We start from the raw sequence: 57,550 nt of genomic DNA on the forward strand, positions 1-57,550 counted from the left end.
TAAGCGCCCTTCTTAAAAGGCGTACGGCGTGCGGAGCCAGGGCCACTCCCTTTGACTTCCCCCTTTCTAAAAGAAAAAAAGGTCGGGTTTTACCTTTTTTTATATACCTGAAGCCCAGTGCGTAGCCGCCGTTATCACTTCAGCCTTTTAAGTGCCCTTCTTAAAAGGCGTACGGCGCGCGGAGCCAGGGCCACTCCCTTTGACTTCCCTCTTTCTAAAAAAAGGTCGGGTTTTACCTTTTTTATGTAACTGAAAAGAAAAAAAGCACTCAAATGAGTGCTTTTACTATATTATTTCTTCGCGCGCTTGTTTAAGTCAGCTTGGATTTCGTTTGATTGCTTTAACCATTCTTTAAGCTTATCTTCCAATGTGTTAAATCCTTGTTGCTGTTGTTGCTTTTGTACTTGTGGTTTACGGCCGCCACCAGCATTTCCTTGTGGACGAGGCTTTGCCGGACGAGCTGGACGCTCAGGAGCTTCTTGTGTAGCACGGATAGAAAGTGAGATTTTTCCAGACCCCTCTTCTACATTCATGATTTTCACTTTCACTTCGTCCCCAACTTTAAGAACATCATTAATATCCTTAACGAAACCGTGCGCTACTTCTGAAATATGAACAAGTCCTTGCTTTTTTTCATCAAGAGCTACGAAAGCACCAAATGGCTTAATGCCAGTAACTTTTCCTTCTACGATATTGCCTACTTCATAATTTGACATATACATACATCTCCTAGATAATTTTTAACCTTTTAATTTTAACACAATTAGAGCGTTTAAGCAAAAACGGATTGTACTCTTTTTATATTGATACCTTATACCCTATAATTTCAACAAGTAAACAAGCATTTGTGGAAATAAAGAGAGGAGTCTCAAAAGGTCTGTTTTTGACCTTTTGAGACTCCCCCACGTCCTTATTTTGCTTGTAACTGCCCTCTTGAAAGATACCGCTCTTCTAAATCAATTTTCAAATCACGTTTGTACTTTTCTAATTTATACTCATTTATTCGATCCATTAACGTAATAACCGTTCCAGCCTTACCCATTCTTCCTGTACGCCCAGCTCGGTGCAAGTAGCTATCAGGACTTGCCGGAGGATCCAATTGTATAATATGTGTAACATCATCGACATCAAGCCCTCTTGCAGCCACATCTGTCGCTACAAGTATATGGGTATCTCCTTTTCTAAAGGATTGGAGGGCATGCTCCCTTTCCTGCTTTCCTTGGTCTGAAGATAATGCTAATGCCTTAATTCCTTTATAAGAGAACTTTTCAGCTGTTTCAGCTAACTTCTCCAATTGATTGACAAACACAATTCCTTTTTCAATTTTTTCTGCATGAATTAAGCGTCTAGCCGTGTCAATCTTATCTCTTGTATCTACTCTGATGAAAAGGTGTTTCACCTGTTCTGTATTTAGTAGTCCACCTTCTGCTTCAATCTGAACAACAAATGGGGCGGCATCTGCGACTTGTTCAGAAAAATCTTTTGGTATCGTTGCAGAAACAAATAAGAACTGAGTTTCTCTTCCTGCCCGTTTTGCAATCTGCATCGTTGCTTCCCACGATGGACGCTCTGCCATCATCCGGTCAGCTTCATCAACGGCAACAACTTTCACTTCATGGAGCTTTAATTTCTTCATTTCAATCAGTTCTAATAGTCGACCTGGTGTGCCAATCGCCAATTGCGGTTTTTGCTTTTTTAACTTTTCAACTTGACGTTTAATATTGGCTCCGCCGATAAACGCGCCAATTTCAATTGATTCTTCTTTTGTCAAGCTTTTTGCCACTTCATGCACTTGCATGGCAAGCTCCTGAGTTGGTGCTAATACAACGACTTGAAGGCCTTTTTTATCCTTTTCAATCTTCGCAAGTGCAGGAAGAAGGAAGGCCAGTGTCTTTCCTGTCCCAGTTTGTGAACGTGCAATTAAGCTTTGTCCTTCAAGGGCTTCTGGAATCATTTTTGCTTGAATATCAGTTGGATCGGTAACACCTATATTTTTTAATGCATTCACTAAAAAACTTGGTAATACATGAAATGAAAATGTTTCGCTCATTCTTTTCCCTCTTTCTATTTAAAACGTTTCTGTGCGCTTTAATTGGTCTACTTGTTGCCCTGTTAATAGGTGAAGCTCATTTATGAATGCTTGTTGGAAGGCGCCAATACCAAGGCTATTCGTTTTTTCATATGCCTGCTCGCCAGCAATCCCATAGTAGGTAACTGCACTCGTTGTTGCTTCAAGGATATTTTCACGGTTAGCAGCTATAAATGCACCAATTACTCCGCCTAAAAGGCAACCAGTTCCTACCACTTTCGTCATCCAAGGGTGTCCATTACGGATGGCTTGTGCACGAACTCCATCGGTTACGACATCCACCTCACCCGTAACAACACATACACATTGAAATTGAGTCGCTGCGCGTTTCGCTAATTCTAATTTATCACCTTCCATACTTCCATCTACGCCCTTGACCTTAGCTTCTACTCCAACAAGAGAAGCAATCTCCCCAGCGTTCCCTCTCAACACAGAAATATGTACTTCGTCCAAAATTCTCTTACTGCTCTCTGTTCGAAAAACCGTTGCCCCTGCCCCAACAGGGTCAAGGACAACTGGTACTCCAGCACGATTAGCTGCTTGTCCAGCTACAATCATCTGATCAATCTGCGCTTTTGAAAGTGTACCAATATTTAATAATAAAGCTCCAGCTACACTAGCCAAGTCTGCTACTTCTTCTTCAGCATACGCCATTACTGGTGATGCACCTAATGCTAATAACCCATTCGCAGTAAAATTCGTAACTACTACATTGGTCATACAATGGACCAATGGATTCTCTTTTCGAACACGCTCTAACAAATGAACCGCCCTCTTCTTGTTGTAATAATTATGAGAAAATCTTACCTTTTTTTCCTACTAAAAACAAACGTAACATTTTTCTGACGATTATGTATAAAATTCAAAACAATGCCCATAATGGATATTACAATCGTATTCCCCCTACGAATGAAGGCAAGAGCTTAAGCTCTTGCCCTCTTTTTTTATAGGTCCAACAATTCTATGTTAGCTTTTTCAACAGTCTTTCTATCCGCTCCACTGACTGTTCTAAATTATCCATTGATGTTGCATAAGAACAGCGAATATGCCCTTCTCCCCCAGCACCAAATACATGACCAGGAACGACAGCCACTCTTTCTTCTAATAAGAGCTTCTCTGCAAACTGCTCAGATGTAAGCCCAGTACTTTCGATTGATGGGAATGCATAAAACGCCCCGCCAGGCGTATGACACGATAAGCCAATCTCTTTAAATGACTTCACAACATAGTTTCTACGTTGTTTATACGATTGCTTCATTCGTTCGATATCATCCATGCCGCTCTTTAACGCCTCTAATGCCCCGTATTGTGCCATTGTAGGTGCACACATTAAGCTATATTGATGAAGCTTAAGCATCGCTGAAAGCAAGTCCTCGGGAGCTAATACAAAGCCAAGTCGCCACCCTGTCATGGCGAAGGATTTAGAAAAGCCCGAAATTAAAATCGTCCGGTCTTTCATATTCGGAAGCGACGCGAAACTAACATGTTTTTCGTCATAACTAAGCTCTGCATAGATCTCATCAGAAAATACGAGTAAATCATGTCTTTCAGCGAGTAAAGCTATTTCTAACATATCTTCACGACTCATTGTTGCGCCTGTTGGATTATTTGGAAAACACAGCATAAGCGCCTTTGTTCGATCAGTAATAGCTGCTTCAATTTGCTTTGCTGACACTTTGAAATTATCTTGATTATTCGTTCCAACTGAAACTGGTACTCCACCAGCCATTTGTACAAGCGGTACATAAGACACAAAGCTCGGTTCAACGATAATGACCTCATCGCCTTCATTAAGAATCGCACGCATGCCAATATCAATTGCTTCACTAGCACCTACTGTTACTAACACTTCGCTCTCAGGATCATACTGAACAGAAAAACGCTTGTTCATATAAGAGGAGATCTCTCTTCTTAGTTCAATGATCCCCGCATTTGCAGAATAAGCGGTGAAACCTCGCTCAAGGGACGAGATGCTCGCTTCACGAATGTTCCAAGGCGTGACAAAATCAGGCTCCCCTACCCCTAGTGAAATAATGTTATCCATTTTCGACGCTAAATCAAAGAACCGCCGGATACCGGATGGTTTAATCTGTTGAACACGATTTGATAATCGCGAGTTAGTTTTTACGTTTGACATTATGGTGTCACCACAATTCGATGGTCTTCTTCCCCTTGATCAAAGACAACCCCATCATGCTTATATTTTTTCAATTGGAAATGAGTTGTTGTAGAAATAACTGTATCAATCGTAGATAATTTTTCCGAAACAAAGCGAGCAATTTCAGACATGGTCTTCCCTTCAATTACAACAGATAAATCATAAGCACCAGACATTAAGTAAAGTGCTTTCACTTCAGGAAAGCGATAGATTCGCTCTGCTACTTCATCAAAACCTACTCCACGCTGCGGGGTAACTTTGACATCGATCACAGCTGTAACACCTTCTTGTTTCTCAACCTTGCTCCAATCAATAACGGCAGAATAGCTTAAAATAACTTTTTCATCTTCTAATTTTTTTAAAATTGCTTTGACTTCATCTTCTGAGGCGTCGACCATTTTAGCAAGTGTTTGGATAGATACTCGGCCATCCCCTTCAATGATTTGCAAAACTTCCAATGCTTTTTCATTCATTTTTTCTCTATCTCCTTTGTGTTCGTTAAGCGTATGTTATCTAATCATTTGGTTTATCATAACATACCGAGCCACTGTAACGAATCACCTTTTTTTCTTATTATTCGAACATTTCTTGTAAAAATGTTATCTTCTTCATGTAAGAGTTTCTTTCTATTCGATACGTTAGAGTCTTCATTCCCTTGCTTAGGAGGAGTCTAAAAAACATGACACCATCTGCACCACGTTATGCATTACTCATTATTGATATGATTAATGATCTTGAATTTTCAAGTGGCTATCAATTGCTTCCTTATGCTCTTACTTCGGCGAAGAACATCGCAACTTTAAAACGCACGTTAAAAAAAGAAGGTATGCCCGTAATCTATGTTAACGACAATTACGGGAAGTGGCAATCAGACTTCAGGCACCTTGTGTCTCATTGTCTTGAAGAAAATGTTCGCGGCAAACCAATCGCTGAAATAATGAAACCAGATGATGACGACTATTTTATCTTAAAGCCTAAGTATTCAGGATTCTTTGCTACTCCTTTAGACCTGTTGCTCACTCACTTACATGTCAATACATTAATTATTACGGGTGTAGCCGGGAATATGTGTGTGCAATTTACGGCAAATGATGCCTATATGCGTGATTACCAGCTTATGATTCCATCAGATTGCGTTGCATCCAATACACTACAAACAAATGAACATGCCTTAAACTTTATGGAAGAAGTACTAAAAGCCGATATTTCACCTTCAACGAAAATCATTAACAATTTAACAAAGGCCTAACTACAATTAGTTAGACCTTTTGTTTTCTTGACTTGGGTTAGTATGTTCAACTTTAATATGATGTTTCTTCGCGAATTCAAGCAATTCCGTTTCCAATCCTTTTGGAGAGAAGCGCTGCAGCTTCAGTCTGAGCCCTTTTTTTAAATGAAGAAGGATAATCGTTCTTTCACCTAAGTGAATAGTGGTCAGTTTAGCTACTTCATCCGCTTCGATTGTCCGCTTCCTTATAGCAAAACCGAATACGTGAACAATATGAATTATTTTATCTTCCAGTACATCAAGTCGATAACTCATTGTCAGAGCTGCAAAAAAAATAAAAGAAACACCATATGCTACATTAGTCCATAATGTTTCTTCAAGAGCATACGCATAAGTAATCGTTAAAATAAATAAGAGAATCCAAAGAAATTTCGGCTCTTTAGCGTGATAAGTCAAGATGACACCCCTTTCTGGTCTAACACTTCTCATTTCTAACAGTGTCGTTTTTGTTTATTATACACGAGTTTCATACGGCATAAAGAGGGGGACTATATTATAAAAAGCTATTTAAAGGAGAAGAAAATGCAGAAAAACTCTTTTTATTCCCTATTTATTCACAAACTAAAAACCGATCCTATTCCAGATTGGTCAGCCACATTGGCATACTATTTCATGCTTTCTATTTTTCCTTTACTTATTTTTTTATTAGCCCTTATTCCATATTTTCATTTTGACCTTGATACAATCTATTCATTTATTAATGACTACGTCCCTGAAGGCCTTGATGAACTCTTTTCAACAACAATTTTAGAAGTCATTAGCGAGCCTCAAGGAGGACTTGTTTCCTTCGGGGTACTAGCGACCATTTGGTCCGCTTCTAATGGGGTAAATGCCTTAGTTCGCGCTGTCAATCGTTCATATAATATTGAAGAGACAAGAAACTTTGTGAAACTTCGTATTCTTTCTATTTTGTTAACCATTGCTATGATTGCCGTTATAGTAGTCACATTGTTAATGCCTGTCTTTGGTAATGTGATTATTCACGCGCTCGAGGATTACTTTTTTCTTCCACATGAAACGGCACAAATTTTACATTCATTGCGTTGGATTGTAGGAATTGGGTTGATGACGTTTGTGCTTATGATTGTTTATTCCATTGCCCCGAACGTGAAGTTAACTTTTAAACAAGTAATTATAGGAGCCGTATCTGCAACGGTTTGTTGGCAAGTAATCTCTGCTTTATTTGCCACATACATAAGTAATTTCGGAAATTTCACGGCGACCTATGGTAGTCTTGGTGGAGTTATCATCCTTATGCTTTGGTTCTTTCTCACAGGGGTAAGTCTCGTTATTGGTGGTCAAATTAACGCCACTCTTTACTTACAGAAGAAAAATAGAAATAACAATCTATCATAACCTAAAAAATTATTTCAAAAAAGTGTATATAATTTTCATTTTTGGAGATGATGGTATCAGAATGCACGGTGAATTTAAATGAACGAGGAGATGACAGGGAATGAATAAAACGGAACTAGTACAAGCTGTAGCTGAACGTACACAACTATCAAAAAAAGATGCCGGAAGCGCTGTCAATGCTGTATTTGATTTAATTGAGGAGTCATTGTCAAAAGGGGAAACAGTCCAACTCATTGGTTTTGGAAACTTTGAGGTTCGCGAAAGAGCGGCTAGAAAAGGACGTAACCCGCAAACAGGTGAGGAAATTGATATTGCCGCAACAAAAACACCAGCATTTAAAGCAGGAAAGCAATTAAAAGAATCAGTGAAATAAACATACGAGCGTAACTCAAAAGAAAAGGTCTGATCGTGCATACTGCAGATCAGACCTTTCTAGTCCATATTATTAAGATTCTTGATACGGATTTGCCTCAGCCGGTTTCTCATACGTAACATACGTTTTAGCTATCATATCGTGAATGCTTCTTTTGTCTTTCCGAAAGGCTACCATAAACGCACTAACAATAAAAGCAATCATTAACGTAATAGCATAGACAAACCCAGCAACGATGACTCTTAATAGCATCGTACCAAACCCAACATTACTTCCATCTAATTTAACGATTCGAATTCCTAACAATCGTTTCCCAACCGTATAGCCGTACCATAATACAGGAAGAAGCAATGAATACAATAAATTTCCAATACCATCTACGATTTCTCTTGCATCTTGGGTTAATCCAAAAAGTGCAGCAAGAATAAAAATTGTACCTGAAACAACAATAACATCAAGAATACTCGCCCCTACACGAACCCAAAATCCAGCAGGACGTTCAACCATAAGAAAAAACCTCCCTCTACTCTCAAACACTCTGTCTCTATTATAGACATTTTACAATGATATTGTACACATATTCACTTTGTTAACCAAACGAAAATAAATGTTGACAATATACTTATCCCTTATTATTCTAATGTTAACTACTTAAACACACGAGGTGAACAAATGTCATCAATCAAACCAAAAATACATACAGTTGATCTAGTTCTTGTTGCCATGTTTGCAGCATTAATGGCTATAGGTGCTAATTTAACATCTTTTCTTGTTATCGGATCTGTCCCTATCACGTTGCAAACACTCTTTGCCATCTTAGCAGGTGCTCTTCTCGGCAGCCGAATGGGATCACTTGCCATGATTGTCTATTTACTTGTCGGTCTTGTCGGCTTCCCTGTTTTTGCACAATTTTCAGGTGGCTTACGGACATTCGTTAGTCCAACCTTTGGCTTTCTCCTTTCATATATTATGGTTGCTTTTGTAACTGGACTTATGATTGAGAGAAGCAAGAAAAAGAAAATTGCTACTTTTATGGCAGCTTGTTTTGTTGGGCTTATTATTAACTATGTAGTCGGTACTCATTATATGTACTATGCTTTTCAATTTTTAGCAGGACTTGAGGCAGTAAGCTATCAAGTAGTTTGGACTTGGATGGCTGCACCTGCTGTCAAAGATATTATTTTAACTTTCTTTGCTGCTGTACTTTCTTCTCGTATTTATCATATTGTGAACAAAAGACGCGGACGCAACTCATTACCGAATCAAGTCGCTTAATACGAAAGGGGTGTCACAAAGGGTAAAACAGACCTTTTGAGGCACCCCTTTATAATGAATTCACTTCAATTCTTTTAATTCGATATGTCTTCTCATCTTTAACCATAGATACGTACAATGATAAATAATCCACAGACGGATAGCCAAGCTCTCCAAATTGGCTATGACCATACAGACTATTTTCAGCATAAAATTGAATCGGTACGTGCTCTGCTCTAAGTTCAATCTTTCCTTCTGCTTCGTATATCTGCAGATCATCCCCCATAATCATCCGCAACCCTGGGTTAAAAACCGTTTGTCTTGTTATTTCATAGTAAGATGAATCTTCATTGCTTAAGTAAGATTGAAATTCTTCTTGATACACATACCGCTCATTATTTTGGACATAGATATCATCTAATAATTGTTCCATTCCAGCGTCAGTCATAAACCTTCCTAAAAACTTCCGGATCTCATCTTCTGTATGATACTTTCCGTTATAATACGCTTGTTCATCATATGTATGATACGCAAACAACTCATGGACATGTTCTAGAAATTCGTCGAAAATAGACAAAACTTCATCTTCATTAACATCATCTTTATGACAAGCTGTTACGAATAAACAAATAAATATGAGAATAGCAATTGACCTCTTCATTTCTTTTACCCCGCCTCTTTCTTCTCTACTAAATTAGACGAAGAAATGTGGTGAAAGGTTTCATTTATTCTAAAAAATTTTAATCTTTTCTAAAAGACTGTTTTCGCATACTTTTTTTGTTTTTTGGGGTACTTGTTTTCCTAATGTTCGTTCCATTGCGCTCCAGCCACTCGCTTTCCGCGGGGAGGTGTCAAGCCTCCTCGGCTGCGCCTGTGGGGTCTCGACCCTACCTCTTCATCCCGCAGGAGTCGAGTGACTTCCGCTCCATTTCACTACGAGAATACTTCGATTTCAAAAGAGAAAGGGAAAACCGCCCTTTTTCAAAACAGAGCGGTCCTCGTTTGCATTGGCTTCTCTCGTCGTGCGCCTAAAGGAGAAGACCGCTCCTTTAGGCTTAAAACATTGGCAGCGGCTCCGCTCAATGCTTCGATTTCAAAAGAAAAAGGGAAAACCGCCTTCCTAAAAAGAGCGGTCCTCGTGTGCATTGGCTTCTCTCGCTGCGCGCCTAAAGGAGAAAACCACTCCTTTAGGCTTAAAACATTGGCAGCGGCTCCGCTCAATGCTTCGATTTCAAAAGTAAAAAGGGAAAACCGCCCTTCCTAAACAGAGCGGTCCTCGTTTGCATTGGCTCCACTCGTCGTGCGCCTAAAGGAGAAGACCGCTCCTTTAGGCTTAAAACATTGGCAGCGGCTCCGCTCAATGCTTCGATTTCAAAAGAAAAAGGGAAAACCGCCTTCCTAAAAAGAGCGGTCCTCGTGTGCATTGGCTTCTCTCGCTGCGCGCCTAAAGGAGAAAACCACTCCTTTAGGCTTAAAACATTGGCAGCGGCTCCGCTCAATGCTTCGATTTCAAAAGTAAAAAGGGAAAACCGCCCTTCCTAAACAGAGCGGTCCTCGTTTGCATTGGCTCCACTCGTCGTGCGCCTAAAGGAGAAGACCGCTCCTTTAGGCTTAAAACCTTTACGACGGCTCCGCTCAATGCTTCGATTTTAAAGAAAAAGGGAAAACCGCCCTTCCTAAACAGAGCGGTCCTCGTGTGCATTGGCTCCACTCGCTGCACGCCTAAAGGAGAAGAGCGCTCCTTTAGGCTTAAAACATTGGCAGCGGCTCCGCTCAATGCTTCGATTTCAAAAGAAAAAGGGAAAACCGCCCTTTCTTAAAAAGAGCGGTCCTCGTTTGCATTGGCTCCACTCGTCGTGCGCCTAAAGGAGAAGACCGCTCCTTTAGGCTTAAAACCTTTACGACGGCTCCGCTCAATGCTTCGATTTCAAAGAAAAAGGGAAAACCGCCCTTTTTCTTTGAAATCTATAGCATCATTGCGGCGATCCAGCCGAAGATGAATAGTGGTATGTTGAAGTGTATAAATGTTGGTACGCATGTATCCCATATATGATTGTGCTGGCCATCGGCGTTTAATCCGGCTGATGGTCCTAGTGTACTATCTGATGCTGGAGCTCCAGCATCTCCTAGCGCCCCTGCTGTACCGATTAAAGCAATAATGGCTAATGGTGAAAATCCAGCAGCTAGACCAAGCGGGACAAATAATGTAGCAATAATTGGAATCGTTGCAAAAGAGGATCCAATCCCCATTGTAATAAACAAGCCTATGACAAGCATTAACAATGCCGCAGCGGCTTGACTTTCTCCGACGATATTCGCTGCTTGTGTCACGAGTAAGTCTACATGCCCCGTTTCACGGATGACAGCTGCAAACCCTGAAGCAGCAAGCATAACAAAAGAGATAAATGCCATCATCTTCATTCCTTCTGTAACGACATTATCTGCTTCCTTCCATTTTAATGAACCACTTACAAGGAGTACAACAAGACCCGCAAGAGCGGCGATAATCATAGAATCGGAAAGCTGCTGCACAATTAGAGTGGCAACAATCGCGATAACAGCAGCAATGACAGACCACTTTGTAAATACTTGTTGATTTACAGGTGCTCCTACAATAGGACGGTCCTCATACTGTCTGCTTTTTCGATATGTTATAAAAATGGCAATGAGCAGCCCTAGAACAAGCCCTAATGTAGGTAACGCCATTGCTTTAGGTATATCAGAAAGAGCAATCACTAAGCCATTTTCCTCCATGTTATCTGCAACGATCCCATGGAAAATCAAACCGAATCCATACGGTAAGAATATATATGGTGCTGTTAATCCGAACGTTAAGATTGTTGCAATTGCACGACGGTCCACTCCTAATTCATTTAATATTTTTAGGATTGGTGGAATTAAAATAGGAATGAAGGCAATGTGAATTGGTACGACGTTTTGAGAGAAACAGGAAACGACCGCTAATAAAAAGAAAATCAGTGCTTTTGAAAGAGCTTTTTTTCTTGAATCATCATTTCGTCCAACAAGTTTTATCACCCATGTAACCATGACATCCGGCAAACCGGTACGAGCAATCGCAACAGCAAACGCCCCAAGGAGTGCGTAACTGAGAGCTACCGTCGCACTTCCACCTAAGCCATCAGTAAACACATCAACCGTCTGTGAAAAGCCTAAGCCTCCAAGTAGTCCTCCGGTTAATGCTCCAATTGTAAGTGCAATGACAACATGGACACGAACTAGACTAAGTATTAACATAACAAGAACCGCTATTAAAACTGCATTCATTTTCTCAAATCCTTTACTTTGCTAAATCACTAATATATTAAAGTACTCAACTAAACTATCACTATATTACTATATTGTCAATGGCGTTCTTTTGTTTAGCAAAGAGGTAACGTGCCTATTAATAACAAACAAGCCCACTAATATAGTGAGCTTAAAAGCAAACGAAGGTTAAAAAAAATTTACCATTTTAAGTTGCTAAACTATCCAGAAATCTTTTTCATCCAATCGACAATTCCCATATTCTCTTCTATACGAAGTTGTTCGACGTTTTTATGACCAAGAATCTTCCCATTTTTAATCAAAACAACTTCATCAAGGATGGCTTCAATTTCTCTTATTTCATGTGTCGTAATTAACACAACTTGACGTTCTAAATCAATAAAGGAAATCAAACCTTTTACAATAGAATCCCGTACCATCGGATCGAGACCAGAGAGTGGTTCATCCATTAAAATAACCGGCACATCTCTTGAAAGGGTTAATACTATTTTTAGTCGTCCTCTATTCCCTTTGGAAAGATGCTTAAGCTTTGCTCCACGGTCCAAGTTCATAAATGCACGAATTTCCTCCGCCTTTTCTAAATTGAAATCGGAAAACTGCGATGCGTAGAAATCAATAGTTTGGCCTACATTATAAAAATTATAATATTCATCTAACTCTGAGAGATATGAGACTTGATTTGCAATCCGACTAATTTTTTTCCCATTAACAGTAATAGAGCCTTTTGTTGGATGAGTAAGACCTGCAATTAATTTTAATGTTGTTGATTTCCCACTACCGTTTTCTCCAACAAGACCTATGATTTTCCCTTTTGTTAATTCAAGATCGACATCCATAAGTGCAACTTTCTTAATAAACCTTTTGGTCACTTCGTGCAGTTTAATCATCGAATTCCACCACCTTTCCGTTTTTCAAAAAAGCTTTAAGACCAGCTTCGATTTCATCATCAACATATCCCATTTCATGCATGCCTTTCACAAACGCTGAAATCTCAACTTCCTTAAGCTGCTCTCTCATTTCATGTAATGTTTGCTCATTCTCAGTAACAAACGTTCCTTGACCTCGCTTTGTTTCCACAATCTTCATCCCCTCTAACTCCCGGTATGTCCGCTGTACCGTATTTGGATTTACGCTTGCTTGAATCCCCATTTCTCGAACTGATGGAAGCTTGTCACCGGGTTTTAACTCACCACGTAAAATTTGTTTTTTTATTCTTTCAGCAAGTTGGCTGTATATCGGTTGTGATGATTGGAACATATCTGTCATATCTTACACCTCTACTTTTCGATCTAGCATCCAACAGGCGACTGCGAATAGGGCGACTACAATAACCGCCTCAAAGAGGTAAGCACCTAAGTACAGACTAATATTCCCTACCTCCGTTGTCACTTCTGTTCCACTTTCCATATTTGTTGTAATGTTAATGCTTTCTGTAATGCCTGTAAGGTGCACCTCTCCCCAATTTGTTAATACCTCATATAGCTCCGTCATTTTAAACCAGCTATATACAAATGAGGTTCCTATAAAAACGCCAAGAGTTGCTAAAAAACTTAAAAATGAACCTAAATAACGAGTAAATAATAAGTAAATCATCCAATAAAAAATAGTAAATACCCCAAAACTTATTGCAAGTAGAATGAGGTGAGTTACACCTAGTACCCCTGCACTTGTTGTATTAATCATTTTCAGTTGCTCAGAAATAGTTACAGAATTATTCATTGCTATTATCAGCGTTGTTCCAGTAATAACTAGCGTGATGAACATTGATAGCAAGCCAGCTGCTATCTTGGCTAGAAGAAGGCCGTACCCAGGCATCGTACTATGAAGCCATAGATGTAACTTTTTCCTTTCCACATGCAAACTATTTAACATGTAGTAAATTAAATAGAATACTTGAATCCCTGTTGCGAATAAACCTACTGCCACAACAGCTTCCCACGTAACGTCATATCGCGAACCTAGATATGCTGCAATAATGACTGAAATCAGAAATGCAATAATAGGCCCTAACAAAGCTGACAATCCTAATCTCATTTCTTTTTTTAATAAACATACCCATGCAGTCATACTGTGACCTCCTTTAGTCAACATAGTATTAGTGTATTAATTAGATAGTACACTAATACAAAAGTACAGTCAATGGCACACAAGCCTATTATTTAACTCTTGTGCGAGTAACTTTCTAGTTGCAGGTGAGTAAACAAAATAAAACGCAAAAAGACTGTTGAGTTTCACTACTCAACAGCCTTTTCGATAGCTTATTATTGTTGTGCTGCAATTTCCTCTTCAAGTAATTCTAGCATTTCGCGGCCTTCGTCACCTACTACTTCATCGCGGAAAAAGTCACGAACTGGTAACGCTAGCTCACGGAAAGCTTCACGCTCTTCTTCTGTTAACTCGTAAACTTCTGTCGGATTAGCTGTATCATTTTCAATAGACTCTAATAATGCTTCGTTCATTTCAGCTTGCATTTCAAACACTCTAGGCTGCATTTCTTCAACAGTTTCATCAATCAATGCACGAATATCCTCTGGTAGACCATTATAGAAATCAGGGTTTACTGTTGTCATCGCTACATAGTTGTTGTGGTTTGAAATCGTCATATGGTCTTGTACTTCATGGAAAGACGCATCTTCGATAAAGAAGATCGGGTTTTCTTGTCCGTCTACTACTCCACGATCAAGTGATGTATACAATTCAGACCAGCTAAGTGGAGATGGATCTGCCCCATAAGCACGGTAAGATTCCATAATTAATGGTGACTCTTGTGTGCGCATTTTAAAGTTTTCAAAATCAGCCGGTGTACGTAGTTGGCTGCTTCCAGTCCACTGCATTGCACCTTCTGTGAAGAATGCTAACGGCTTAATGTTATGTGCTTCGTACATCCCAGCTAAATGCGTATTTAATGCTTCACTTGTGTTTAAAATTTCTTGTGTTACTTCTTGATCATCTGGGAACAAGAATTGAAGAGCGAATACTTGACCTTCTGCTACCATACCACCTGTAAATCCAGGAGATACAATTGCGAATTCTACAATTCCATTTTGAAGTTGCTCAACCTGATCCACCTCACTACCAAGTTGACCAAACTCAAATACGTCAATGTTAATTTGCCCATCAGATTTTTCATTAATCAATTCCGCAAATTCTGCTGCATACTCATATTGAACTTGACCTTGTACTTCTTCCGTTACAAACTGCCAGTTATACGTTTCAGCAGCAGCTCCATCATCTCCAGCACCTTCGTCAACTGTGCCTCCATCTGTTCCAGCATCTTCACTACCACATGCAGCTAAAGCCAATGTTAAAGCTCCTGCTACAGCAAATGATTTCCAACCTCTTTTTTTAAAAAACATCAAATACCCCCTGTTTTTTTAGTAATCTATTTTTTAGGAACGTCTCTACAACAAGAAAAGTGAGATTTCCTCAAATAGTATAATAAGCACCGACGCGATTAGCAGCATCACGATATACGGTGGTGTTCCTTTAATGACATCTAAATACGACTTGTTAAATACCGCACTGGCAGTAAAAATATCGACCCCAAATGGCGGAGTGGCTGATCCTAAAGCCGCTTGGAATACAATGACAATCCCTAAGTGAATAGGATCTACACCTGCAGCCATTGCCGCCGGGTAAAAAATGGGTGTTAAAATTAAAATGACGACAATTGGATCGACAAACATACAGCCGATGAAAAAAAAGATGGCAACGATCAACAATACTTGTAAAGCTGTTGGATCAGATCCTAAGACAGTCTCTGTCAGCATTTGCGGGATTCTTGCATAAGAAATAAGCCATGAAAAAGCTTGCCCTGCTGCCACCAAAATGAAGACAGCTGACGTAACAAGTCCCGTCGATAAAGCAATACGCGGAACATCTGGAATTTTTATCGTTCTAAAAATGAGGAGCTCTAAAATCAATGCATATAACACAGAAATCCCAGCCGCTTCAGTTGGACTAAAGATCCCAAAATAAATCCCACCGACGATAATAGCAGGAAACCCTAAAGGAAAAAGAGCCTTAACTGTTACGTTCCAACGTTCTTTCCAAGAATATTTTTTCGCCCTTGGTATGTTATATATTTTTGCATGAATATAACTGTAGATGGCAAACATCCCAAAGATTAAAAGTCCAGGTCCGATCCCCGCAATAAATAGGTCACCAACAGACACGCGTGGTGCGGCCAGTGCATAAATGATCATCCCAATACTTGGAGGGATTAGTAACGCGATATCACTCGCATTAATAATTAGGGCAATCGCACTCGAATCTTTATATCCTACAGATAAGAGCCGTTTACGCATTGGTGTACCAATCGCGACAACGGTTGCTTGTGTAGAGCCAGAGATTGAACCAAACAACGTACACGCCGCAGCTGTAGTGATCGCATATCCTCCGCGCAAATGCCCTACAAACGCTCCAACAAAGTCTAATAGCCGTTTCGATGTTTTTCCCGTAGACATAATATCAGCTGCAAAGATAAACAGCGGAACCGCTAGTAGAACGTAAGATGATATCCCTTCCATCATCTGTTGTACAAGAAACATTGGATCGACGTTTGGCATAAAGAAAAGTACTACGACGATTGATGCTGCAATCATTGGAATCATCATCGGGAACCCTAATATAAGCAAAACGATCATAATCGTTAACATAGTTGCTATCATTCTCAGTTTCCTCGCAGTCTTTATTTAGTTTCATAGATTCAGAAATTGTAAGTCTTTATGAATAATCCTTTTTTTCTTGAGCCAAGTATACTTCTTTCTCTTTAATATTCACCCACATATTGCGCAAAAATTGTATACCTCCAAGTACAAGCCCGACTGGTATAAACATGGCAAATAAATACACAGGTACTTGCATCGCTGTGGTCACACGCCCTGACTCAACAAGGGACATGAAATACCCATATGCAAACACAGACAATGTAAAGAGAACAACTGCTGTTAAAGCCGGTATAAAGATTGCAAGTGCTTTTCGAATGGGGTACGGTGCTAAATCATAAAACGCAGACATGCTAATATGTCTCCCTTTCCTAGCCGCATAGCTAATCCCCATAAAAGTAGCAACCGTGACAGCAAACCTACTTACTTCCTGGTGAAAGGCCCAACTTGATCCTACGACTGCCCGACTTATCACATTGCCCACAACCATAATCGCTATTAAAATAATCGAATAGCTTAAAATATGTTCTTCTAATTTGACGATCCATCGGTCTAGCGTTCGCAATGCCTTCAACGAGTGGTCTCCCCCCTCTTTTACAGAATTATCAAATTTCATTAAATAGTTCAAAAACACCAAGTACCATAATCATACTGGAAGAAAGTTCCCACCTCAAACGCGATATGTACGCTTGTTCTTTCCTAAATTTGCATATTTGAGCATCTACCTAGATAACAACACTCTTATAGCCTAATCCTCTAAACAGCGCTTGTATATTCTGAAATGCTCGACTCTTATAGGAAGAAAGGTCTAATCACAAGTCTAAATGCACGTCTGATGTACCTCAAAAAAAAGAGAGGGCATTGAAAAGGTACAATTCAACCTTTTCAGTGCCCTCGATTAAGTAGCAATGGCTCCGCATGCTGCGCTCAATTTCATTAACCCTTCTTTCATCCTAATTCTATAGTCGTGTGCATAATTCCCTATGACGAATTACTAACGTATTCGTCGTGTCTTTTTGTTAGCCTTCTTTGTTAATTACGACTTGCGCAAGCGTTCTTGCCATTGCGCCTGTGCCACCTAAAGGCCCAAGGTTAGAAGCTTTTGATTGCCACGCCGTTCCTGCAATATCAAGATGTACCCAAGGCGTTTCTTCAGCAAATTCACCGATAAACAAACCAGCCGTAATACTTCCTGCTTGGCGTCCTGGTGCATTATTTAAATCAGCAACATCGCTTGTTTTGAGCATTTTTTTGTATGGAGCATAGTTCGGCAGACGCCAGATCCATTCACCTGTTTCAACGGATGCTTCTAATACGTCCTCCATTAGCTCTTCATTATTCGTCACAGCTCCTGTTGTACAATCACCAAGAGCAATAATAACCGCTCCAGTAAGTGTCGCTACATCAATGAGTGATGTTGCACCTAGCTGTTTTGCATATGTAATTCCATCAGCTAAAATTAAACGTCCTTCAGCATCGGTATTACGAACTTCAATCGTCTTGCCGCTTAACGAAGTTATAACATCACCTGGTTTTAGTGCTGAACCATTTAATAGGTTTTCTGAAGATGGAATAACCGCTATGACGTTGACATTTGGTTTCACCGTACCGATAATGTCCATCGCTCCAAGAACAGCCGCGGCTCCCCCCATATCCATTTTCATTTGATGCATATTTTCACGTGGCTTAATTGAGATACCACCTGAATCAAATGTTAAGCCTTTTCCAACTAAACCGATGATTTCATCTGAACTAGAATTGCCGCTAAATTTTAGGACAATCATTTTAGGAGGCTGGTCACTTCCCGCTGCTACCGCAAGTAACGCTCCCATACCTAGTTTCTCCATTTCTTCACGTTCGAGAATTTCATACTCAAATCCATGTTTTTCTGCTAATACTACTGCTTCTTCCGCCAAATCTGTCGGTGTCATCAAGTTTCCTGGTGTATTCACAAGCTTACGAGCACGATTAGCGCCTTGTCCATATGTAAAACCAACTTGCGCAGCTTCTTTTAGGCCCGCCTCTTCTCCATACAAAACGACTTCTTCTATGTTCACATCGACCTCATTTGTTTTTTCCTTATAATCTAATATGGCATACGTACCAAGGGCAAGAGCCTCGCCGATTAAGACAGCTGCATCATTTTTATCTACTGATTCACTTACAAAACTCTCAACTAAGAAAGCGACCGTTTTAATCTTGTCCCTTTTTAACTGCTTACTAGCACTAGCTATTCCCTCACGAATCGATTCAGTCGTTGAATCTTCTTTTTTCCCAAGCCCTACTACATAAACAGTTTCAGAATTCATGTTATCCATAGTATAAAGTATGGTTCTTTCACCAAGTTTTGCTTTCTTCATTTTTTTAAGCTTCGATATTTGCTTATGAAGTTCGTTATCGACCTTTTCAACTTCAGGATGAAGAGGTGCTTCCTCAAAAATACCTATTACAAGTACATTATGCTTATTTTCACTTTGAAACACCGGTAAAGTTTTAAACATCTATATCACTCCTTATTTAATATCCCGTCATTTATTATACATGTCTTTCTCGTTTATTTCGATAAACGAAATGATAACACATCAATAAAAAGTGGCGTATTAACGAACACTAAACCTAACTAAATCTCTTTTTATGATATAATGAGAAACGCAATCCCCTCTTAGATTAGCCTCATATCTATGATTCCTTTCATAATATTTTTGGCTTTTCATATTCATTTTATTTTTAACGAAAACTAAAAAAGTTTAATAATGAACACTGCAAGGTATAAAAACTAGTAACTCAATTGCTTTACAGGAAAGGACGTAATCATGGAAATTTTTCAAAACTTCCCTTTATGGGCAGCGTTGTTTGCCATTGGATTTGCTCAATTCGTAAAAGTTCCCCTTGCTTTTATAGCAACGAGGAAATGGGAATGGTCCCTATTAACAAGTACTGGCGGAATGCCAAGTTCACACTCAGCTGCTGTTACGGCTTTATCAACAGCTATTGCTCTTGAATTTGGTTTGGATTCTTCCGTCTTTGCAATTGCCGCTGTTTTTGGCATTATTGTCATGTTTGATGCAACTGGTGTAAGGCGTCATGCTGGTTACCACGCAACTGTCATTAATCAACTTGTTGCCGATTTTAATAAGCTTGTTGCTGAAGTGAAATCTTGGCCTCAAAAAGAAGAAACGGAAAAAAGAAAAGAATTGAAAGAGCTACTCGGTCATCAACCAATCGAAGTTTTTTTCGGGGCACTACTTGGCATTTTCCTAACATTAACGTTGCATGTAATCATTCACTAAAACTTTTTAATCATTACGAGAAGGGAGTTAATAAATGAGACTTATTTCAATATGTCCAAGCAATACGGAGCTTGTTGCTTACTTAAACCTAACACCAAATTTAGTTGGTGTTGATGATTACTCGGATTGGCCAAAGACAATCAATGACTTACCAAGATTAGGACCTGACCTCGCCATTCGAATCGATGAAGTAGAAGCACTAAAGCCTGACCTTGTACTTGCTTCACTAAGTGTACCTGGAATGGAACGGAATGTTGAACAATTACAAGAAAGAGGCATTCCCCATGTTGTGTATAACCCGAACTCACTAGAGGATATTAAAAATAATCTTCTTGATTTGGGTAAACGAACGAACAAAGAAGAAAATGCACAAAAAGTTGTTCACAAGTACGAAAGCTTTATACATACATATCAAGAAAGGGCAAAACTAGTCGAGCGTCGCAGCTTGTATTGGGAATGGTGGCCTAAACCTGTCTTCACTCCAGGAGGAAAAAATTGGTTAACTGAAATTAGTATGTTAGCCGGAGGGGAAAATATATATCACGATGTAGACAAGGCTAGTATACAAACTGATTGGTCTGATGTGGCCCAGCACAAGCCTGATCATATTTGTCTAGCCTGGGTCGGTGTTCAGACAGATAAAGTAAAGCCAGAGCTCCTTTGGAAACGACCCGATTGGCCAAACTTGCATGCCCTTCAAACAAATCAAGTTCATATTTTAGAAGAACCACTCTACTGCCGTCCTTCTCCTCGTCTATTGTTAGGACTTAAGAAGCTAGCAGCCATTTTGCACCCAACTGTGATGCCATTGGATGACGAGCTTGATCCCTTGCTCGAGGTTGACTAAGTACGAATGAAAAAATGACGTGTTGAACCTCAATCAGTTAACACGTCATTTTCACAAAATTTTTTAATCAAACATTTGATTACGAAACACTTGGACAGCTTCATCATCATTCAATTTTTTAAACTCTTCTTCAGACAGACTACCATCACCTGTTTTTACGACAAACACTTCAACTTCTTGCTTGCCCCATTGATTGAAAACATCATTTACCGTTTCATAATATAAATCAATTCGATTTCCTTTTATCGCAGATCCGGTATCAGCAACTACCCCAAAACCATATCCTGGGATGAACAAAACTGTACCAATCGGATACACATTTGGGTCTGCTGCAATTGTAGAGTAAACGTCACGCTTCACTTGTACCCCAGAAAACGTAATGCCGTAACTGGGATCTCCAGGGTTTTTACCTGTCGACTCATAGCCTGCCGTATAACCTGTTGCCACAACGGTATGTGAAGGATATTGAGACCAATCAATGGCTTCCTCCAAAGAAACAGGCTTTGACTCAACAACGTCTTGTGACATCAATTGCTCTTCTGTTTTTACAGCTGGCATTGACCTTGCTTTAAGCGCAGTCCCTTTCAACCCATTGTTCCTAGCTGTATGTAGTAGCTCCTCACGTTCATTTTCCAAGTTATTCATCATCCAATGATGTAGTTCAGCAGCACTCACACCAGAAAAAGTTTGAAATGTTGTAAACAACGCTGCTACAAATAGGCCGCTCATTAACACTCTGCGCCCAACTGCTATCATGCTTACCACAAAATTTCACTCCTCTCTTGAATTCAGCATCCCCAGAGAAGTTGAAACTTATACAAACAAATTGGATGAACATTTCAGAAAACGAAACACTTTAATGACATAAAGTACTAAAGAGGGGTCTGACCCCCGGAAATAATCAGGAAATAAAAAGAGGATATCTCAAAGGTCCGACTTTTGACCTTTGAGATATCCCTTTAAAACATTTGATATCCTCTTACGCGTAGCATCTTTATGACTATTCCAGCGATGATTGCACCGATAAATCCACTTGTTAAGACTAAAATATCAACAAAATGCAGCGCAAGTAAATCAGACCCTAACATCGACAATGATGTAAGCGGCGCTGTAAAATATTCGAAGAAACTAACGTTATCAACAATTAAAATCACGATAATTGGATAGATCAAAGCCATTACCCATGTAGAACGTAAAACCATATTTAACAGAAATCCTATTCCAAAAAATAATATAAGAAATAGAACCATTGATATTAATAATTGCGGCAAATTCACAGCTTGCACCCCCATGTCCTTTTTAAGTTTACTGAACACTGGGGTTTGAAGTCAACTCAATGAATTGACATCTTTGTGGCAAAAACAGAAATTATGTCTTTGCCACAATAAACAACAATTATTGCCCACCTAGTAAAAAATAACTTAATGACTTTATATTTTTTTAAAACGATTAAAAAACCAAACCTTCACTCCTACGCTTGTTGCTCTTGCCCTTCTCCATTGCATTTATTGCATGTTTCACTCCCACCAAGGAGAAGTTGAAAATACCCTGTTCCTTCACAATAAGGACATTGTTCTGTAGCTGTTTGTGTAGACGAATGTTTCATCACTTTCCCCCCTGTTGACAGTTTAGCCTATTAAAGAAATATTATCAGAATTTTTACAATATTAAAACCTTGTCATATCATCTCACGAACTGATGTAAGCGTAAACAAATTGCTTTTTCTGTATATTTTGCAATTATTCTTACTTTTTCATACACAAAAAGCGAATGCAATTTCTGCATTCGCCATTTGTTTTTGTCTTATATTACATTGGATTCTTTCCGCGTTTTAACACAAGAGCAGGTCCACCTAAAAGGAATAAATAACGATTATCGATCATCTTCTTCATAAAGTTAGCAGATGTACCGAATAACTTTCTAGTCCCAACTACACCAATAGCCTCTTTCCCACCAAGAGATGCAACAGTCCCTTTGATATCAGGCTTAAATTGTTTAAGTGAGTCACCCTTCATTAGAGCTTTGATGTTGTTCGCACAAACTTCAGCCATTTGCATAGCAATTTGAGCTGTTGGCGGATATGGACGATTGATTTCTTCATTAATCATTAGAGCACAGTCACCAATAACAAAAATGTTTTCGTGACCTGGAGCACGTAAGTCTAAGTCTACTTTAATACGTCCACGCATGTTTTCAAAACCTGATTTCTCAATAACAGAACTTCCACGAACACCTGTAGCCCAGACAACTGTTCCTGCTTTAATCTCATCGCCACTAGCAAGTGTTACGCCTGATTCAGTTACTTCTTTAATCGGACAGTTAATTTTAAACTCAACACCACGGCTCTCAAGTAAGTTCATCGCATATTCCACCAATTCAGGATCGAACCCTGGTAGGGCAGAAGGAGCAGCTTCAATTACGTACATTTTCACTTTATCCTTAGGAACATCATAATGTGCACATAATTGAGGTAAGCGCTCTGATAACTCACCAATGAACTCAATACCTGTAAAACCAGCACCAGCTACGATAAATGTTAATAGCTCGTCCTGCGGCTCAGGAGTATTATTATATTTTGCAAACATGTACTCAATATGTTCTTTTACTTCACGAGCACCGTTTACTGTCCACTTACTGAATGCGTGTTCATGAACACCTGGAACACCAAATGTTTCAGCTTCAGCACCTAGTCCAACTACGAGGTAATCGAATTCAAGTTCGCCATTTTCAAGTACAACTCTTTTTTCTTCACGCTTAATTTCCACAACACTGTCTTTAACAAATTTAATTTTGTTAAGATCAAGTACACTGTTAATAGGCATACGTGTACGTTCTGGAGAAAGCGTACCAGCAGCTGGTTCATGTAACCAAGTTGTTTGATAGTGATAATCATGCTTGTTAACTAAAGTAATGTTTGCTTCATTATGGCCTAGTTGCTTTGTAAGACGTGATGCTGTGATCATTCCAGCATAACCAGCGCCAAGAATAACGATATTTGGCTTTTTCAATTTCATCACTTCCATCTTCTAATAATTTTTCTTACTATATTTTCCCCCGAAAAACAACATTGTGATTCTTTTCACGAATAAGTATAGAATAATAGGTAGATATTAATAATAAATTTCGTAAAAAAGTCACAAAACCCATCTTTAATAATATGGTTTTTCGACGTATTTTTCAACTACTTTTAAAAATAATTATTCATTTTCTTGACCTTTTACTATCTGTTCTTTTACTCGCTATTAATGTAAGCGAAAGCGAAAAAACTTATGCATTGAGCTTCTCGTTTTTTTATCAAACAAAAAAAGACCTCCTTACAAAAAGTAAGAAGATCTATATTCATTAGCAATCCTCAGGTGTCCCTGCATTCGTTGCTGTTCGAAATGATGAACCACATCCACAGGAAGCAATGGCATTTGGATTATCAATTGTGAATCCTCCGCCCATCATGTTTTGCTTATAGTCAACAACAAGTCCTTTAATGATTGGTTCACTTTCCTTATCAACTAAAACAGAGAGTCCATTTATAGTAAGCAATGTATCCTCTTCATGCTTTTCTGAATCAAAACCCATTCCATAAGAAAGACCACTACAGCCGCCACCTTTTACACCGATACGAAGCATTAAGCTTTGATCACCTTCAGCTTCCATCATGTCTTTAATTTGGCTTACTGCTGCATCTGTTAATGTAATCATGACACCCCTCCTAATCGCTGTTACGATTAGTATAACCGTTAATACTTCGAACCTCAAGGTACGTGCTCACCCAATTTTTTAGAAGGAAAGGGAACGTTCCCAGTCTTTTGTTCCTGTCTCTAATAAAATTACTTTGTTATGTGCACGATCTAACTCCTGACTATAATGCAGAACGATAGGATGACTCAATCCGTATTGTCCTGCTGCAGCAACCATCTTGTTACGGAGTTCTTCTATTTTTTCCATACAGGCGTCTTGTTTCAATACTTTGTTCATCTCCACCATCCCCCCATTTACAGCTTCTATGTATCTGCACACTTCATAAATCAATTTTACCAAGTAAGTGGAAATATGTGCAAGATCAAATAGTAAAAAAGTATGTATTCACATTTTTCTCAAATTTAGAAATACCCTGTATATACCAAAACAACTCTATTTCTTTCATTACATCTATTCTGATAGTATAATAGTAGGCAAACCCGAAAGATCTTAATCACTTATAAAATATATTCTATAAAAACAAGCATATTCCTTCAAAAAAATGAATGATTGTAGGAATTTTGTTACGGTTTAATGAAGAAACGGAGGACAAGTACGGATGGGAACAATTTTAACGGATACAAAGTTACAATCGATTGCCGAAAAGGTGAACCACGGCGAACGTCTGACAATTCAAGATGGCCTTTATTTATTTGAAAGTCCTGATTTATTAGGAATTGCACAATTAGCCAATCAAGTAAATCAGAAAAAAAATGGGGATCATGTTTATTTTATCGAAAATATGTACATTAACCCAACAAATGTTTGTGAAGCTAGCTGCGGTTTCTGCGGATTCAAACGTAAGCCTGGGGATGAAGGTGCTTATACGATGGACAGTGACGCATTGTTAGAATATGTGGAAAAAAGGTGGAATGATAACATTCGCGAGTTCCATATTGTTGGTGGACATAATCATGAGGTTCCTTTTGACTACTACTTAAATACTATTCGAACATTAAAAAAGCACTATCCACAAGTTACAGTTAAAGCATACACAGGTGCCGAAATTGAGTTTTTCTCCCGTATTTCTGGTTTATCTATGAAAGAAGTATTAGAAGAACTAATTAAGGCAGGTCTAGATACCCTACCAGGAGGCGGGGCAGAAATATTAACTGAGCGCTACCGTTTAAAAATGAGCCCAGATAAAGCATCAACAGACCAATGGTTAGAAGCTCACGAGATTGCTCACAACCTTGGATTAAAAACACATGCAACTATGCTTTATGGTTCCATTGAAACGAAAGAAGAACGTCTGATCCATATGGACCGTTTGCGCCAACTTCAAGACCGCACAAATGGCTACATGGTTTTCATTCCACTTGCGATGCAGCCTCGTAGCATTAACGCTGGAATTAAGCGTCGTACAACAGCTTATGATGACATGCGTACACTTGCAATCAGTCGATTAATGCTCGATAACTTCGACCATATAAAAGCATACTGGATTAACATCGGAGTGCAACTAACACAAATGGCGCTTACGTTCGGGTCTAGTGACATTCATGGAACGTTAATTGAAGAGCGAATTTCCCACGCAGTTGGCGCATTAACGTCACAAGGCATTACGCGTGAAGAGCTTGTTTACCTTATTAAGAGCGCTGGTAAGACGCCAGTTGAACGAGATACATTTTATAATGTCGTAAAGACTTACTAGAAGTTTTTTACGAGCGAGGGAGTCAATATTAATTACAGTCCTTTCAAGTTGAAAGGACTGTTTCCTTTATTTAGCCTTCATAACTTCAATGAATGCCTTTTCTCTTGGATTTCAAACCCTTTGATTTTCATACCATTGATGAGAACCTTTTCCCTTGAGTTCCAACCTCGTTCAGGTCTTCATACCTTCGATGATGACCTTTCCCCTTTACTTTCAACCTCGTTCAGGTCTTCATACCTTCGATGATGACCTTTCCTCTTGACTCTCAACCACGTTCCAGCCTTCATACCTCTGATGACGTCCTTTTCTTTTATCACTCAACCACGTTCCAGTCTTCATACCACCATTGACGTCCTTTCCGTTGCAATTTTAACCACATTAGGACCTTCATCACGTTTATGACGTCTCCCCCAAGATTTCTTTCCAGCCCCCTTCCCTTTTACAAGAAACTCATTTTTCTGATAAAATACAAAACAAGCTAGGCGTGTATCCTAGCTTGTTTACTCTTAAACAAACATTTGATTAAGTTATTTCCGTTCAAAAACCCCTTCACAAATCACTTCAGCTGCGCCGGTCATTAGAACATGACCATTCTCAAGCCACGTAATTCCTAAGTCTCCACCAAGAAGGTGAACCGTCACTTCTTTCCCTTTTTCAGCATGTCCATTTAAGATCGCAGCGACAACAGCTGCACAAGCCCCTGTTCCACAAGCCTGCGTAATTCCTGAGCCTCTTTCCCACACTCGAAAATGAAGTTCTTTATCAGATACTACTTCAACAAATTCAACATTCACCCATTCTGGAAAGCGTTCATCCTTCTCCATTTTCGGTCCAACTGTTTCAACTGTTGCATGATTAATATCCTCGACAAACATGACAGCATGTGGATTCCCCATAGAAACTGCCGTTACATGAAACGTTTCATCTTCTATTGAAAAAGCTTCTGCTACCACTTCATTTTGGTCTTCTCCTAACATCGGAATCAACTGTCTTGAAAGAATAGGCTTTCCCATATCTACCGTAACCGTCTTGACTTTTCCTTCCGTTACATGAACAGTCGCCTCTACTAGCCCACCTAATGTTTCAATTTGAAAAGTCTCTTCTTTCACATAGCCATGTTCATAAGCAAATTTTGCAACACAACGTAAACCATTTCCGCAATTCTTTGCTTCAGAACCATCATTGTTAAATACACGCATCTTCACAGGAGCAACATCAGAAGGACAAACAAGGATCATTCCATCAGAACCAATCCCTTTATTTTTATCCGCAACTTCAACAGCAATGGGCGCTAGCTTGTCTTCATCAAGCGTTTGTTTAAACATATCTACATAAATATAACTATTTCCTAACCCGTGCATCTTCGTAAAATGCATGTTCGTCAATCCCTTCTTAACTGCTTATCCGTCCAAAAATAATCTTGATCAGCTTCTAAAATAGTTAGCTTCCCATTACAGCATGGTAAGATCAAGATTGTTTTAATTCCTTCTTCCGCCCTTTTAAAATCGGATTTTTTCATATTTGTTAACACGTTCTCCGTGTGACAAAAGGGACAGGATTGCAAATATATATCATCATAAAGGCGTTCATATGGCCACGTATTTACAAAAGGAATGACATCCACCTGTCACACATCCTTTCTATAATTAAAACATAGGGTTTTCTTCTAGATGCGTATATATATTTTCAACTAATTCTTCTGTCGACTCTCCAGAAACATATTCACCATTTACTAGAGCAAATAGCTCTCTTGCACAATTTCCACAACTACTAAGACAACCATACTCGATAATATCTAAATTAGGATCTTTTTCTAATTCTTCCATTGCCTTTTGAGATCCACTAGCTAAATTACTAAGACAAAACTCGATAATTGGACGCATTTGCTCTCACCTCTTCAATCTACCTCTTTATGCTACTCTCGCAATAGAGAGAAGTCAATTGCCAGCCCTTTATTTTCTAAGGATTTATTGAGTTTATCATATTAAAAAAAAGAGTAATATAAAGACAAGCACGAAAGCGCTTTTAAAAAAGTCACAAATTTGTTGTTTTTTTATATATTTATCGTTATAATCAAAACTGACCAAGGTCACTTTTGGTGAGGAGAAGAAAAAATGAACGAACGAGCGAAAAAAGAACAGACTAAAGCGCGGATAGAAGAAGCGGCGTTAACTTTGTTTCGTGAAAAAGGATATTCCCGAACAACTGTACAAGAAATTACAAAAGCAGCAAAAGTAGCAAAGGGAACTTTCTTTAATTATTTTCCAACAAAAGACTCTATTATGCAATCACTTGCCAACGATTTGCTATTAGCAGTTATGCCACATATTAAACAAACGCATTTAAGAAATCGACCACTATCGGTTCGATTACGTTCGTATTTACAATTTATATTAACTGACTATGACCGATATCCTGCACTAACTATTGAGATGTGGAATCACGTTCTTAAGGAACAAACGCTTCTTTTTACGCACTGGAATGAACTTTTACAAGATGCAAAATCACGAGGGGACATTCATACAAATGCTTCTATTGAAACATGGTCTCATATCATTCACAGTTTGATTTCGCATGGAATTCAAAATTTTGCATCAGAACCAACTAAGACCCGTTTGCTTGAAAACGTAATGACTTTGGTCGAAACCAGTCTTGAAGCAATTATTGAAAAAAGGGGACATTCATTTATGAAAAAACTCGTAATCTTAGGTGCCGGTTATGGTGGTATGCGCATTCTTCAACGCCTTTTACCTGAAGGCCTTCCTGAGGATGTTGAAATTACTTTAATTGACCGCTTGCCTTATCACTGTCTAAAAACAGAGTATTACGCGTTAGCAGCAGGAACAGCAGCAGATCATCACCTTCGTGTTAGCTTTCCTGAAGATGCAAGGCTCCAAGTCAAATACGGAACGATAACAAATGTGAACTTAGATGAAAAAATGGTTGAGCTTGATAATGGCGATATGGTTCCTTACGATAAATTAATTATTGGTTTAGGCTGTGAAGATAAGTATCATAACGTTCCAGGTGCAGCCGAATACACTCATAGCATTCAAACAATGGATAAAACCCGCAGAACGTATGAAACACTAAATAACGTCCGCCCTAATGGGATTGTATCAATTGTCGGTGCAGGGTTAAGCGGAGTTGAACTTGCTAGTGAATTAAGAGAAAGTCGTCCTGATTTAACGATTAAATTGTTTGACCGTGGAGAAATCATCTTGTCTATGTTCCCACGAAAATTAAGTACGTATGTTCAAAACTGGTTTATCGATCACGGCGTTGATGTGATTAATAAATCAAATATTACAAAAGTCGAAGAAGGCATTCTATACAATCACGACGAACCTATCGAATGCGATGCGATCATTTGGACTGCAGGGGTACAGCCGGTTGAAGTGGTTCGTAATTTAGATGTTGAAAAAGATAAACAAGGTAGAGTAATTTTAACACCACAACACTTCTTACCAACAGATGAAGATGTATTTGTTGTAGGCGACTGTGCTAGTCTCCCTCATGCACCAAGCGCTCAGCTTGCTGAGGGGCAGGCAGAACAAATTGTCACGATTTTGAAAAAGCAATGGGACGGAGAACCACTTCCTGAAGAACTACCTCAAATTAAATTAAAAGGCGTGTTAGGCTCACTTGGGAAAAAACATGGCTTTGGCTTAATGGGCGAACGCACATTACTAGGTCGAGTGCCACGTGTTTTAAAGAGCGGTGTTCTTTGGATGTATAAATATCATTCAGGATCTTAATATTTCTAAAAAAACGAGTAACAACACCAACGTGTAGTTGCTCGTTTTTACTATTTTTTAGAATTGCTGCTGCTTAATTCATCAATTTTTTTATAAATTTCTTTCAGCTTTGGATTTCCTTCCGCTACAACCACTCCCTCAAGTACAACTAAAGGGTAAAAAAATTCGTCCTCTTTGATAGCTTCCGCATAATATTTATGGCTCTCATCACTTGTAGGGACTTCAATATCAACATATTCAAAATCAATAGCTATTTGAGGGTACTTTCTTGTGATAGCTGCTTCCAACCACTCCATCGTTTCTTTGGCAGTAGGAAGATGAATACAACTAGCACACTTTTCCTCTGCTCCATAAACCGTCAGTTTCAAATTGCACCCCACCTTTTCTCGTTCATGTTATGTATGAAATCATTATACGACAGTTTCTCATTTTTTTCTTCCCTTTCCAATTTTCCACCTGTTCATATGCGTAAATTCAAGCAGAATCATGGATTTTTTTTATAAACCCCATTATAATAGGTAGTAGAAAGGAGTTGTTTTGATATGTCAACAAGTACTGAAATGGTAGAACAAGTTAGTGAAGTATTAGATAAGCTCCGTCCTTTCTTGCTACGTGATGGTGGAGACGTTGAGCTCGTAGATGTAGAAGATGGAATTGTAAAGGTTCGTCTTCTTGGCGCTTGTGGCTCATGCCCAAGTTCAACGATTACACTTAAAGCAGGTATCGAGCGTGCTCTTCTTGAAGAAGTGCCTGGAGTAAAGGAAATCGAGCAAGTCTTTTAATAGTTACCGCCCGGCGAATGTCGGGCGGTTCTTCTTTTTAAAAGGATTTTTTCGTAAAGATTGTTACTGTGAGTAATGTGATTTCTCGTAGTGAAATGGAGCGGAAGTCACTCGACACCTCCTTGCGGGTGCGAGTGACTGGAGCGCAATGGAACGAACATGTGGAGAACGCGTACCCCATAAGAACTCATGAAGAAACGTTAATTGCTTCTTCATGAGTTCTTACCAAGGATTGAAACTCTTCACTAAAACCACTCACATATAAAACTCCTCAAATAACGATTCTGCTTCTTCATATGAAGCGAAAATCGCATCATCTTCCTCTATAGGGTGGTAAAAGTCAAATAGCAACAATGATAATCTGCTTGGGTCCATCGGATCCCTTGCAATCGTAGCTTCCTGAACATTGGATACCGTTTGAGTGTGTGGGTTTCGATAAATAATGTAAACTTGCTGTCCCTCTTCAAGTTGCTGAATATCAAGCATGGCGGGCCTCCTTTTTTGTTGGTTTGCCCGCCATACTTGTTCCCTATTCATCTATTTTTCACGCCGATGTTTCCTGCTTTGATTCTTTTTTTACTACAATTCCTTCTTTTGCTGGTCTTAATACAGCTACCTCAAAATCAGGGAAATGACGCTGTAATTTTTTTTGAATTTCCTCACCACGATGAAGGGGTGCCAAGCAAAGCATCGTCGGACCTGCCCCGCTTAAAGCAGCTCCAAAAGCAGCTGTTTCTTCACGAACTACCTTAATTACTTCTTGAAGATGAGGCACTAATTCACCACGATAAGGATGATGAAATAAATCCTCGCTCATCATCTTTCCAGCTGATTCCCAGTCTCCTTGAAGGATTGCCGCTACAAGAACATTGGCAACACTGCTTGCTCGAACCGCTTGTTTATAAGAAAGCTCAGCTGGTAAGACTCCACGCGCTTTCTTTGTCTTTAATTCCTCTGAAGGAACGAGTAAAACAAGATCAACTTCGGGGACGCCACCGTATAACACATGTGTGCTTTCTTCTGTATGAGTCCCAATTACGAGACCACCATAAACCGAAGCTGCTACGTTATCTGGATGTCCTTCCCAAAGACTAGCAAAACGAACTTTTTCACTTACGGAAAGTGTATCACCTGTTAATTGATTTGCTAGCTCAATTCCAGCAACGATAGCTGCTGCACTACTTCCAAGACCACGTGCTAACGGAATATCACTCGTCATTTCGACATGACAAGGAAGAAGTTCTTTCCCAATCTCTTTTGCGACATGCGCAGCAACTTGATAGATGAGATTGTCTTCTCCCTCTTCAATTCCTTGTAATTCAACAGATGATGATTCAAAAAACCATTTATCTGACGGGCGGACTTCAAGTGTCAAATAACGGTTCACTGCGAGCCCCACAGAGTCAAAGCCGGGTCCTAAGTTTGCCGAGCTACCAGGAACCGTTATGACAAATGGTTGTTGGCTCATGACATCACACCACCTTTGAGGTGAGCAAGAAACGCTTCTTTATCATTCGGCAAAACAGTCGGTTTCACTGTAACTGTATCAATTGCCGTGTTTGGATCTTTTAAGCCGTTTCCTGTTAATACACATACAACAGTTGATCCTTTTTTGATTTCTCCTGAATCGAGTTGCTTTTTCAATCCTGCAATGGACGCACAAGAAGCTGGTTCAGCAAAAACGCCTTCTGTTTTAGCAAGTAGTTGGTATGCTTCTAAAATTTCTTCATCTGTGACAGAGTCAATTGCTCCATTAGATTCTTCTTTTGCCGCGACGGCTTTATCCCAGCTTGCTGGGTTTCCAATACGAATTGCCGTTGCAATTGTCTCAGGTTCTTCAATTACTTTATTTTGCACGATCGCAGCAGCACCTTCTGCTTCAAAACCACGCATCTCAGGTAGACCCGTTCCTTTTTTCTCATGATACTCTTTAAACCCTTTCCAGTATGCTGTGATGTTACCAGCATTTCCTACTGGGATAGCTAACACATCTGGCGCTTTACCAAGTGCATCAACAATTTCAAATGCAGCTGTTTTTTGCCCTTCAATTCGATACGGGTTTACTGAATTTACAAGTGTAATTGGCTCTTGCTTACTAATTTCACGGACAATATCAAGGGCATTATCAAAGTTTCCTTTGATCTCCAACACTTCAGCACCGTACATAACCGCCTGAGCAAGCTTCCCTAGCGCAATTTTGCCTTCTGGGATAACAACGATACATCTAAGTCCCGCTCTCGCTCCGTACGCTGCAGCAGCCGCTGACGTATTTCCAGTTGAGGCACAAATGATCGCTTTGCTCCCCTCTTCCTTTGCCTTTGCAACTGCCATGACCATTCCACGATCTTTGAACGAACCAGTCGGATTTAACCCCTCATATTTAACATAAACATTGACACCCCACTCTTTTGATAGCTGTTCTAGCTCAATAAGTGGCGTATTTCCTTCATGTAATGTGAGAAGAGGTGTCTCCTCTGTAACAGGCAAGTATTCCTTATATTCTTGAATTAACCCTTTCCAACGACTCATTTTTAACGTCCTCCTTCGACACGGTAGCTGCTTTCAATCGATTCAATGACTTCAAGCTCAGATAATTTATTGTATAATTGTTCATAATTTTCTTTAGTTGTATGGTGTGTAATTACAATAACTTCAGCCACTTCTTCACCTTCAATTGGAAGCTGCAAGAGCTTCTCAAAACTTACATCATGGCTAGCAAATAAACTTGTAACAGCCTGGAACGTGCCAGCCTTATCTAGTACACGTAAACGCATGAAATATTTCGAGTCAATTTCATTTGCTTTTTTGAGCACTCGAGCATGCAATGGCTCTTGTACCTGTCTGCCACATACACCTAAACGCATGTTTTTCATGACAGATACTAAATCAGAAACGACAGCAGTAGCCGTTGGCAACGAACCTGCCCCTGGTCCATAAAACATCGTCTCTCCTACTGCTTCACCGTATACGTACACCGCATTATATTCATTATGAACGGATGCTAGTGGATGCTCTTTCGGCAGCAATGTAGGTTCCACACTCACTTCCACACGCCCCTCATCACGCTTAGCTAGCCCAATTAACTTCATAGTATACCCAAGTTGATCACAGTAATCTAGATCTGTTTTTGTGACAGATGAAATTCCTTTAACAGAAACATCGTCTAAGCTCACATCCATAGAAAAACCAAGTGTCGCTAAAATAGCCATTTTTCTTGCTGCATCTAGCCCTTCAACATCAGCTGTTGGATCACTTTCTGCAAATCCAAGCTCTTGAGCAACCTTTAGCACTTCTTCATATGAGCTGCCATTTTGCGTCATTTTCGTTAAAATGTAATTTGTCGTACCATTAACGATCCCCATCATTTTCGTAATGCGATCTGCAGACAGTCCATCACTTAAGCTACGTAAAATTGGGATCCCACCAGCTACACTAGCTTCATAATACAAATCGCAGCCATTTTCAGAAGCTACTTGTAATAGTTCCGCACCGTACAAAGCCATTAAATCCTTATTAGCTGTAACTACATGCTTCCCGTTGCGAAGAGCCGTAAGCAAGTGCTCGCGCGTCGTTTCTACTCCTCCCATTACTTCAATCACAACATCAATGTTTTGATCGAAAAGAACATCTTCTATTTGATCCGTCACAAGTGATTCATCAAGATCCACCGGACGTTGTTTTTCTTTATCACGAACTAGCACTTTTTTTACTGTTACTGGACAGCCTACTTGATGACGTAACTCATCTTGGTGGCGGCTAATAATGGAAACAACCCCTGTTCCTACTGTCCCTAAACCCAGTAATCCGACGCGAACTTCCGCTGCTGACATACTCTCTCCACTCCTTCTCCATTACTCTATTCATGTATACTCAAAAAGTACATTTGTTTATCTATAATGGACATTATAGACCTCTTTTCGTCTAAGTACAATAGATAATTTAATAAAATTCAGAAAAGTATAAGATATCATAAAAAAGCCGTGCATGCGCGGCTTTTTTTATGATATCTATGCAATGTGCGACACCGTCGCTTTCTTTTAAGCCTTCACTGAGTAACCTTCTCAGAAAATGCGCCGTGCATAGCCATTGCGCTTCATTGTTTCTACTTTCAGTTACCCTTGACGAACCCTTATTTCTTTACTCTATTCGCATTAGAAAAAGACTAGTTACTGTTTAACTAGCCTCAAATTATAAATCCACTATAACCAATCAAGCGGTGGTACGATTGTTGTACCGACTCCTTTATTCATAAGTACAGTTTCTGCAAATTCTTTTAGAAAGCGTTCATTTTTATATTCATTTTCAAGCATTCGGAAAAAAGATTGCCCGAGATGAATTTTTTCTTCTTGTATTTGACTTCGGTAATAGGCCTCAATTGCTTCAAAATAATGAAGCGGAAATAACAATCTTGCATATAATAGCTTCCATGAATAGGTCGACAACGGTTCGTACTGCTCATATCCCTTTAAAAACTCATTCAATCTTCCCCACGGAAAATTCTTTTCTGTTAAGTGCTGATCTCGCGTCCATTCAGCTAAATCTCTACAAGAATGATCGTAAACAAATTCCGTCGGACGTTTTACGATATCTCCTTCTTCCGATAAGACAACCCACGTTCGGTCCGTAAATCTCCTGTGACATATAGTGGGCTTTTCCTGATTACGGGTTGGATCATCCAAAGTTGCATCGACAACATATTGTATTGCATTTTCCGTCAGTCCCATAAAATATGGATAAGAAAACAAAAAAGCCTCATCTACATAAGATTGCGGTCTCTCGTACAATATTTGCTGATACCAACCTTCTAACTGCTCCAACCTTGTTTCCCACAATTTCGGCCATTGACCGTAAAAATCATATCCTCGCTTTTGGTATGAAAACTGCTTTCCAAAATGGTGAATAGCTGCTAAATGTCCACCCTTCTCTTCTAGCGTTTGAAACCTAAAATGCCCTTCATTTCTTTCCGACGTCATCGGCAAAGCACAAACATAAACTTCTTGCCCGTCAATTAAGCCCGTTCTTCTCCTTTGTAGAGTATAAAGAGGTTCAAGTACAGAAGTATCGCCAATCGATCGCATGAAATCAGCAAAGGCAATCATTTCATCTTCTTGTGACATACACTCTTCTTTCGGCAACAAAATGTACGACTTACCATCAGCTTCAAAGCCTTCGTATGCCCCAATGGAAAAGCGCTTTTCACAATAAATCCCATACACATCATAAAGGTTCCTCTCAAACATTTCCTTCCCTCCTTAACCTTACTCCTTTACCTAGTCTATGACCCAAATGAATAAAATGTGTATGTGGACAGTAGACTAGTATTAGCCTATAGTCATATTCAGGCAGCATGCCGACGGAGGTGTTTCGATGACAAAGAGGATTATGGACGAAGTTGAAACAAAAGCGAGAGAATGGTTAGTCGAACGAGGGGTAACTTTAGAGGATATTGCCGAGCTCGTCTACTTTTTACAAGTAAAGTATCACCCGGATCTCCAACTAGATGTTTGTTTAGATAACGTCGATAAAGTCCTTCGCAAGCGAGAAGTACAAAATGCAATCATTACTGGGATTCAGCTAGATATCCTTGCTGAAAAGAATTTACTTGATGAACCTTTGCAAGGCATCATCGACCGAGATGAGGGGTTATACGGCGTTGATGAAATTATTGCTCTATCCATTGTGAATGTCTATGGCTCTATAGGGTTCACAAACTACGGGTACATTGATAAACAAAAGCCCGGTATTTTAGAGAAATTGAACGACAAAGAATCAGGAAGCTGCCATACGTTTTTAGATGACATTGTCGGAGCAATTGCAGCGGCAGCATCAAGTCGTCTTGCACACAGTGCAGCAAATACGGAGTAATGTTGGCGTTTTTTTCTCAAAAAGGTCAAAGTAAGGCCTTTTGAAAAAGTGCAATGCACGCTCGTCGCCCGTTTTGAAAAAACTACTCTTAAAAGGTTTTAAAAGAATGGTGCGATTTACTACATTGCCCCAAGGCTGTCTCGAAAGGTCAAAGAAAGAACCTTTCGAGACAGCCTATTCTTTTTTTGGAAAACTCTTATTAAACTGGAAGGAAATTGTTAACCCACAATGTGCCTCCTGATGGTAAAATGAACTATTAGCGACAGACTATACAGGGGGATCACAATGCATAAAAAAAGAAAAGTTTTACTATACATCACCCTTGGGATAATTTGGATACTGGTAACCGATTATATCGTTGCGCAATTGAATTCAGATCTACAGGTATATATATTAATACAGCAAATAAAAGGGTTTATTTTCGTCATTTTATCGGGTTTCTTTATTTATTATGCCTTCGTCAAAAAAGCAGAAACTCAAGCCGTTCAAGCTGAAAAGGAAAAACTAGAGATATTAATTAATTCAATGGTTGATTTCGTTAACTTTAAAGATGGACAAGGCAGATGGACTCAAGCTAATGATTTTGCTTTAAAACTCTTTCAAATTGAGCACGTTGATTATGTCGGTAAAAAAGATAGTGAACTAGCTGAATATAGCGAATTTTACCGTGAGGCGTTCTATTACTGCGAAGCTTCCGATGAAGAAGCCTGGAAAATTGGGAAAGTATCGCGGTGTATTGAAAAAATCCCTTCCCCTGATGGGACTACAAAAACATTCGATACGATTAAAGTGCCCATCTTTAATAAAGATGGATCTCGAAAAGAATTAGTCGTGATGGGGCGGAACATTACGGATCAAGTTAAAGTTGAGAAGAAGTTAGAGAAAAGCCGACAAAATTATAAGTCTCTAGTTGAGTTTAACCCTGGATTAGTATTTATTTTAAACCGCCAAGCGAACGTTTTAGAATTGAACCCGCAATTTAATGCGATGACAGGATATGACTCGAAGGATTTTCAAGGGAAATCGATTTTGCCTCTAATTGAGAAAAAGAGCAAAAGAGAAGTTATCCGAGCCTTTAACCAGATTCTAAAAGAACAAATAAGTTGGGTAAATCAGGAAATTACTGTAACCCATAAAGATGGCAGTCAGCGTATCTTCCGATGTACAGCTGTACCAACAATGTATAATGACGAGGTATTTGGAGCAATTGGCTACGCAATCGACGTGACAAAGGAAAAAGAAACAGAAGAACGGTTACGTAAGACAGAAAAACTTTCAGTTGTCGGTGAGCTTGCCGCAAGCGTTGCTCATGAAATTCGAAACCCTTTAACATCGATAAAAGGGTTTATTCAATTTATGAAATCAAACGATAACAATAACCAATCTTACTATACGATTATTCTCGATGAATTAGAAAGAATCAATCAAATTTCTAGTGAACTATTAGCATTAGGAAAACCTCGTGAAGTTCAGTTTGATAAGTGTGATATCAATCAAATTTTTGCTAGTGTTATGTGGTTGCTAGAATCCCAAGCTAATTTATATAACGTCAAAATTGAATATAATCGAGATAACACATTAGATCGTATTGAGTGTGAGCCAAACCAATTAAAGCAATTATTTATAAATATCATTAAGAATTCAATAGAAGCCGATTCTAAGAATATTAATATTCACGTAGGTGAGGTCAAGGACAAGCTTCAAATTATAATTCATGATGACGGGAACGGCATTGATGAAGATCGAATGGAACGTTTAGGAGAACCTTTTTATTCATCAAAAGAGAAAGGAACTGGGCTAGGACTAGCAGTGAGCTATCGAATTATTCAAGCACATCACGGTCGTATTCATTTTGATAGTAAGCTAAATAAAGGAACTACCGTTACAATTACTTTGCCGACAACGCATCAATAATTGAGGGGCTATTCCAAAGGTCAGCGTCACACCTTTTGGAATAGCCCCTTTTTCTTACTAAGCAAACGTGTCTAATTTAAGACTTCCAATAAATAAGCATAGTTTTTTTCCCATCATCTGATAGAATTAGCGTGAGGTGATAATTTTAATGAGTGAATACGGTAAAAATGATATTCGTGAATGGAAGAAAAAACTAGCTCCATTTGAACAGTCACGGGTATCTATTAGTGTGCGTCAATTAATTAATTCAGTTGGACCTTTTTTAGGATTATGGATTTTAGCGTATGTAAGCTTAGACATTTCTTATTGGTTGACCTTGTTACTTGCCATCCCTGCAGCAGGTTTTTTGGTGCGAACGTTTATCATCTTTCATGATTGCACACATTACTCTTTTTTCAAGAGTCGCAGGGCAAATGAAATCGTCGGTATCATTACTGGACTATTTACATTTTGTTCTTTTGAACAGTGGAAACGTAGTCACACAACTCACCATGCGTCAAATGGAAACTTGGAGAAGCGCGGAGTTGGCGATGTTTGGACGATGACATTGCAGGAATATGTGAATGCATCTTCGTTTAAGCGCTTCGCTTATCGAACGTACCGGAACCCTATCGTCATGTTTTTAATTGGGCCTTTATATATCTTTTTAATCGATTATCGTTTTAATACGAAAGGAGCTTCCCAAAAAGAGCGGAGACATGTTTGGATAACGAATATTGTGTTAGCATCTATTGTTTTCGTGTTAGGATCTACACTTGGTTGGACAAACTACCTTCTCGTGCAGCTACCGATTTTTTATATCGCAACTTTTGCAGGCGTATGGCTGTTTTACGTACAGCATCAATTTGAAGATGGTTATTTTGAACACAATGAGAATTGGAATTTTGTTGAGGCTGCTTTAAAAGGTAGCTCTTATTATAAACTACCAAAATTATTACAGTGGTTTTCTGGTAACATTGGCTATCATCATGTTCACCATTTGAATTCTCGTGTACCGAATTACCACCTCGAAGCAGCTCATTTAAGTGATCCCAAGCTGCAGGATGTTCCAACATTAACACTATTATCTAGCTTAAAATCTCTTAGCTTTAAGCTTTGGGATGATCAAGAAAATAGATTTATTGGCAATCGCGATATAAGAGCGCTCTTGCAGAATAAAAAAGCAAAGGCAGCATAAATAGAGAAAAATAAACTTAATATGGGGTTTGAAGAGCGCCAATAAGCGGAAATTTTTCTGTTAGACTGCAGACTAGAGATGGTTCGCGGTATATAAGCGGAGGTTTTCCGATTAAGCAATGCAAAATTACCCATTTTTACGTTTTTCGAGTCAATAGTCAGACTCTTTCCGTCTATTTAAACTATTTTCAGTGCTATTTCCTAATTAAGAGAAATTCCTCCGCTTATTTATCAAATTCGCTTTAGCTTCAGTGTCGAATGAACTTGTACAATCGGGAGCTATAGTTTAATAAGTACATTACATCAAAGAAAAAAGCTTGAGGGCTGTAAAATTCTCTCAAGCTTTTTTGGTGTCTTGTATTGTTATTTATGTTACGAAATCGTATGTTATTGGGGGTTGCGATTTTAGATTTTCTCTACGTTATCGGAACTACCTGCAAATAGATGTGCTTCCCTCTTAATCAAACGTCCATTCTGCCAATGTATCAATAGCATGCGTCGGTTTATCTTCTAGCGCCTCTACTTGTTCCTTTGTTGATACCCCTGTATACACCATCAATGTATCCATCCCTGCTCGTATTCCAGCAAGAATATCGGTATGATAGTTATCACCGATCATGATGGTTTCGTCTTTTGTTAAGCCGATAACATCCAATGCTTGTTCAACAATGATTGATTCAGGTTTTCCAATAAACTTAGGCGCAACCCCTGTCGTTACTGACAAAACAGAAATTAATGAACCTGCACCCGGCATTAATCCACGCTCCGTTGGCAACGCGACATCGCCATTTGTTGCGATAAACGTTGCTCCTGCTCTTATATTCAAAGCTGCAACAGCTAGCTTTTCATACGTAATCGCGCGGTCTAACCCCATCACGACGAAATCAGCATTCTCTTCAACGATTTCATGCCCTTCTTCTTCAAGAGCATACTTCAACCCTTCTTCACCAATCATGCACACACGCGCTTGCTTCTTTTGCTCTGAAATATATGTAGCTGTTGCCATACTTGTTGTAAATACATGCTCAGCCGTTGCCGGAACGTCCATTTCACGTAAGTGTTCGGCTACCTGCTCCGGTCTCTTAGTGGAATTATTTGTAACAAATAAATAAGGAAGCTCTTTCTTCTCAAGTTCCTTCACAAAGGTAACAGCTTCATCAATTTTTTCACTTCCACGGTACATCGTTCCATCCAAATCGATTAAAAAACCTTTATAGCCTTTCATACATCCCTCTTCCTATAGAGAAACTTCATCCTCTATTCCTCTTTGTTCTCTTTTACTTTATATATACAACATGACGTATTTTCCTTCGCAATACATGACTTTCGTTCAACATGATCGGTCTTTAGCAAACGCTTAAACAGTTGTTGTTCACAAGTACAAGCAATTGGATATTCCTTTGCCACTTGAGCAATTGGACAGTTATACTCAATAAACTCATACTCCCCATCATCCAACTCTTTGTATTCGACCATATAGCCACCTTCGCTTTGAACGCGGGCGAGTGCTGCAATTCGTTCAGCAAAAGAGCCTTTAATTTCTGCTTCGTACTTCTCATAAAGACGTTCTCTGCGCTGTTCAAATAATTGATCAACCATTTGACTTCCGCTTAATTGTTCAACATCTTGAAGAATGCCCAATGATAAATCGCTGTAATTCCGCGGAAACGTTTCGCTTCCTTTTTCTGTTAAGTAATATTTATGAATTGGTCGTCCCATCGCTTGTTTTTCCAACCGAGAGTCAATTAGCTTCTCCTTCTCAAGTTCCCGTAAATGCCTTCGAACGGCCATCTCCGTTACCTCTAATTCAGTAGCCAAAGTTGAAACTGTTAGCTCTTGATTGCGTTTTAACAACGTTAAGATGACTTGACGTGTAGAGTTCGCCTCATTCCTCACAACGATCACCATCCTTATCACCATTGTATGCGATGAACGATAAAAACTCAAAAGGACCGGCTCAAAAACCTAATTTTATGAAAGTGCCTCAGGTGACAAACTTCGAACCCGCATCCATATCCGTCTTAATTAGCTTCTCTCATTTGGCAAAAACGCACTAACCGGACCTAACTCCTCTGACAAATACCTTCTCACATCTAAAGGAAACTGTGTTAAGGAAGCCTCATAATTCGTTAATATTTCCACTATTTGACGGTGGTTCACCTCTGAATAATTGGCAATTAGCTGTTTGCGCAGACCAATGATTGTTTTTAAAGCAACCGCATCGTTAGCCTTCACAACTTTTTCATCCTCTAATATGTCAATAATATCTTCATACCCACCTGGATCCCGCATAATAAATCCATCAATCATACTATTTCCAACATCAATAATTGATTCAATAACGACATAAGCAAGCCGCTCTAATGCTAGCTTTTCTGTTAAATTATTACAAGAAGTTAATTGTTCTACCTGTTCTTGTAGTGATTCCATATAATGGAGTGTTTGTTCAATTTTATCCCGATCTACAAAATACATGATGATACCTCCACACATTATTCTCTTCTTCGCGTTCTTCACAACATGTTTTGTTCTCTCTTAGTATACAACATCCATGTCATCCTGAGCATAAAGAATCACATACAAGCATTGATTCATTTCTTCCAATCCTCTTCCGTGGTATGATACTAAATATACACGGTGAAAGGAGCAATACTATGTCTGAGCGCTTTTTTTTATACGACGATATTGAAGAAACTCGCACTCGCTTTGTAAGCTTTATGGGGGAGAATCAACGTTTTGATCTTGCTATTATTAACTCATCAAGATATTACGGAAAACAACTTGTTCTTGATGTCCAATCAAACCGGTTTGCAATCATTGGTTCAGATGACCTTGATGAACCAGGATACATAGAACATGCCTTCAACTTAACTTCTGAAGAGGCAGGAGAATTACGCTCATTTTTGTACGAAATTGTATAGGCGCACCACAAAATAAAAAACACCTCATTCGCACAAAATACCGAATAGGAGGTGTCTTTTTTATGACTGATAAAGAGGAACAAAAGTATTTCGACTTTTCAAATGTTGAAACACAGCGAAATTTCCTTGCTGCAGAAGACTTTCCTGAGGGGCCATATGGCTCACCAATCAATAAAGATAAGCCTGTTTCAAATAAGAGTACACCATGGGAACCAGGGCAGCGCTACTATAGCGCCTTTAATTATGAATTTAAGTCTCTACACCAAAACTTACCTAGGCAGTTTCCGGAGGCTCACCCCACTCATGATGATACAAACAAAAATGAGGAGCCTCCTTACACTACGAATGATTAGTGAGAGGTTAGAAAAAAGCAGTCTCTGCAGACTGCTTTTTTCCCTTTCTTATTCTTTCCCTTTTTGAGATGCTGGTACTTTCACTTTCTTAATGACAAAATATGCACAGCCAAAATTACAGTACTCATACAAATAGTCTGGCAAGGTGCTTATTTTTGTATCGTGTGTTGACTTTTTATGCTTGTCTTCAAAAAAGCCTCTCAACCTTAATTGGTTGTAACCCCAATCACCTACTATGTAATCATACTTGTTTAAGACATCAGCGTAGCGATCTTTAAATGCTTCTTCGTTCCATCCATTTTTTACATCTTCAACAATTTCATATTGCATCCCTTGTATGCGAACCATATGGCTCACCTCTTTAACTTTGCTTTCTTAAATTATAACACAAGAAGACGACACACTTGCAACAGGTTTCCCGAAAACTGTAACATCACCATCATTTACTAGCAGTAAAAGAGCCGTATTTGGGTCAATCTGAAAAGAGAGGGGGTTTGATCATGATAAAAAAATCATTATTAGTTGGCGGCCTTGCAACGATGATGCTTGTTACTGGATGTCAAATGCCTGAACAAGGACAAACATTGCAACGCACAGCTAATTACGACAGTCATCAGCCAAATGGTGGACACTATCCAATTAACCAACTGAACGAAACAAACGATTATAATCACTTCGGCTATACACGTTACGAAAGAGACCTTGTCATGGGTAACGGCCGACAACCTGTCATTCCTGTTATTGATCGCGGACGTTTGTCAGATGCCGTAACAAGAATGGTCTTAACGAATGATGTCGTAAGTGAAGCTGGGGCTCTTGTAACAGACAAGTACGTTCTTGTTGCATATGATGCTCAAGCACATAACCGTGAATATGTTGCAGACCAAGTAAAACGCAGTGCATTGTCTATTGTACCTAGATATTATGAAGTTTATATTTCAGATAACCACGATCATTTTGATGAAATCGAACGATTCCAACATTTAACTTCAGCTACTGCCGATATCGAACGTACATTAGAACAGACAATTGAGGAAATGAAGCTAGAATCGCCACAAGGAGAGTACAACGAAAACACCGACGATGATATGAACATCATGCAATCGAAACAGAGAAGACTTATGGATCGATAATAACAGGGCAAATGGTACTGAAAATGTAAAACCGCTCCTTTAAAATAAGGGTGGGGTGAGTAGGACACCCGAAACATATGAATATCACTTTAATATGAGAACGCAATGGAGTATTTTTAACCCATTGCGTTTTTATAACGTTTAAACTGATTAAAGCTGCGGCTTTCATTTTTTTGATGATGTACGTTCTTTGATTTAATTGGAGTAGTTAGGGGGCATTCATTAGCTTGATGATGTACCTTTTCTGGTGTCACTAGGTTCATTTGGGTTGTCATAATCCTGATGATGTACCTTTTTAGGTGTAACTGGGCTCGTTTGGGTTCTCATAATCCTGATGATGTACCTTTTTAGGTGTAACTGGGCTCGTTTGGGTTCTCATAATCCTGATGATGTACCTTTTTAAATGTAGCTGGGCTCGTTTGGGCTTTCATCACCTTTGATGATGTACCTATTCTAGTTTTAACCGGACTCAGTTGGGTTGTCATTAGCTTGATAACCCCCTCATAATATTGCAGCAAATAACGAAAGAGACGAAAAACCAAAATGATTTCCGTCCCTAAATTGCACTAAAATTACAGGTTCTGACTCTGTATACGAACCCTCACATTTTAGTGCTTTTTTTATTGATTTGTAACCTTCTTCGCTTCTGCTCGAACTTGCGCTTCATTTACTTGCTCGTCAGCGTGATAAGAAGAGCGAACTAATGGACCAGCCTCGCAATGGCTGAACCCTTTGCTTAATGCAATTTCTTTTAACTCGGCAAATTCGTCTGGATGATAGTACTTTTGAACTTTTAGATGTTTCTTCGTCGGTTGTAAGTACTGACCAATTGTCATAATATCGACATCAGCTGCCCGTAGATCATCCATTGTTTCAATGATTTCTTCTTTTGTTTCACCAAGACCAATCATCAAACTTGACTTCGTCGGAATGTCAGCATGCATTTCTTTTGCACGACGTAAGAACTCTAGTGTCCGCTCATATGTAGCACGCGCACGAACCCGCGGCGTTAAACGACGAACCGTTTCAATGTTGTGATTCATAATATTTGGACGGGCATCCATCAACGTCTTCAAGTTATCAAAGCTCCCTAACATATCCGATGGCAGTACTTCAATCGTACAGAAAGGGCTGCGTCTTCTAACCGCACGTACAGTCTCAGCGAATACAGCAGATCCGCCATCCTTCAAATCATCACGGGCAACAGCAGTAATAACAACGTGCTTGAGACCCATTGTCTCAACTGACTCTGCGACACGCTCTGGCTCTTGTAAATCAAGCTCATTTGGCAATCCTGTCTTCACGGCACAGAACCTGCATGCTCTCGTACAAACATCCCCAAGAATCATAAAGGTCGCTGTTTTACGAACAGCCCAGCATTCATGAATATTAGGGCAGCGCGCTTCTTCACAAACGGTATTTAGTTTGTTTTCGCGCATCATTTTTTTTAAACCCGTATAGGACTCATTCGTATTTAATTTTATTTTCAACCAATCCGGTTTACGTAAATGCTCTTCTTTCTTTGCCATTTATTTCACTCCATCCAAAATACCTATTTAAAACTCGTGAACACTTTTTCTCTATACTACTTTATCATGATTTTCGAAAAATAACCAAACGCTCGCTCAAAATTTCCAATCATTCTCTCCAATTTTTCGAGCTTTTTTTTCCCACACTATATAAAGAGAAAAACACGGTCGAGTTACCAGCAGTTTTTGCAAAGGTAGAAAGGAGCCTGACATGAGATTTCAGAAAATCATCGTATTAGCACTTATTGCAGTGTTTATTTCTCTCCCGTGTGTAACTGCGGCTGAGAAAGACGAATTAACAAGTGAACAAATTTACGAGAGACGGATGGATCTATATAAAAAGGTTGAAACGTTAACAAACGTACCATGGCAATATTTAGCTGCTGTTGATACGTATGAGCGCGGGTTACGACGTGCACGTAAGGATCGTCCAAAAGAAGATGGGCTCATTTCCATTTATTACTCTGAAGAAGAGTGGGCGGGGGAATTAAATCCTAACAAAGAAGATACACATCCTCTATCTATTCAAATGTTTGGCGGAGTAGGGCTAGATGGTGATGGTGACGGTCTTGCTGAGCGTACAAATAATGAAGATGTTCTTTTTACGATGGCACATTTTATTGAAGGTTATGGCTTTGATGAAGAAGACTTTCGAATTGCGCTTTGGGAAAAGTACAAGCGTGATCAATCTGTTCGAATTGTTCACGGTCATGCTCTTGTATATGAAAATTTTGATACGTTAGATCTCGATGATCATGCGTTTCCAATGCCTTTAAATTATAATTACAGCTATAAAAACACTTGGGGCGACCGACGCGGCTGGGGTGGTAGACGTATTCATGAAGGAACCGACATTTTCGCAGGTTATAATGTTCCTATCCGCGCAACAGCATATGGACGTGTCGAAATAAAAGGTTGGAATAAGTACGGTGGCTGGCGTATCGGTATTCGTGATCTAGATAATATTTATCACTATTACGCTCATTTAAGCGGTTTTGAAAAAGGAATTGAAGAAGGTTCGATTGTAGCCCCTGGCGATGTTATCGGTTATTGTGGAAGCTCTGGTTACGGAAAGCCTGGTACACAAGGGAAATTCCCTCCACATCTACACTATGGAATGTACCGAGATAACGGGATTACGGAATGGTCATTTGACCCATATCCATCTTTAAAACAGTGGGAGCGAAAGGCTTATCAGGATCGAAAGAAAAAGAAATAAACGTTTAATTAAACAAGGGGTTATCCCCAAAGGTCTTGACCTTTTGGGATAACCCCTCTCCCATTTTTTATTATTTCTTTGCTTTTGCTACCTTCACTGCATTGGCAATGCTCAGTCCTAATCCTCCCCAAATAATTAGCATACCAACAATCATCATGGTTACTGCTCCACCACTCATGATCGCTCAGCTCCTTTCAACTAGTTTTTTGGAATATTTAAGTCATTTTTCTGCCATTTGCTTCTTGCAAATAAAAATCCGATCACTATCGCACCTATTGCTACCAGCCAACCTGATCCAATTAGAAAACTAGTCGAATACCCTTCATAGTTGTTCGTTATATTTTCAATTACGTTTTGAATAAACATGAATCCTAACACGATTGGCGTAATAATACTTAAACAAATTCTCCACCATGCCCCAAGACGGAAATCAGAAACACCATCAGCATGCGTCTGAAGCTCTGGCAGCTTTTTAACAAACCATGAGACAGCAATAACAGAAACAAGACCTGCAAATGCAACCCCGAATTGATTAATGAAATAATCAGCCGCATCAAGGAAGAACAATCCACCTTGAGTTGCAAACAATAATGAAATAACAGCTGCTAACCCACCACCGAAGCCAACTGCTTTGCGACGTGAGAACTTGAATTTATCTTGAACCCCCGAGACAAACGTTTCAACGATCGAAATGAGAGAAGACAATCCGGCAAGTACGAGTGAACCAAAGAACAAGACTCCAAATAAGCCATTCATTCCCGGGAAGGTGTTAATGATCTCTGGAAAGACAACAAAGGCAAGACCAATTCCAGCATCAGCAACATCAGCTACACCAACACCAGATGCTTGGGCCATAAAACCTAGTGCTGCGAATACCCCAATCCCAGCTAACAGCTCAAAACTCGAGTTACTAAAGCCTGTAATAAAGGCATTATTTGTAATATCGGACTTCTTCGACAAATAACTCGAGTACGTAATCATAATCGCAAATGCAATTGATAAACTGAAGAAGATCTGACCATAAGCTGCCACCCACACTCCTGGTGACATAATTTCACTCCAATTAGGCTTAAAAAATGCATCGAGACCTGTTAAAGCTCCTTCTAGAGTAATCGCACGAATGACAATGAGTAAGAACATAGCAACAAGTAGAGGGATAAAGATCCGATTGGCAATTTCAATTCCTCTTCTAATTCCTTTAAATAATACACCGAGTGTAATAACCCACACGATCACCAATGGGATCAACACGCCAGGAACCAGGGCTCCTATATCTCCAGGTGCACCGCCTGAGACTACATCAATTCTCTGGAGATATTCACCCATTAAAAAGCCTCCGGTGTCTTCTCCCCACCTTTGGTTGAAGGCAAAATACGTGTAGGACAACGCCCACGCAATGATAACAGCATAATAGGTCGCTATAACAAATGAAATTGCTACTTGCCACCAACCGATCCACTCGGTTTTTTTGTTCATGCGTGCGTAAGTAAGCGGCGCTGAACCCCGATACTTATGGCCAAGCGTGAATTCCATAATGAGAAGAGGAATACCAGCAGTTATAAGAGCAAATAAGTACGGTAAAAAGAAAGCTCCTCCTCCATTTTCATAGGCGACATAAGGAAAACGCCAGATGTTACCTAGACCTACAGCAGAACCAATGGCCGCCAAAATAAAACCAGCACGAGTTCCCCATTGTTCTCTCCCGTTCATTGACTTCACCTCTCTCGTAAATTTGATAAAACACTTTCTATACTTGTTTATTCTGAATATTAACACTTTAGTATCGAATTTTTATGTTTTTTAGATAGCGCTTACATTTTACATAATCCTGTTGCGCTGTGCTTCAGTAAAGCTGTAAACAGGAAACAAAGGAGATAACAATCTATGTTTGTATAATTTTCCCAAAACAAAAAACCTTACTCAAGGAGGCACTATAAAAAGGTCGACTTTCACCTTTTTAGTAGCTCTAATAAGTAAGGTCTTTTTTCTGATTAGCAACTAGACACTGTTTCTCGTACATGTCTGTAAATCGTTGAAGTAGATATTTTATATTCACTACTAATTTGTTGTAATGTGTACCCTTTTTTATAATATAAATGGCGCCATATTGGAACCAATTCTTGAATCAAATCTGAGTTTGTTTTCTTACTTCTTACCTGCACTTTGTGGCGTACGTTTCGGTAAACCGTATCAGTGCTTACATTATATTTATTTGCAATCGCCTCAAAAGATAGACCTTCGCGATAAAGCTTTGCCCATTCACCTCTAAAGTGTTCATAAACATTATGATTCGTTTTCACGTTTAAGTGAACTTCATTTTTAATTTCGTTAAGAATTACTTTGGGATGAAAGTTATACACATCCCCTATTTGCTTTAATGATTGCCCTTTTTTATATAAAGCAATCCAAGTCCACTTTAAATCTTGAATAATTGGTTGTAATTCTTTATAAATATTATTCTTTACGGCAGTCTCACTTACGTTATGACTTCTTGCAATTTCAGCAAAACTTTTTCCTTTTCGGTAATCAGAAAGCCATTTATGAACATTTTCTTTAAATGGTGATCTCGTTTTTTTTGAAACAAGATGATTAATGTATCTTGACACCGTTTCAGGCTGCACACTATACCTTTTCGCTATCTTCGTAAAATTTAAACCTTCTTCATTATATAATTTAACCCATTCATCTTGTAAATGTAGATACTTTTTTGATGTTCCTCTCGGCATAAGCTACTCCTATCTCTCTTCTTTCGGAATAAAATATGGTACACGGGACCATATTCATCGTTTTGTTACGGTAGCCCGGCTATCTTTGTTAACGGCACTTTAGACCCGTGGCTTTGCGTCCCTATTTTTCAATAAGTTTGCCTTTATCATAAACAACCTGCTTATGCTATAATTTAAAACCCAATTGGAAATCTTACTTCAACTTGAGTCCCCTTATTTTCTTCACTTCTTACTTGAATTGAACCGTTATGCAACCATATAGTTTGATAACAAACCATTAAACCAAGACCAATCCCTTTTTCCTTTAGACTAAAGAATGGCTCACCTAGTCTCTCCAAACGGTCTTTACTTATTCCAATCCCATTGTCTGTTATCGTAACGAGAAGGGAAGACTCATCCGTTCGAACCTCAATGTTCACTACCCCATCTTGTACAATTGCTTCGGTGCTGTTTGTAATTATATGAGTAAATACCTCTTTTATTTTTATTGGATCACACATTATTTTCGGAACCTTTTCCTCATTCTCATGTATGATCTGTATTCCATCATACTTTCCTACTTCTACTATTACATCCTGTATTAATGCGTTCATATCGACTAATTTACGTTCATTCATTTCAGGTTTTGACAGAGTGAGAAACTCTTTCAGGACTTCCTCAATTTGTTGAAAAGAAGAATGGATCACATCAAAATAATCCTTTTTGATAACGCCTTTTTCAAATAGATGAATAAATCCTTTAATTGACGTAATCGGATTTCTAATCTCATGAGCAATCCCAGCAGCTAGTTCTCCGGCTACACCTATCTTCTCTGTTTTTGCTTGATTTTCACTAAGTAAGCAGTTCTCCTCTTTAAAGGATAGACTTTCATTTTCCTTTTGTATCGGTTCTACAGTAACCCCAAGCTTTGCTGGATTTTCTTGGATCTGTTGAATATTACCCATAAGTTCAACCTCTGGCACTGGTTTACTAAAAAAATAGCCTTGTCCTTCGTTACATAGATGTTGTTTTAGAAATTCAACCTGTTCCTTCGTTTCAATACCTTCTGCAACTACATTTAAATTTAAATTATGAGCCATTGAGATAATTGTTTTAACTATTGTTTCATCATCTTTATTTGAAAGTTCACGGACAAAAGATTGATCAATCTTTAAAGTATCAACTGGAAACTGCTTTAAGTAATTTAAAGAGCTAAATCCTGTCCCGAAATCATCGATACTAATTTTTACTCCAAGGCTTTTTAGCTCATGAAGGGTACCTATAGTTTGTTCAATATTCGTCGTCATACTTTCTGTTATTTCTAACTCAAGCAACTGCGGCTGCAACTCTGTTTCCTTTAGAATGTTTTCAATTGTTTGCACTAGGTTAATCTTATTAAATTGTCGTGGAGATAAGTTGACAGACATAACTATTTCATAGCCTTGTGATGATAATCTTTTATTTTGCAGACAAGCTGTTCTTAACGCCCATTCTCCAACGGATACAATTAACCCTGATTCTTCAGCAATTGGGATAAATGTTGCTGGCGAGACCATCCCCCACTTCGGATGATTCCACCTCATTAACGCTTCCACACCAACTACTTCGCCCGTCTTCAAACTTACTTTTGGTTGGTAATGCAACTCCAGTTCGTTACGTTCTAAAGCTGAGTGAAGATCCATTTCAATTGATAGCGGATTAATTGAACCAAGTTCTCGTTCTGAATAAAAGTAAAAGGTATTTCTACCCATTTTTTTAGCTTGATACATCGCATAGTCAGAATTTCGTGTAAGTTGTTCAACGGATTGTCCGTCTTCTGGGAACATACTAATCCCGATACTTGGGGATGTGAAAATATCGTAATCATTAATTAGAAAAGGATATGACAATGATGCAACAATATTTTTGGAAACATTAGCCGCAAGCTCTCTATTTGCATTTGTAAGGATGATAATAAATTCATCCCCACCTTGACGAAACAAAAAATCATTGTCAGCCAGACAAGATTTTAGACGCTTCGTTACTTCTTTTATTAATAAATCCCCTACGTGATGACCCATATTGTCATTTATGACTTTAAAACGATCCAAATCAATAAAAAGAATAGCTAATTCCTCATGTTCCCTTATTACATTAGAAAAGTTTTTTTCTAACATGAAACGATTAGGCAATCCTGTTAAATAATCATGATAGGCCATTTTTTGTATTTCCTCTTCCTGTGTTTTCCTGCTGGAAATGTCACGATAATTTATGACAATACCGTTTACATTTTCATCTTCAAGAAGGTTTGTCACATACGCTTCACAATATATAAACCCACCATCTGAGGTTTTGATTTTCAGTTCACCTCTTTGTGTAATATTAGGCCGGTTCAAAACCGAATAAAATAAATTTTGAGCTGCTTTCAAATCCTCTTTGCAAACAAGCTCAAAAACAGTCGTTCCGTTCAACTTACAAGGGTCATAGCCCAAAACTTGTTCTACAGCAGGACTTTGATATTTAATGATTCCGCGGTGATCAATAATTCCTATAACATCCGTTGAGCGGTTGATGAGTGACTCAAAGCGCATTTCACTCTTTCTTAGTGCCGCTTCTAGTTCTTTCTTCTCAGAGATATCTTTTGCCACACCATAAACACCTAATATCTCACCTTTTATTTTTGCTGGGACTACTTTTACACTTACATATTTTATATTTCCATTTTCGTGCATAACTCTTATTTGCCGTTCTTGGTCCTTGCCTCTTAGCGCATTGAAAAAATAACCTTTTACATCTGCTACATCTTCTTGAAAAATATAGTCTGTAAAATGAGAATATAATAGCTTATCTTTTGGATACCCAAGTAACTTCACTAATCCATCGTTCAACTCAACAAATTCTCCTGAAGTATCTAAAAGAAATAAGGCTTCTGGATAAGCAGAAAAAAGGTCAGTATAAAGAAGTTCTTTATTGATAGTTTGTAATTTTTCACGGTTACGATAAGATACCTTATTCAAATTCTCACCTCATGTTCAATCATACTTACTTCAATGACTGTTTCTTTTGGACGTACATATTGATAACGATTGTTTGAAGAACCAACTGATTTCTTAATTACCTTCATCTTCGTTAATCTTTCGATCGTTTGTATTGATTTATGTTCTAATGAAAAACTACCCTTTTCTTTATTACAGCTAAGTATAAGTAGAATACATTGGTTTACTATATACATCTCATTTTTACAACTCATTTGTTTTTTCCCAACTTTGCTAAGGAATTTTTTCAAGACCATTTCTAAGTTTTATACCTTCATTTTCCTTTAAATTTACTTACTCGTATATCACCTGCTGCTCTCAATTTACTTTTAAAGGTTTGAATTCCATTAGGAGTGTTATCCTATAGGAAGTTTTTAAGATTATGGCATTCTTTAAAAATATGCACATCCCCTTTTTACCTAGGACTAAAAAGACAACTTATCCACTTTTATAGATTTAGGCTCTTCATAAATAGGAATGTATTCCTACACAAAACACAAAAAACCCGCCTTAGGCGGGTTTAGATTGGACTATAACCAAGTTGGTAAATCATAGCGATAGCTTGTGAACGATCACTAACTCCTAATTTTTGCAGAATTCGTGTAATATGATTTTTCACCGTATGCTCACTGATAAACAAATTAGTAGCAATTTCACGGTTATTAAAACCTTTTAAGACTTGATTTAATACTTCTATCTCACGTGATGACAAACCTAGCTTCTTCTTTAAAGTATCTGTGACATTAGTACTTTCTGATATAGGATTATTTTTGCTTGCGACTGGACGCTCCTCTTCAAAGGAAATCACCGTTTCAACCACTAATTGCTTTTGGATATACGAGGTAAACTGTTCTCTTAAGTCATAATCAATCGATTCCAATTCATGAATCGACTCTAGTTTTTCATCATCACTTGAAAACTTGTATACGAGTGCCAAAATTTCACTTTCTCGACTGCTCGACTCTTTTTGTTCAAGGACGCGGAAACACCCTTCTAAAATTGAAAGCGATTTATTATCACTTAAATAACCTTTCAGAAACTCAAACTCATAACATACTAAACCACTGATTTTTACCAATGTACGATTACGTTCATTTAAATAACTAATGAAATCCTTAACATGCATTTTTATTTTTTCAGCTAGTTGATACTTCACTTCATTTTGCTGGCGCAGCAATTCATATAACAAGTTGATTATATAATCATCTGTTCCTGCAGCATCTCCATTTTGACACAGATGGATGGAAATACTGCCGGCTATAGCTAGACTCGATAAGAATGGTTTGAATTTCTCAGGGCTATTACCTGGTGATAACCCAACACACAGCACACCATACAATTGGTCGTTATAACGCAGGGGGAACTCCAACACCTTTGTTCCCCAGCTGGTTTCCTGTTGAATTGGCTCTTCCCAGTTTACAATCTTTGACTTTGAAAAAGCTCTTACGGCAACTTCATAACCGTAACCATTTATTTCTGTAGACTTCAGTCCTCTTGAAACAATGTCTACTTTAGATTGATTTACCTCAGGTTTAAAGACAATACAGGCAAACGGACCTCGAATAATATTAATGCTTATATCAACTAAAATGTATAAGACCCTTTTTATCTCTTTAACTGTTGTCATAACACGAAATACTTCGTTGAACGTTGACAATTCCATTAAATGATTGTGTAAATTTTCTTTTAAGTGCTGGGATGTCACTAGAACACTCAAAAGAGAAGAATGTATTTTTAACTGGTCTAGAAATCGAGTGTCCGTTATTTCTTTGTTTAAGCTGCCACCAAATAAAATGCCAATGACCGTTTTATCCTTATAAATAGGTACACAAAATAAACTTTTAGGCTCGATACGGTGTCGCCTAAAAAAGTTAACTCTCGGATCATTACTGACATTTTGCCAAAATTGAAGTTGCTCTGTTGCAAGAGTATGACCTAGAAAACCTTCCCCCATTAAAAAGGTCAACCCTTTAAGCTGGTCTGTATTGCTTCCATGAAGTGTTTCAATATGATACTCTTCGTTTTCTTTTTCAACTGCTAATCCAATAAACTCAATTTGATGATGTAAATGATACATCTCCTCTATGAAAGAAGAAGGATTTGCTTGATCCAAACGCATTGACTCTAAATTTCGATACAAAAAAGCAGTGCTCTCATCCTCATGCTTAGTTACTATTCCAAACTTAAAATAGGTCTCAGCTATATCAACTAATTTCCCTATCGTTTGACATCTCTCATTAATCTCATCATCTGATAGTTCGGGTACTTCCTTAATTGCCTGTTCCAGTCCTTTTATTTCTGGGAAGTTTCTTTTGGCATATTCACAAACAAATGGACGTGCAGACATTTCCATAAAATATCCTGCAAGAATAAAACCAACATGTTGAGGGCTTGTCCTGATAGGAGAAACGATAATTTTCAAGCCCATGCGGTTATCAATAACGGTTGGTTGACGAATGACCTTTAACGGATTTATAAACTCCTGATAATATTTGTTTTCCCCCCAATGATCATGAGTAATCCTTGATATAGAATTATGATTAGATACATGTGTTAGTTCGTTTCCATCTTCATCAATAATCACAACACCTAAATCAGCTAACAACGCATAGGCATCCTGAATATCTTGAAGAAACGTTATATTTCGTCCCATAACTCCTCCTTTTGCAGATCGATTGTTACAGGCTGGATATATCGGTAAATTGCACTTTCCCCTGTGCCAATTACCTCTAAAACCATAGTTGAAACTAATTGATCTAGTACTCCCATTAAATCATCGGTATTCCGTCCTAGTCGTGCAGCCAACCCTTTAACGGTTTCATACGCGTAGGGGTTTTCTTGAAAAAACATAGTACACTCTACTTGTAACGGATTTAAGTGATAAGAAACCACAGCTCTTTCCCCCCTATAGTAACCTTATATACGGTTTTGTTTGAACATTTTCCACAAGTAAAGGTCGAGACATATTACCTTGCGGCGACTTTTTCAATTGGAAATATTGATAGTTGCCGTCTACCCATGTTTGAAATACACCATGACACGTTCTCTCTAGAAAACTTGCTGTTTCCAAGCCTATTTCAGTAAAGTTACTTAAGGCAATCATGCTCATATTCGCCGCACTGATAAAGGCAATTTCTTCAGTAAGGTAACTTTTCACAAATTCTTTCCCTCTTTGAGAAACGATTGTATTAAGATCATTAAATAAGAACCATTTCTCCCCGTTTTCTGCACTCTTTGAAACTGCAACATTCAGTTTCTCTCGAATGACTTGACTGTATTCTTCGTTATTCATATGCTTTACATCAATGACAGCTGACCTATACGCTTCAGGGATTGGACGATCATAGTGCTCGATAAAGTAAATCTTTTGCTTCCTCACTACTTCTTCTAACTCAACACCATATAGTCGATAGATATGTTCAAGATCATACAGGCTTGATAAACTAGATAAAATAAGGATGACATGTTCCCCAGCAAGAATCCGGCTTGCCACGATGGAAGCTAAAAAGTATTTATAATTAGCCTTACTATTCGTATCTAAAACAAATGCTGTTCCCCTAGGGATCCCGCCAGACAGCAGCCTATCTAAAGCTGTGATTCCTGTCGTTACATTTGTTTGGTTATCTGTTACAACCATATCTTCGAACATAGAAAGTGCAGGGACTAAATACATCCCTTCATCGGTTAACCGGTAAATATGTTCTCCCTCTTTAATCCGGCAGCCGCGCATTTTTAGAACTTCCAATGTTCTTTTTCGATAAATGGAATTATGCTCTGTTAACGAAAGCCTAATCACACCATCCACAACATAACTTACAAATGGGATTTCATTTTTATTAAGAGAGATCTGTTCATGAATTAATAAAGAAGTTAACGAATACTTCCTTAGTATATTTCTTAACGTATATACCGTTTCTCTTTTCTCTACTTGATTATCAATCCCAAAATGAAGCAAATTTAAACTATCTATAACAACCCGTTTACAATCAATCTCCCTGATAATCTGTTCAAAAATGCCGTTTGGCTGTTTCATTTGACTTATTAATACATCTGGTGACAAACAAATGACACGCAGCTTATTTTCTCGTTCTAACGCTTTTAAATCCCATCCAAATGACAGCATTTCCTTATACATCTGATCAGGAAATTCTTCAAATGTTATATATACGCCAGCTTCACTGTGATTTTTTGCACCATCATATAAAAACTGCATTCCCAAAATAGTCTTACCTGTTCCTGGTGCCCCGTCTAGTAATATGGAAGAACCAATAGGGAAGCCACCAGTTAAAATAAAATCTAATCCCTCAATTCCAGTCGTTGTATATGTAACCATTACAAAAAAACACTCCTAACTTCTTAACATGACAAAGACATACATTTATTCGAATACTTTATTTAAGGTTTTTTAAATACATCTACTATTATCATTATACTACTTATTACTGTTTACTTCTTGCCTTATTAGATTCCAATTTAATTAGTTTTCCCTTTTTAAAAAAACATAAACTCGACATCCCGAATTTTCTGGGGAGTTGTCACACTCACATGAAAATTGAGTACGATGAATTAATATAGAGGTTTTCGATGATGGAAGGAACGTTTGAAAAGGAGGTGAAAGCATGGCTAGATATAGGAGAAAGCCCGTTATCATTGAGGCTGTTAAAATCACTAGAACGATTACTATTGAAACAGCAGAAGGCTCAATGGTTGGGCGTCCCGGTGACTATCTTATTACAGATACGAACGGTGAACAGTATCCTTGTAATGCGGAGAAATTCGAAAAAAGTTATGAACGTGTTAAAGATGGGAAAGACGTTACCACTTTTATCAAAAGAGCACTAAGAAAAGTAAAAAGAAAGTCTAAAGAGTTCTTCGTGAAAACACAAGGGTAAAGAATGTTGATTTTCTATCCTCACTTGTAGCAAATCGTTGTTTGTAATTGGAGCAACATTGTTCAAACGAGGGTTTTCTTTTTGTTAAGAATCACTCTTATGACAAAAGCCTAGCTTCGAATGAAACTAGACCTCTTCCGGTATTATTAGCCTTTTTTCACTTTCTTTTTACAGCTACATATCCTGTCTCTTCGATAAGACGTTGCCCTTGTTCCGATAAAATCCACTCAAGTAAGACATCAACATTCGGATTGTCACTTCCTGCTGTAATCGCATAAAATTCTGAAGCGAAA

At 38.7% G+C, this 57,550-nt stretch carries 63 protein-coding genes, 1 pseudogene and 1 riboswitch (1 of these 65 cut by a window edge); of the genes and pseudogenes, 18 read left to right on the forward strand and 46 right to left on the reverse strand.

The features are described from left to right. Positions 1-290 precede the first annotated feature (290 nt). From yugI to MF646_RS17365, 5 genes are all read right to left on the reverse strand, one after another. A complete protein-coding gene (yugI, locus tag MF646_RS17345; protein WP_250097775.1) occupies positions 291-716 on the reverse strand; it encodes a S1 domain-containing post-transcriptional regulator GSP13 in 426 nt (141 codons plus the stop codon). A 194-nt stretch (positions 717-910) separates the two neighbouring features. Beyond that, entirely contained in the window at positions 911-2,050 is a 1,140-nt protein-coding gene (locus MF646_RS17350; protein ID WP_250097776.1) for a DEAD/DEAH box helicase, read from the reverse strand. Between the two features lie 18 nt (positions 2,051-2,068). Beyond that, entirely contained in the window at positions 2,069-2,851 is a 783-nt protein-coding gene (gene thiM, locus MF646_RS17355; protein ID WP_476729806.1) for a hydroxyethylthiazole kinase, read from the reverse strand. Between the two features lie 199 nt (positions 2,852-3,050). After that, positions 3,051-4,226: an aminotransferase gene (locus tag MF646_RS17360; RefSeq protein WP_250097777.1), complete on the reverse strand. Its 1,176-nt coding sequence runs from the start codon at positions 4,224-4,226 to the stop codon at positions 3,051-3,053. Continuing rightward, on the reverse strand, positions 4,226-4,720 hold the full coding sequence (locus tag MF646_RS17365; protein WP_250097778.1) for an Lrp/AsnC family transcriptional regulator: 495 nt from the start codon (positions 4,718-4,720) through the stop codon (positions 4,226-4,228). Before MF646_RS17365 ends, MF646_RS17360 begins: the two co-directional genes overlap by 1 nt. A gap of 206 nt (positions 4,721-4,926) precedes the next feature. Between MF646_RS17365 and MF646_RS17370 the strand changes: the two genes are divergently transcribed. Then, positions 4,927-5,496, forward strand: coding sequence for a cysteine hydrolase family protein (locus tag MF646_RS17370; RefSeq protein ID WP_250097779.1), 570 nt, complete (start codon positions 4,927-4,929; stop codon positions 5,494-5,496). Between the two features lie 6 nt (positions 5,497-5,502). Here MF646_RS17370 and MF646_RS17375 read toward each other — a convergent pair whose 3' ends face one another. Next, positions 5,503-5,931, reverse strand: coding sequence for a hypothetical protein (locus MF646_RS17375; RefSeq protein WP_250097780.1), 429 nt, complete (start codon positions 5,929-5,931; stop codon positions 5,503-5,505). Between the two features lie 126 nt (positions 5,932-6,057). On the opposite strand from MF646_RS17375, the gene MF646_RS17380 reads away from it, so the two are divergent. Next, entirely contained in the window at positions 6,058-6,891 is an 834-nt protein-coding gene (locus MF646_RS17380) for a YihY/virulence factor BrkB family protein (protein WP_250097781.1), read from the forward strand. 100 nt (positions 6,892-6,991) lie between these two features. After that, a complete protein-coding gene (locus tag MF646_RS17385; RefSeq protein WP_250097782.1) occupies positions 6,992-7,264 on the forward strand; it encodes an HU family DNA-binding protein in 273 nt (90 codons plus the stop codon). A gap of 72 nt (positions 7,265-7,336) precedes the next feature. Here MF646_RS17385 and MF646_RS17390 read toward each other — a convergent pair whose 3' ends face one another. Next, entirely contained in the window at positions 7,337-7,771 is a 435-nt protein-coding gene (locus MF646_RS17390) for an RDD family protein (protein ID WP_250097783.1), read from the reverse strand. Between the two features lie 165 nt (positions 7,772-7,936). On the opposite strand from MF646_RS17390, the gene MF646_RS17395 reads away from it, so the two are divergent. After that, positions 7,937-8,539 carry a biotin transporter BioY gene (locus tag MF646_RS17395; protein WP_250097784.1) on the forward strand — a complete coding sequence of 201 codons (603 nt, stop codon included), beginning with the start codon at positions 7,937-7,939 and terminating at the stop codon, positions 8,537-8,539. A 49-nt stretch (positions 8,540-8,588) separates the two neighbouring features. On the opposite strand, the gene MF646_RS17400 is transcribed toward MF646_RS17395, so the two are convergent. The 9 genes from MF646_RS17400 to MF646_RS17440 all read right to left on the reverse strand — a co-directional run bounded on the left by MF646_RS17400 (position 8,589) and on the right by MF646_RS17440 (position 18,971). Then, positions 8,589-9,179 carry a hypothetical protein gene (locus tag MF646_RS17400; protein WP_250097785.1) on the reverse strand — a complete coding sequence of 197 codons (591 nt, stop codon included), beginning with the start codon at positions 9,177-9,179 and terminating at the stop codon, positions 8,589-8,591. Between the two features lie 1,304 nt (positions 9,180-10,483). Beyond that, on the reverse strand, positions 10,484-11,803 hold the full coding sequence (locus MF646_RS17405; RefSeq protein WP_250097786.1) for a Na+/H+ antiporter family protein: 1,320 nt from the start codon (positions 11,801-11,803) through the stop codon (positions 10,484-10,486). Between the two features lie 200 nt (positions 11,804-12,003). Continuing rightward, on the reverse strand, positions 12,004-12,690 hold the full coding sequence (locus tag MF646_RS17410; protein ID WP_250097787.1) for an ATP-binding cassette domain-containing protein: 687 nt from the start codon (positions 12,688-12,690) through the stop codon (positions 12,004-12,006). After that, entirely contained in the window at positions 12,683-13,069 is a 387-nt protein-coding gene (locus MF646_RS17415; RefSeq protein ID WP_250097788.1) for a GntR family transcriptional regulator, read from the reverse strand. Before MF646_RS17415 ends, MF646_RS17410 begins: the two co-directional genes overlap by 8 nt. Before the next feature lie 3 nt (positions 13,070-13,072). Further along, positions 13,073-13,870: a hypothetical protein gene (locus MF646_RS17420; protein ID WP_250097789.1), complete on the reverse strand. Its 798-nt coding sequence runs from the start codon at positions 13,868-13,870 to the stop codon at positions 13,073-13,075. 194 nt (positions 13,871-14,064) lie between these two features. Further along, positions 14,065-15,159 (reverse strand): TRAP transporter substrate-binding protein, encoded by a 1,095-nt coding sequence (locus tag MF646_RS17425; protein WP_250097790.1) that lies wholly within the window; start codon positions 15,157-15,159, stop codon positions 14,065-14,067. A gap of 45 nt (positions 15,160-15,204) precedes the next feature. Continuing rightward, positions 15,205-16,473 (reverse strand): TRAP transporter large permease, encoded by a 1,269-nt coding sequence (locus tag MF646_RS17430; protein WP_250097791.1) that lies wholly within the window; start codon positions 16,471-16,473, stop codon positions 15,205-15,207. Between the two features lie 55 nt (positions 16,474-16,528). Beyond that, positions 16,529-17,044, reverse strand: coding sequence for a TRAP transporter small permease (locus MF646_RS17435; RefSeq protein WP_250097792.1), 516 nt, complete (start codon positions 17,042-17,044; stop codon positions 16,529-16,531). Positions 17,045-17,489: 445 nt separating this feature from the next. Beyond that, a complete protein-coding gene (locus tag MF646_RS17440) occupies positions 17,490-18,971 on the reverse strand; it encodes a leucyl aminopeptidase (RefSeq protein ID WP_250097793.1) in 1,482 nt (493 codons plus the stop codon). A 312-nt stretch (positions 18,972-19,283) separates the two neighbouring features. On the opposite strand from MF646_RS17440, the gene MF646_RS17445 reads away from it, so the two are divergent. After that, on the forward strand, positions 19,284-19,760 hold the full coding sequence (locus MF646_RS17445) for a divergent PAP2 family protein (protein ID WP_250097794.1): 477 nt from the start codon (positions 19,284-19,286) through the stop codon (positions 19,758-19,760). A 34-nt stretch (positions 19,761-19,794) separates the two neighbouring features. Next, a complete protein-coding gene (locus MF646_RS17450; protein WP_250097795.1) occupies positions 19,795-20,607 on the forward strand; it encodes a cobalamin-binding protein in 813 nt (270 codons plus the stop codon). 63 nt (positions 20,608-20,670) lie between these two features. On the opposite strand, the gene MF646_RS17455 is transcribed toward MF646_RS17450, so the two are convergent. The 6 genes from MF646_RS17455 to MF646_RS17480 form a co-directional block, all read right to left on the reverse strand. After that, the gene (locus MF646_RS17455) at positions 20,671-21,363 is read right to left on the reverse strand and encodes a 3D domain-containing protein (RefSeq protein WP_250097857.1); all 693 of its coding nucleotides are present in this window, start codon (positions 21,361-21,363) and stop codon (positions 20,671-20,673) included. Positions 21,364-21,566: 203 nt separating this feature from the next. Continuing rightward, complete coding sequence (locus MF646_RS17460; RefSeq protein ID WP_250097796.1) at positions 21,567-21,884, reverse strand: YuiB family protein; 318 nt, start codon at positions 21,882-21,884, stop codon at positions 21,567-21,569. 194 nt (positions 21,885-22,078) lie between these two features. After that, positions 22,079-22,213, reverse strand: a complete 135-nt coding sequence (locus tag MF646_RS17465; protein ID WP_250097797.1) for a YuiA family protein — start codon at positions 22,211-22,213, stop codon at positions 22,079-22,081. 202 nt (positions 22,214-22,415) lie between these two features. After that, the gene (locus tag MF646_RS17470) at positions 22,416-23,630 is read right to left on the reverse strand and encodes an NAD(P)/FAD-dependent oxidoreductase (protein WP_250097798.1); all 1,215 of its coding nucleotides are present in this window, start codon (positions 23,628-23,630) and stop codon (positions 22,416-22,418) included. Positions 23,631-23,949: 319 nt separating this feature from the next. After that, the gene (locus tag MF646_RS17475; RefSeq protein WP_250097799.1) at positions 23,950-24,303 is read right to left on the reverse strand and encodes a HesB/IscA family protein; all 354 of its coding nucleotides are present in this window, start codon (positions 24,301-24,303) and stop codon (positions 23,950-23,952) included. 78 nt (positions 24,304-24,381) lie between these two features. Further along, positions 24,382-24,579 (reverse strand): aspartyl-phosphate phosphatase Spo0E family protein, encoded by a 198-nt coding sequence (locus MF646_RS17480; protein ID WP_250097800.1) that lies wholly within the window; start codon positions 24,577-24,579, stop codon positions 24,382-24,384. 322 nt (positions 24,580-24,901) lie between these two features. Here MF646_RS17480 and mqnE point away from each other — a divergent pair, with 322 nt between their 5' ends. Then, a complete protein-coding gene (gene mqnE, locus MF646_RS17485; protein WP_250097801.1) occupies positions 24,902-25,996 on the forward strand; it encodes an aminofutalosine synthase MqnE in 1,095 nt (364 codons plus the stop codon). A 527-nt stretch (positions 25,997-26,523) separates the two neighbouring features. On the opposite strand, the gene dapF is transcribed toward mqnE, so the two are convergent. From dapF to MF646_RS17500, 3 genes are read right to left on the reverse strand one after another with little or no spacing between them, the layout of a single operon-like run. Further along, a complete protein-coding gene (gene dapF, locus MF646_RS17490; RefSeq protein WP_250097802.1) occupies positions 26,524-27,381 on the reverse strand; it encodes a diaminopimelate epimerase in 858 nt (285 codons plus the stop codon). Continuing rightward, on the reverse strand, positions 27,378-27,620 hold the full coding sequence (locus MF646_RS17495; RefSeq protein ID WP_250097803.1) for a hypothetical protein: 243 nt from the start codon (positions 27,618-27,620) through the stop codon (positions 27,378-27,380). Before MF646_RS17495 ends, dapF begins: the two co-directional genes overlap by 4 nt. 22 nt (positions 27,621-27,642) lie before the next feature. Continuing rightward, positions 27,643-27,879, reverse strand: coding sequence for a YuzB family protein (locus tag MF646_RS17500; protein WP_250097804.1), 237 nt, complete (start codon positions 27,877-27,879; stop codon positions 27,643-27,645). Positions 27,880-28,110: 231 nt separating this feature from the next. Between MF646_RS17500 and MF646_RS23460 the strand changes: the two are divergent. Both MF646_RS23460 and MF646_RS17505 read left to right on the forward strand, forming a co-directional pair. Next, positions 28,111-28,224: pseudogene (locus tag MF646_RS23460) on the forward strand (TetR/AcrR family transcriptional regulator); the annotation flags it as partial. Between the two features lie 459 nt (positions 28,225-28,683). Next, on the forward strand, positions 28,684-29,754 hold the full coding sequence (locus tag MF646_RS17505) for an NAD(P)/FAD-dependent oxidoreductase (RefSeq protein ID WP_338035513.1): 1,071 nt from the start codon (positions 28,684-28,686) through the stop codon (positions 29,752-29,754). 50 nt (positions 29,755-29,804) lie between these two features. Here the strand turns inward: MF646_RS17505 and MF646_RS17510 are convergent, their stop codons facing one another. Next, positions 29,805-30,122, reverse strand: a complete 318-nt coding sequence (locus MF646_RS17510; protein WP_275980358.1) for a YuzD family protein — start codon at positions 30,120-30,122, stop codon at positions 29,805-29,807. Positions 30,123-30,296: 174 nt separating this feature from the next. Between MF646_RS17510 and MF646_RS17515 the strand changes: the two genes are divergently transcribed. Further along, positions 30,297-30,536: a NifU family protein gene (locus tag MF646_RS17515; RefSeq protein WP_034626592.1), complete on the forward strand. Its 240-nt coding sequence runs from the start codon at positions 30,297-30,299 to the stop codon at positions 30,534-30,536. A 255-nt stretch (positions 30,537-30,791) separates the two neighbouring features. Here the strand turns inward: MF646_RS17515 and MF646_RS17520 are convergent, their stop codons facing one another. The 5 genes from MF646_RS17520 to yutH form a co-directional block, all read right to left on the reverse strand. Next, positions 30,792-31,022, reverse strand: coding sequence for a transcriptional regulator SplA domain-containing protein (locus MF646_RS17520; protein ID WP_250097807.1), 231 nt, complete (start codon positions 31,020-31,022; stop codon positions 30,792-30,794). Between the two features lie 58 nt (positions 31,023-31,080). After that, entirely contained in the window at positions 31,081-32,004 is a 924-nt protein-coding gene (gene thrB / locus MF646_RS17525) for a homoserine kinase (protein WP_250097808.1), read from the reverse strand. Then, complete coding sequence (gene thrC, locus MF646_RS17530) at positions 32,001-33,065, reverse strand: threonine synthase (RefSeq protein WP_250097809.1); 1,065 nt, start codon at positions 33,063-33,065, stop codon at positions 32,001-32,003. Before thrC ends, thrB begins: the two co-directional genes overlap by 4 nt. A 2-nt stretch (positions 33,066-33,067) precedes the next feature. Further along, positions 33,068-34,366, reverse strand: coding sequence for a homoserine dehydrogenase (locus tag MF646_RS17535; RefSeq protein ID WP_250097810.1), 1,299 nt, complete (start codon positions 34,364-34,366; stop codon positions 33,068-33,070). Between the two features lie 369 nt (positions 34,367-34,735). Further along, positions 34,736-35,776: a spore coat putative kinase YutH gene (gene yutH / locus MF646_RS17540; protein ID WP_250097811.1), complete on the reverse strand. Its 1,041-nt coding sequence runs from the start codon at positions 35,774-35,776 to the stop codon at positions 34,736-34,738. A gap of 127 nt (positions 35,777-35,903) precedes the next feature. Between yutH and MF646_RS17545 the strand changes: the two genes are divergently transcribed. The 3 genes from MF646_RS17545 (at position 35,904) to desA (ending at position 39,492) form a co-directional block, all read left to right on the forward strand. Beyond that, positions 35,904-36,401 (forward strand): phosphatidylglycerophosphatase A family protein, encoded by a 498-nt coding sequence (locus MF646_RS17545; protein WP_250097812.1) that lies wholly within the window; start codon positions 35,904-35,906, stop codon positions 36,399-36,401. Positions 36,402-36,686: 285 nt separating this feature from the next. Then, positions 36,687-38,315 (forward strand): PAS domain-containing sensor histidine kinase, encoded by a 1,629-nt coding sequence (locus MF646_RS17550; protein WP_250097813.1) that lies wholly within the window; start codon positions 36,687-36,689, stop codon positions 38,313-38,315. Positions 38,316-38,463: 148 nt separating this feature from the next. Then, positions 38,464-39,492, forward strand: coding sequence for a Delta(5) desaturase DesA (desA, locus tag MF646_RS17555; protein WP_250097814.1), 1,029 nt, complete (start codon positions 38,464-38,466; stop codon positions 39,490-39,492). Positions 39,493-39,948: 456 nt separating this feature from the next. Here desA and MF646_RS17560 read toward each other — a convergent pair whose 3' ends face one another. From MF646_RS17560 to MF646_RS17570, 3 genes are all read right to left on the reverse strand, one after another. After that, positions 39,949-40,716, reverse strand: coding sequence for a TIGR01457 family HAD-type hydrolase (locus tag MF646_RS17560; protein ID WP_250097815.1), 768 nt, complete (start codon positions 40,714-40,716; stop codon positions 39,949-39,951). 32 nt (positions 40,717-40,748) lie between these two features. Beyond that, positions 40,749-41,399, reverse strand: coding sequence for a helix-turn-helix transcriptional regulator (locus tag MF646_RS17565; protein ID WP_250097816.1), 651 nt, complete (start codon positions 41,397-41,399; stop codon positions 40,749-40,751). Between the two features lie 117 nt (positions 41,400-41,516). Further along, on the reverse strand, positions 41,517-41,966 hold the full coding sequence (locus MF646_RS17570) for a DUF86 domain-containing protein (protein WP_250097817.1): 450 nt from the start codon (positions 41,964-41,966) through the stop codon (positions 41,517-41,519). Between the two features lie 179 nt (positions 41,967-42,145). Here MF646_RS17570 and MF646_RS17575 point away from each other — a divergent pair, with 179 nt between their 5' ends. Continuing rightward, positions 42,146-42,412 (forward strand): DUF3055 domain-containing protein, encoded by a 267-nt coding sequence (locus MF646_RS17575; protein ID WP_250097818.1) that lies wholly within the window; start codon positions 42,146-42,148, stop codon positions 42,410-42,412. Positions 42,413-42,474: 62 nt separating this feature from the next. Continuing rightward, positions 42,475-42,765 (forward strand): cytosolic protein, encoded by a 291-nt coding sequence (locus MF646_RS17580; protein ID WP_250097819.1) that lies wholly within the window; start codon positions 42,475-42,477, stop codon positions 42,763-42,765. 48 nt (positions 42,766-42,813) lie between these two features. Here the strand turns inward: MF646_RS17580 and MF646_RS17585 are convergent, their stop codons facing one another. Further along, positions 42,814-43,113: a YutD family protein gene (locus tag MF646_RS17585; RefSeq protein WP_250097820.1), complete on the reverse strand. Its 300-nt coding sequence runs from the start codon at positions 43,111-43,113 to the stop codon at positions 42,814-42,816. 152 nt (positions 43,114-43,265) lie between these two features. On the opposite strand from MF646_RS17585, the gene MF646_RS17590 reads away from it, so the two are divergent. Further along, positions 43,266-43,898 carry a YhcN/YlaJ family sporulation lipoprotein gene (locus tag MF646_RS17590; protein WP_250097821.1) on the forward strand — a complete coding sequence of 211 codons (633 nt, stop codon included), beginning with the start codon at positions 43,266-43,268 and terminating at the stop codon, positions 43,896-43,898. 347 nt (positions 43,899-44,245) lie between these two features. Here MF646_RS17590 and MF646_RS17595 read toward each other — a convergent pair whose 3' ends face one another. Both MF646_RS17595 and lipA read right to left on the reverse strand, forming a co-directional pair. Continuing rightward, positions 44,246-44,383 (reverse strand): hypothetical protein, encoded by a 138-nt coding sequence (locus tag MF646_RS17595; protein ID WP_250097822.1) that lies wholly within the window; start codon positions 44,381-44,383, stop codon positions 44,246-44,248. Between the two features lie 135 nt (positions 44,384-44,518). Continuing rightward, positions 44,519-45,427: a lipoyl synthase gene (gene lipA / locus MF646_RS17600; RefSeq protein ID WP_250097823.1), complete on the reverse strand. Its 909-nt coding sequence runs from the start codon at positions 45,425-45,427 to the stop codon at positions 44,519-44,521. Positions 45,428-45,638: 211 nt separating this feature from the next. Between lipA and MF646_RS17605 the strand changes: the two genes are divergently transcribed. Then, the gene (locus MF646_RS17605) at positions 45,639-46,646 is read left to right on the forward strand and encodes a M23 family metallopeptidase (RefSeq protein WP_250097824.1); all 1,008 of its coding nucleotides are present in this window, start codon (positions 45,639-45,641) and stop codon (positions 46,644-46,646) included. A gap of 70 nt (positions 46,647-46,716) precedes the next feature. Here the strand turns inward: MF646_RS17605 and MF646_RS17610 are convergent, their stop codons facing one another. From MF646_RS17610 to MF646_RS17645, 8 genes are all read right to left on the reverse strand, one after another. Next, positions 46,717-46,824 carry a MetS family NSS transporter small subunit gene (locus tag MF646_RS17610; RefSeq protein WP_250097825.1) on the reverse strand — a complete coding sequence of 36 codons (108 nt, stop codon included), beginning with the start codon at positions 46,822-46,824 and terminating at the stop codon, positions 46,717-46,719. 20 nt (positions 46,825-46,844) lie between these two features. Continuing rightward, positions 46,845-48,356: a sodium-dependent transporter gene (locus tag MF646_RS17615; protein ID WP_250097826.1), complete on the reverse strand. Its 1,512-nt coding sequence runs from the start codon at positions 48,354-48,356 to the stop codon at positions 46,845-46,847. 281 nt (positions 48,357-48,637) lie between these two features. After that, positions 48,638-49,372: a hypothetical protein gene (locus MF646_RS17620; protein WP_250097827.1), complete on the reverse strand. Its 735-nt coding sequence runs from the start codon at positions 49,370-49,372 to the stop codon at positions 48,638-48,640. A gap of 66 nt (positions 49,373-49,438) precedes the next feature. Further along, positions 49,439-49,524, reverse strand: a riboswitch (cyclic di-GMP riboswitch). A 21-nt stretch (positions 49,525-49,545) separates the two neighbouring features. Continuing rightward, on the reverse strand, positions 49,546-52,347 hold the full coding sequence (locus MF646_RS17625; protein WP_250097828.1) for an EAL domain-containing protein: 2,802 nt from the start codon (positions 52,345-52,347) through the stop codon (positions 49,546-49,548). Next, entirely contained in the window at positions 52,344-52,580 is a 237-nt protein-coding gene (locus MF646_RS17630; protein WP_250097829.1) for a hypothetical protein, read from the reverse strand. Before MF646_RS17630 ends, MF646_RS17625 begins: the two co-directional genes overlap by 4 nt. A 305-nt stretch (positions 52,581-52,885) precedes the next feature. Next, the gene (locus MF646_RS17635; RefSeq protein WP_250097830.1) at positions 52,886-55,018 is read right to left on the reverse strand and encodes a LuxR C-terminal-related transcriptional regulator; all 2,133 of its coding nucleotides are present in this window, start codon (positions 55,016-55,018) and stop codon (positions 52,886-52,888) included. Then, positions 55,003-55,257, reverse strand: coding sequence for a hypothetical protein (locus MF646_RS17640; protein ID WP_250097831.1), 255 nt, complete (start codon positions 55,255-55,257; stop codon positions 55,003-55,005). Before MF646_RS17640 ends, MF646_RS17635 begins: the two co-directional genes overlap by 16 nt. Before the next feature lie 13 nt (positions 55,258-55,270). Next, a complete protein-coding gene (locus MF646_RS17645; RefSeq protein ID WP_250097832.1) occupies positions 55,271-56,698 on the reverse strand; it encodes an ATPase domain-containing protein in 1,428 nt (475 codons plus the stop codon). Positions 56,699-56,984: 286 nt separating this feature from the next. Here MF646_RS17645 and MF646_RS17650 point away from each other — a divergent pair, with 286 nt between their 5' ends. Continuing rightward, a complete protein-coding gene (locus tag MF646_RS17650) occupies positions 56,985-57,257 on the forward strand; it encodes a hypothetical protein (RefSeq protein ID WP_250097833.1) in 273 nt (90 codons plus the stop codon). A gap of 157 nt (positions 57,258-57,414) precedes the next feature. On the opposite strand, the gene MF646_RS17655 is transcribed toward MF646_RS17650, so the two are convergent. Then, on the reverse strand, positions 57,415-57,550 hold the 3' portion of the coding sequence (locus MF646_RS17655; protein ID WP_250097834.1) for a PstS family phosphate ABC transporter substrate-binding protein. The gene runs 1,034 nt beyond the window's last position; 136 of the gene's 1,170 nt are visible here — the last part of the coding sequence; its start codon lies off the right edge, out of view — the gene reads right to left on this strand; it ends in the stop codon at positions 57,415-57,417.

Origin of the sequence: Halalkalibacter alkaliphilus (genome assembly GCF_023555415.1) — a bacterium.
GTDB lineage: Bacteria > Bacillota > Bacilli > Bacillales > Bacillaceae_D > Halalkalibacter > Halalkalibacter alkaliphilus.

Bases quoted from the DNA above. Each gene is read 5' to 3' on its own strand.
- yugI (WP_250097775.1), bottom strand. From the start codon at position 716: ATGTCAAATTATGAAGTAGGCAATATCGTAGAAGGAAAAGTTACTGGC.
- MF646_RS17350 (WP_250097776.1), bottom strand. From the start codon at position 2,050: ATGAGCGAAACATTTTCATTTCATGTATTACCAAGTTTTTTAGTGAAT.
- MF646_RS17360 (WP_250097777.1), bottom strand. From the start codon at position 4,226: ATGTCAAACGTAAAAACTAACTCGCGATTATCAAATCGTGTTCAACAG.
- MF646_RS17365 (WP_250097778.1), bottom strand. From the start codon at position 4,720: ATGAATGAAAAAGCATTGGAAGTTTTGCAAATCATTGAAGGGGATGGC.
- MF646_RS17370 (WP_250097779.1), top strand. From the start codon at position 4,927: ATGACACCATCTGCACCACGTTATGCATTACTCATTATTGATATGATT.
- MF646_RS17380 (WP_250097781.1), top strand. From the start codon at position 6,058: ATGCAGAAAAACTCTTTTTATTCCCTATTTATTCACAAACTAAAAACC.
- MF646_RS17385 (WP_250097782.1), top strand. From the start codon at position 6,992: ATGAATAAAACGGAACTAGTACAAGCTGTAGCTGAACGTACACAACTA.
- MF646_RS17390 (WP_250097783.1), bottom strand. From the start codon at position 7,771: ATGGTTGAACGTCCTGCTGGATTTTGGGTTCGTGTAGGGGCGAGTATT.
- MF646_RS17395 (WP_250097784.1), top strand. From the start codon at position 7,937: ATGTCATCAATCAAACCAAAAATACATACAGTTGATCTAGTTCTTGTT.
- MF646_RS17400 (WP_250097785.1), bottom strand. From the start codon at position 9,179: ATGAAGAGGTCAATTGCTATTCTCATATTTATTTGTTTATTCGTAACA.
- MF646_RS17405 (WP_250097786.1), bottom strand. From the start codon at position 11,803: ATGAATGCAGTTTTAATAGCGGTTCTTGTTATGTTAATACTTAGTCTA.
- MF646_RS17410 (WP_250097787.1), bottom strand. From the start codon at position 12,690: ATGATTAAACTGCACGAAGTGACCAAAAGGTTTATTAAGAAAGTTGCA.
- MF646_RS17415 (WP_250097788.1), bottom strand. From the start codon at position 13,069: ATGACAGATATGTTCCAATCATCACAACCGATATACAGCCAACTTGCT.
- MF646_RS17420 (WP_250097789.1), bottom strand. From the start codon at position 13,870: ATGACTGCATGGGTATGTTTATTAAAAAAAGAAATGAGATTAGGATTG.
- MF646_RS17425 (WP_250097790.1), bottom strand. From the start codon at position 15,159: ATGTTTTTTAAAAAAAGAGGTTGGAAATCATTTGCTGTAGCAGGAGCT.
- MF646_RS17430 (WP_250097791.1), bottom strand. From the start codon at position 16,473: ATGATAGCAACTATGTTAACGATTATGATCGTTTTGCTTATATTAGGG.
- MF646_RS17440 (WP_250097793.1), bottom strand. From the start codon at position 18,971: ATGTTTAAAACTTTACCGGTGTTTCAAAGTGAAAATAAGCATAATGTA.
- MF646_RS17445 (WP_250097794.1), top strand. From the start codon at position 19,284: ATGGAAATTTTTCAAAACTTCCCTTTATGGGCAGCGTTGTTTGCCATT.
- MF646_RS17450 (WP_250097795.1), top strand. From the start codon at position 19,795: ATGAGACTTATTTCAATATGTCCAAGCAATACGGAGCTTGTTGCTTAC.
- MF646_RS17455 (WP_250097857.1), bottom strand. From the start codon at position 21,363: ATGATAGCAGTTGGGCGCAGAGTGTTAATGAGCGGCCTATTTGTAGCA.
- MF646_RS17465 (WP_250097797.1), bottom strand. From the start codon at position 22,213: ATGAAACATTCGTCTACACAAACAGCTACAGAACAATGTCCTTATTGT.
- MF646_RS17470 (WP_250097798.1), bottom strand. From the start codon at position 23,630: ATGGAAGTGATGAAATTGAAAAAGCCAAATATCGTTATTCTTGGCGCT.
- MF646_RS17475 (WP_250097799.1), bottom strand. From the start codon at position 24,303: ATGATTACATTAACAGATGCAGCAGTAAGCCAAATTAAAGACATGATG.
- MF646_RS17480 (WP_250097800.1), bottom strand. From the start codon at position 24,579: ATGAACAAAGTATTGAAACAAGACGCCTGTATGGAAAAAATAGAAGAA.
- mqnE (WP_250097801.1), top strand. From the start codon at position 24,902: ATGGGAACAATTTTAACGGATACAAAGTTACAATCGATTGCCGAAAAG.
- MF646_RS17500 (WP_250097804.1), bottom strand. From the start codon at position 27,879: ATGCGTCCAATTATCGAGTTTTGTCTTAGTAATTTAGCTAGTGGATCT.
- MF646_RS17505 (WP_338035513.1), top strand. From the start codon at position 28,684: ATGAAAAAACTCGTAATCTTAGGTGCCGGTTATGGTGGTATGCGCATT.
- MF646_RS17515 (WP_034626592.1), top strand. From the start codon at position 30,297: ATGTCAACAAGTACTGAAATGGTAGAACAAGTTAGTGAAGTATTAGAT.
- MF646_RS17520 (WP_250097807.1), bottom strand. From the start codon at position 31,022: ATGCTTGATATTCAGCAACTTGAAGAGGGACAGCAAGTTTACATTATT.
- thrB (WP_250097808.1), bottom strand. From the start codon at position 32,004: ATGAGCCAACAACCATTTGTCATAACGGTTCCTGGTAGCTCGGCAAAC.
- thrC (WP_250097809.1), bottom strand. From the start codon at position 33,065: ATGAGTCGTTGGAAAGGGTTAATTCAAGAATATAAGGAATACTTGCCT.
- MF646_RS17535 (WP_250097810.1), bottom strand. From the start codon at position 34,366: ATGTCAGCAGCGGAAGTTCGCGTCGGATTACTGGGTTTAGGGACAGTA.
- yutH (WP_250097811.1), bottom strand. From the start codon at position 35,776: ATGTTTGAGAGGAACCTTTATGATGTGTATGGGATTTATTGTGAAAAG.
- MF646_RS17545 (WP_250097812.1), top strand. From the start codon at position 35,904: ATGACAAAGAGGATTATGGACGAAGTTGAAACAAAAGCGAGAGAATGG.
- MF646_RS17550 (WP_250097813.1), top strand. From the start codon at position 36,687: ATGCATAAAAAAAGAAAAGTTTTACTATACATCACCCTTGGGATAATT.
- desA (WP_250097814.1), top strand. From the start codon at position 38,464: ATGAGTGAATACGGTAAAAATGATATTCGTGAATGGAAGAAAAAACTA.
- MF646_RS17560 (WP_250097815.1), bottom strand. From the start codon at position 40,716: ATGAAAGGCTATAAAGGTTTTTTAATCGATTTGGATGGAACGATGTAC.
- MF646_RS17565 (WP_250097816.1), bottom strand. From the start codon at position 41,399: ATGGTGATCGTTGTGAGGAATGAGGCGAACTCTACACGTCAAGTCATC.
- MF646_RS17570 (WP_250097817.1), bottom strand. From the start codon at position 41,966: ATGTATTTTGTAGATCGGGATAAAATTGAACAAACACTCCATTATATG.
- MF646_RS17575 (WP_250097818.1), top strand. From the start codon at position 42,146: ATGTCTGAGCGCTTTTTTTTATACGACGATATTGAAGAAACTCGCACT.
- MF646_RS17580 (WP_250097819.1), top strand. From the start codon at position 42,475: ATGACTGATAAAGAGGAACAAAAGTATTTCGACTTTTCAAATGTTGAA.
- MF646_RS17585 (WP_250097820.1), bottom strand. From the start codon at position 43,113: ATGGTTCGCATACAAGGGATGCAATATGAAATTGTTGAAGATGTAAAA.
- MF646_RS17590 (WP_250097821.1), top strand. From the start codon at position 43,266: ATGATAAAAAAATCATTATTAGTTGGCGGCCTTGCAACGATGATGCTT.
- MF646_RS17595 (WP_250097822.1), bottom strand. From the start codon at position 44,383: ATGACAACCCAACTGAGTCCGGTTAAAACTAGAATAGGTACATCATCA.
- lipA (WP_250097823.1), bottom strand. From the start codon at position 45,427: ATGGCAAAGAAAGAAGAGCATTTACGTAAACCGGATTGGTTGAAAATA.
- MF646_RS17605 (WP_250097824.1), top strand. From the start codon at position 45,639: ATGAGATTTCAGAAAATCATCGTATTAGCACTTATTGCAGTGTTTATT.
- MF646_RS17610 (WP_250097825.1), bottom strand. From the start codon at position 46,824: ATGAGTGGTGGAGCAGTAACCATGATGATTGTTGGTATGCTAATTATT.
- MF646_RS17615 (WP_250097826.1), bottom strand. From the start codon at position 48,356: ATGAACGGGAGAGAACAATGGGGAACTCGTGCTGGTTTTATTTTGGCG.
- MF646_RS17620 (WP_250097827.1), bottom strand. From the start codon at position 49,372: ATGCCGAGAGGAACATCAAAAAAGTATCTACATTTACAAGATGAATGG.
- MF646_RS17630 (WP_250097829.1), bottom strand. From the start codon at position 52,580: ATGAGTTGTAAAAATGAGATGTATATAGTAAACCAATGTATTCTACTT.
- MF646_RS17635 (WP_250097830.1), bottom strand. From the start codon at position 55,018: ATGGGACGAAATATAACGTTTCTTCAAGATATTCAGGATGCCTATGCG.
- MF646_RS17645 (WP_250097832.1), bottom strand. From the start codon at position 56,698: ATGGTTACATATACAACGACTGGAATTGAGGGATTAGATTTTATTTTA.
- MF646_RS17650 (WP_250097833.1), top strand. From the start codon at position 56,985: ATGGCTAGATATAGGAGAAAGCCCGTTATCATTGAGGCTGTTAAAATC.